47 protein-coding genes (2 of these 47 cut by a window edge) are annotated in these 57,671 nt (G+C 48.5%); 17 read left to right on the top strand and 30 right to left on the bottom strand.

Features of this window, described 5'->3' with window-relative positions; genetic code table 11:
- Together GCU44_RS08950 and GCU44_RS08945 are read left to right on the top strand one after the other, a co-directional pair.
- Window positions 1-496, top strand: the 3' portion of a protein-coding gene (locus GCU44_RS08950; RefSeq protein WP_154856056.1) for a DUF1572 family protein. It extends 23 nt beyond the left edge of the window; only the last 496 of its 519 coding nucleotides appear in the window; the start codon falls outside the window, past its left edge; the stop codon is at window positions 494-496.
- Window positions 497-555: 59 nt separating this feature from the next.
- A complete protein-coding gene (locus GCU44_RS08945; RefSeq protein WP_154856054.1) occupies window positions 556-1,314 on the top strand; it encodes an EcsC family protein in 759 nt (252 codons plus the stop codon).
- 3 nt (window positions 1,315-1,317) lie between these two features.
- On the opposite strand, the gene GCU44_RS08940 is transcribed toward GCU44_RS08945, so the two are convergent.
- Together GCU44_RS08940 and GCU44_RS08935 are read right to left on the bottom strand one after the other, a co-directional pair.
- Entirely contained in the window at window positions 1,318-2,409 is a 1,092-nt protein-coding gene (locus tag GCU44_RS08940; RefSeq protein WP_154856052.1) for a Gfo/Idh/MocA family protein, read from the bottom strand.
- Window positions 2,406-3,023: a hypothetical protein gene (locus tag GCU44_RS08935; RefSeq protein ID WP_154856050.1), complete on the bottom strand. Its 618-nt coding sequence runs from the start codon at window positions 3,021-3,023 to the stop codon at window positions 2,406-2,408. The genes GCU44_RS08940 and GCU44_RS08935 overlap by 4 nt, the downstream gene beginning before the upstream one ends.
- Window positions 3,024-3,206: 183 nt before the next feature.
- Here GCU44_RS08935 and GCU44_RS08930 point away from each other — a divergent pair, with 183 nt between their 5' ends.
- Window positions 3,207-3,944, top strand: coding sequence for a hypothetical protein (locus GCU44_RS08930; RefSeq protein WP_154856048.1), 738 nt, complete (start codon window positions 3,207-3,209; stop codon window positions 3,942-3,944).
- A 39-nt stretch (window positions 3,945-3,983) separates the two neighbouring features.
- The gene (locus tag GCU44_RS08925; protein WP_154856046.1) at window positions 3,984-4,568 is read left to right on the top strand and encodes a YqaA family protein; all 585 of its coding nucleotides are present in this window, start codon (window positions 3,984-3,986) and stop codon (window positions 4,566-4,568) included.
- 62 nt (window positions 4,569-4,630) lie between these two features.
- Here GCU44_RS08925 and GCU44_RS08920 read toward each other — a convergent pair whose 3' ends face one another.
- Window positions 4,631-4,825, bottom strand: a complete 195-nt coding sequence (locus tag GCU44_RS08920; protein ID WP_154856044.1) for a hypothetical protein — start codon at window positions 4,823-4,825, stop codon at window positions 4,631-4,633.
- Between GCU44_RS08920 and gap the strand changes: the two genes are divergently transcribed.
- Window positions 4,824-5,816: a type I glyceraldehyde-3-phosphate dehydrogenase gene (gap, locus tag GCU44_RS08915; RefSeq protein ID WP_154856042.1), complete on the top strand. Its 993-nt coding sequence runs from the start codon at window positions 4,824-4,826 to the stop codon at window positions 5,814-5,816. The two genes, GCU44_RS08920 and gap, sit on opposite strands and share 2 nt — an antisense overlap.
- Before the next feature lie 65 nt (window positions 5,817-5,881).
- Here gap and GCU44_RS08910 read toward each other — a convergent pair whose 3' ends face one another.
- Both GCU44_RS08910 and GCU44_RS08905 read right to left on the bottom strand, forming a co-directional pair.
- On the bottom strand, window positions 5,882-7,450 hold the full coding sequence (locus GCU44_RS08910) for an FG-GAP repeat domain-containing protein (protein ID WP_154856040.1): 1,569 nt from the start codon (window positions 7,448-7,450) through the stop codon (window positions 5,882-5,884).
- A 255-nt stretch (window positions 7,451-7,705) separates the two neighbouring features.
- A complete protein-coding gene (locus GCU44_RS08905; protein WP_154856037.1) occupies window positions 7,706-8,134 on the bottom strand; it encodes a response regulator in 429 nt (142 codons plus the stop codon).
- A gap of 223 nt (window positions 8,135-8,357) precedes the next feature.
- Here GCU44_RS08905 and GCU44_RS08900 point away from each other — a divergent pair, with 223 nt between their 5' ends.
- On the top strand, window positions 8,358-8,627 hold the full coding sequence (locus GCU44_RS08900) for a hypothetical protein (RefSeq protein WP_154856035.1): 270 nt from the start codon (window positions 8,358-8,360) through the stop codon (window positions 8,625-8,627).
- Window positions 8,628-8,756: 129 nt separating this feature from the next.
- The gene (locus GCU44_RS08895) at window positions 8,757-9,551 is read left to right on the top strand and encodes a 4'-phosphopantetheinyl transferase family protein (protein WP_154856033.1); all 795 of its coding nucleotides are present in this window, start codon (window positions 8,757-8,759) and stop codon (window positions 9,549-9,551) included.
- 43 nt (window positions 9,552-9,594) lie between these two features.
- Here the strand turns inward: GCU44_RS08895 and GCU44_RS08890 are convergent, their stop codons facing one another.
- Window positions 9,595-12,966, bottom strand: coding sequence for a DEAD/DEAH box helicase (locus tag GCU44_RS08890; RefSeq protein WP_161993916.1), 3,372 nt, complete (start codon window positions 12,964-12,966; stop codon window positions 9,595-9,597).
- A gap of 523 nt (window positions 12,967-13,489) precedes the next feature.
- On the opposite strand from GCU44_RS08890, the gene GCU44_RS08885 reads away from it, so the two are divergent.
- Complete coding sequence (locus GCU44_RS08885) at window positions 13,490-14,587, top strand: 6-bladed beta-propeller (protein ID WP_154856028.1); 1,098 nt, start codon at window positions 13,490-13,492, stop codon at window positions 14,585-14,587.
- A gap of 62 nt (window positions 14,588-14,649) precedes the next feature.
- Entirely contained in the window at window positions 14,650-15,147 is a 498-nt protein-coding gene (locus GCU44_RS08880; RefSeq protein WP_154856026.1) for a hypothetical protein, read from the top strand.
- Window positions 15,148-15,157: 10 nt separating this feature from the next.
- Here the strand turns inward: GCU44_RS08880 and GCU44_RS08875 are convergent, their stop codons facing one another.
- Window positions 15,158-15,733 carry a TetR/AcrR family transcriptional regulator gene (locus GCU44_RS08875; RefSeq protein ID WP_092170979.1) on the bottom strand — a complete coding sequence of 192 codons (576 nt, stop codon included), beginning with the start codon at window positions 15,731-15,733 and terminating at the stop codon, window positions 15,158-15,160.
- 173 nt (window positions 15,734-15,906) lie between these two features.
- Between GCU44_RS08875 and GCU44_RS08870 the strand changes: the two genes are divergently transcribed.
- On the top strand, window positions 15,907-16,584 hold the full coding sequence (locus GCU44_RS08870; RefSeq protein ID WP_317175332.1) for an alpha-ketoglutarate-dependent dioxygenase AlkB family protein: 678 nt from the start codon (window positions 15,907-15,909) through the stop codon (window positions 16,582-16,584).
- Window positions 16,585-16,591: 7 nt separating this feature from the next.
- Here GCU44_RS08870 and GCU44_RS08865 read toward each other — a convergent pair whose 3' ends face one another.
- The 4 genes from GCU44_RS08865 to GCU44_RS08850 all read right to left on the bottom strand — a co-directional run bounded on the left by GCU44_RS08865 (window position 16,592) and on the right by GCU44_RS08850 (window position 22,342).
- Window positions 16,592-17,977 (bottom strand): NAD-dependent succinate-semialdehyde dehydrogenase, encoded by a 1,386-nt coding sequence (locus GCU44_RS08865; RefSeq protein WP_154856024.1) that lies wholly within the window; start codon window positions 17,975-17,977, stop codon window positions 16,592-16,594.
- A gap of 30 nt (window positions 17,978-18,007) precedes the next feature.
- Entirely contained in the window at window positions 18,008-18,748 is a 741-nt protein-coding gene (locus GCU44_RS08860) for an SDR family oxidoreductase (RefSeq protein ID WP_154856022.1), read from the bottom strand.
- A gap of 831 nt (window positions 18,749-19,579) precedes the next feature.
- A complete protein-coding gene (locus GCU44_RS08855) occupies window positions 19,580-21,871 on the bottom strand; it encodes a xanthine dehydrogenase family protein molybdopterin-binding subunit (RefSeq protein ID WP_154856020.1) in 2,292 nt (763 codons plus the stop codon).
- Between the two features lie 12 nt (window positions 21,872-21,883).
- Window positions 21,884-22,342, bottom strand: a complete 459-nt coding sequence (locus tag GCU44_RS08850) for a (2Fe-2S)-binding protein (RefSeq protein WP_154856018.1) — start codon at window positions 22,340-22,342, stop codon at window positions 21,884-21,886.
- 189 nt (window positions 22,343-22,531) lie between these two features.
- Here GCU44_RS08850 and GCU44_RS08845 point away from each other — a divergent pair, with 189 nt between their 5' ends.
- From GCU44_RS08845 to GCU44_RS08830, 4 genes are all read left to right on the top strand, one after another.
- On the top strand, window positions 22,532-22,906 hold the full coding sequence (locus GCU44_RS08845; RefSeq protein ID WP_154856016.1) for a BlaI/MecI/CopY family transcriptional regulator: 375 nt from the start codon (window positions 22,532-22,534) through the stop codon (window positions 22,904-22,906).
- Window positions 22,903-24,147 carry a TonB family protein gene (locus GCU44_RS08840; RefSeq protein ID WP_154856014.1) on the top strand — a complete coding sequence of 415 codons (1,245 nt, stop codon included), beginning with the start codon at window positions 22,903-22,905 and terminating at the stop codon, window positions 24,145-24,147. The genes GCU44_RS08845 and GCU44_RS08840 overlap by 4 nt, the downstream gene beginning before the upstream one ends.
- Window positions 24,148-24,316: 169 nt before the next feature.
- Window positions 24,317-26,701 carry a PAS domain-containing sensor histidine kinase gene (locus tag GCU44_RS08835; protein WP_154856012.1) on the top strand — a complete coding sequence of 795 codons (2,385 nt, stop codon included), beginning with the start codon at window positions 24,317-24,319 and terminating at the stop codon, window positions 26,699-26,701.
- 170 nt (window positions 26,702-26,871) lie between these two features.
- The gene (locus tag GCU44_RS08830) at window positions 26,872-28,026 is read left to right on the top strand and encodes a baeRF3 domain-containing protein (protein ID WP_154856010.1); all 1,155 of its coding nucleotides are present in this window, start codon (window positions 26,872-26,874) and stop codon (window positions 28,024-28,026) included.
- Window positions 28,027-28,208: 182 nt separating this feature from the next.
- Here the strand turns inward: GCU44_RS08830 and GCU44_RS08825 are convergent, their stop codons facing one another.
- From GCU44_RS08825 to GCU44_RS08810, 4 genes are all read right to left on the bottom strand, one after another.
- The gene (locus GCU44_RS08825) at window positions 28,209-32,972 is read right to left on the bottom strand and encodes a T9SS type A sorting domain-containing protein (RefSeq protein ID WP_154856008.1); all 4,764 of its coding nucleotides are present in this window, start codon (window positions 32,970-32,972) and stop codon (window positions 28,209-28,211) included.
- Window positions 32,973-32,976: 4 nt separating this feature from the next.
- Window positions 32,977-33,978 (bottom strand): hypothetical protein, encoded by a 1,002-nt coding sequence (locus GCU44_RS08820; RefSeq protein WP_154856006.1) that lies wholly within the window; start codon window positions 33,976-33,978, stop codon window positions 32,977-32,979.
- A gap of 241 nt (window positions 33,979-34,219) precedes the next feature.
- Window positions 34,220-35,080, bottom strand: a complete 861-nt coding sequence (locus tag GCU44_RS08815; RefSeq protein WP_154856004.1) for an alpha/beta fold hydrolase — start codon at window positions 35,078-35,080, stop codon at window positions 34,220-34,222.
- A gap of 13 nt (window positions 35,081-35,093) precedes the next feature.
- Window positions 35,094-36,332: an MFS transporter gene (locus GCU44_RS08810; RefSeq protein ID WP_154856002.1), complete on the bottom strand. Its 1,239-nt coding sequence runs from the start codon at window positions 36,330-36,332 to the stop codon at window positions 35,094-35,096.
- 479 nt (window positions 36,333-36,811) lie between these two features.
- On the opposite strand from GCU44_RS08810, the gene GCU44_RS08805 reads away from it, so the two are divergent.
- Window positions 36,812-38,044, top strand: a complete 1,233-nt coding sequence (locus GCU44_RS08805; RefSeq protein ID WP_154856000.1) for a DEAD/DEAH box helicase — start codon at window positions 36,812-36,814, stop codon at window positions 38,042-38,044.
- Window positions 38,045-38,065: 21 nt separating this feature from the next.
- Here GCU44_RS08805 and GCU44_RS08800 read toward each other — a convergent pair whose 3' ends face one another.
- The 7 genes from GCU44_RS08800 to ytxJ form a co-directional block, all read right to left on the bottom strand.
- Window positions 38,066-38,758 carry a DUF5995 family protein gene (locus tag GCU44_RS08800; RefSeq protein WP_154855998.1) on the bottom strand — a complete coding sequence of 231 codons (693 nt, stop codon included), beginning with the start codon at window positions 38,756-38,758 and terminating at the stop codon, window positions 38,066-38,068.
- Window positions 38,759-38,901: 143 nt separating this feature from the next.
- Window positions 38,902-39,576 (bottom strand): sulfate/molybdate ABC transporter ATP-binding protein, encoded by a 675-nt coding sequence (locus GCU44_RS08795; protein WP_154855996.1) that lies wholly within the window; start codon window positions 39,574-39,576, stop codon window positions 38,902-38,904.
- A complete protein-coding gene (modB, locus tag GCU44_RS08790; protein ID WP_154855993.1) occupies window positions 39,569-40,243 on the bottom strand; it encodes a molybdate ABC transporter permease subunit in 675 nt (224 codons plus the stop codon). The genes GCU44_RS08795 and modB overlap by 8 nt, the downstream gene beginning before the upstream one ends.
- A complete protein-coding gene (modA, locus tag GCU44_RS08785) occupies window positions 40,243-41,016 on the bottom strand; it encodes a molybdate ABC transporter substrate-binding protein (protein ID WP_154855991.1) in 774 nt (257 codons plus the stop codon). The genes modB and modA overlap by 1 nt, the downstream gene beginning before the upstream one ends.
- A gap of 126 nt (window positions 41,017-41,142) precedes the next feature.
- Window positions 41,143-41,481, bottom strand: coding sequence for a winged helix-turn-helix domain-containing protein (locus GCU44_RS08780; protein WP_154855989.1), 339 nt, complete (start codon window positions 41,479-41,481; stop codon window positions 41,143-41,145).
- A 38-nt stretch (window positions 41,482-41,519) separates the two neighbouring features.
- Window positions 41,520-44,378, bottom strand: coding sequence for an outer membrane beta-barrel protein (locus GCU44_RS08775; protein ID WP_154855987.1), 2,859 nt, complete (start codon window positions 44,376-44,378; stop codon window positions 41,520-41,522).
- A gap of 140 nt (window positions 44,379-44,518) precedes the next feature.
- Window positions 44,519-44,857, bottom strand: a complete 339-nt coding sequence (ytxJ, locus tag GCU44_RS08770; protein ID WP_154855985.1) for a bacillithiol system redox-active protein YtxJ — start codon at window positions 44,855-44,857, stop codon at window positions 44,519-44,521.
- Between the two features lie 153 nt (window positions 44,858-45,010).
- Here ytxJ and GCU44_RS08765 point away from each other — a divergent pair, with 153 nt between their 5' ends.
- Window positions 45,011-46,402, top strand: coding sequence for a DUF4403 family protein (locus GCU44_RS08765; RefSeq protein ID WP_154855983.1), 1,392 nt, complete (start codon window positions 45,011-45,013; stop codon window positions 46,400-46,402).
- Window position 46,403: 1 nt separating this feature from the next.
- Here GCU44_RS08765 and GCU44_RS08760 read toward each other — a convergent pair whose 3' ends face one another.
- The 8 genes from GCU44_RS08760 to GCU44_RS08725 form a co-directional block, all read right to left on the bottom strand.
- On the bottom strand, window positions 46,404-47,078 hold the full coding sequence (locus tag GCU44_RS08760) for a 3'-5' exonuclease (RefSeq protein WP_154855981.1): 675 nt from the start codon (window positions 47,076-47,078) through the stop codon (window positions 46,404-46,406).
- A gap of 1 nt (window position 47,079) precedes the next feature.
- The gene (locus GCU44_RS08755) at window positions 47,080-49,026 is read right to left on the bottom strand and encodes a DUF294 nucleotidyltransferase-like domain-containing protein (RefSeq protein WP_154855979.1); all 1,947 of its coding nucleotides are present in this window, start codon (window positions 49,024-49,026) and stop codon (window positions 47,080-47,082) included.
- 82 nt (window positions 49,027-49,108) lie between these two features.
- Window positions 49,109-51,007, bottom strand: a complete 1,899-nt coding sequence (gene acs / locus GCU44_RS08750) for an acetate--CoA ligase (protein WP_154855977.1) — start codon at window positions 51,005-51,007, stop codon at window positions 49,109-49,111.
- 87 nt (window positions 51,008-51,094) lie between these two features.
- Complete coding sequence (locus GCU44_RS08745) at window positions 51,095-52,780, bottom strand: sodium:solute symporter family protein (protein WP_154855975.1); 1,686 nt, start codon at window positions 52,778-52,780, stop codon at window positions 51,095-51,097.
- Between the two features lie 24 nt (window positions 52,781-52,804).
- A complete protein-coding gene (locus GCU44_RS08740) occupies window positions 52,805-53,068 on the bottom strand; it encodes a DUF4212 domain-containing protein (protein ID WP_154855973.1) in 264 nt (87 codons plus the stop codon).
- 136 nt (window positions 53,069-53,204) lie between these two features.
- Window positions 53,205-53,741: an AAA family ATPase gene (locus GCU44_RS08735; protein ID WP_154855971.1), complete on the bottom strand. Its 537-nt coding sequence runs from the start codon at window positions 53,739-53,741 to the stop codon at window positions 53,205-53,207.
- Window positions 53,734-54,357, bottom strand: a complete 624-nt coding sequence (gene pnuC / locus GCU44_RS08730; protein WP_154855969.1) for a nicotinamide riboside transporter PnuC — start codon at window positions 54,355-54,357, stop codon at window positions 53,734-53,736. Before pnuC ends, GCU44_RS08735 begins: the two co-directional genes overlap by 8 nt.
- Window positions 54,358-54,447: 90 nt before the next feature.
- Window positions 54,448-56,190: a GMC family oxidoreductase gene (locus tag GCU44_RS08725; protein ID WP_092170901.1), complete on the bottom strand. Its 1,743-nt coding sequence runs from the start codon at window positions 56,188-56,190 to the stop codon at window positions 54,448-54,450.
- Between the two features lie 329 nt (window positions 56,191-56,519).
- Here GCU44_RS08725 and GCU44_RS08720 point away from each other — a divergent pair, with 329 nt between their 5' ends.
- Window positions 56,520-57,671, top strand: partial view of an IlvD/Edd family dehydratase gene (locus tag GCU44_RS08720; RefSeq protein WP_092172722.1) — the 5' portion only. 564 nt of this gene lie beyond the right edge of the window; the window shows 1,152 of its 1,716 coding nt (coding positions 1-1,152); its start codon is at window positions 56,520-56,522; the stop codon falls past the right edge of the window.

Here is a 57,671-nt window from a genome sequence, read left to right as displayed (position 1 = left end):
CGAAAGCAGCCTTCACCTCTTTCGGTCTTACAAAAGCCTGGGCGAAAAAGCCATGGAACAGGTTCCGGAGGAGAAACTCTTCTGGCAATTCAATCCCGACAGCAACAGCATCGCAACAATCGTCAAACACATGGCGGGCAACATGCATTCCCGTTGGACGGTTTTCCTGCATTCCGATGGAGAGAAACCCTGGAGAAAACGAGACGCAGAGTTTGAAAACGACATCCGCAGCAGAAAGGAAATGATGCAGGTATGGGAAGCCGGCTGGAAGGTGTTGTTCGATGCTCTTGAACCCATAACACCGGAAGATTTTGACAAAACCATCTTCATTCGAAAAGAGCCGCACAGCCTTATCGACGCCATCAACCGGCAATTGACCCATTATGCCTCCCATGTGGGCCAGTTGATCTATTTGGGTAAAATGCTTTGTGCCGGTACCTGGAAAAGCCTAAGCATCCCCAAAGGACAGTCGGAAACATACGACCCGAAGCCGTAAGAAAGCCAAACCTGGGCTACGAAAAAATAGTACCAATCAAAAAACAAACGCTGACGGCCATGCCCGAGCCCGGAAATCTTGCCGAAGCCCTGTACGAAAAACTCGCCCGGGAGGAACTTCGCATTTGGTTGCAACAAACCAAAAAAAAACCCTCCCTGGTAAACCGCTTTACCAGTGGCACGCAACGGTCTATCAATAACCTAATCCCGGAAAAAATCCATCAGGCAATCACCTTCGCCATTGAGAAAATCGTAAAAGGTGTGTTGATTGGCAACGAATTCGTGAGACCAAAACCCTACCTCGTGGAATTGCTACGCCTGAAGGAATACAAAGCCAGACAAGCCATTCGTTTGTACAAGCGAACAGCCTCCGTGGAAGGAGCCATTACTGGGGCAGGCGGAATCTTGATGGGATTTGCTGATCTCCCAGCCTTCCTGGCCATCAAAATGAAAATGCTCTTTGATCTAGCGGCGGCCTATGGCCACGACGTGCGGGATTTTAAAGAGCGCGTCTTTATACTGACCATCTTCAAACTCACCTTTTCCAGCCAAAAAACCAGAAACACAACGGTTTTACTGTTGGAAAACTGGACGGAAACAGCCGAAAAACTGCCGGATAATTTTGACGGATTCGACTGGCGTAGCTTCCAATTGGAATACCGGGATTACATGGATCTGGCCAAACTGGCCCAACTAATCCCGGTAATTGGAGCCGGCGTGGGCGCAGTGGCCAATTTCAAACTTACCGAACAACTGGGGAAAACCGCCATCCAAGCCTACCGCTTGCGCTATTTTGCAGAAAAGAGCCCCGCTAGCTGACCCCTATTTCAAATAGATCCGCTGCCCTTTTGCTGCACTTTCCTTTGCGGCTTCGAGGATTTCTACCACTACCAGGTTATTCTCCAGAGAGGACAAATCAGTGGGTTTTACTTCCACCTTGCCCCGAACTACCGCTGCCAGGTAGGAAAATGGGTCGTCAAAAGGATAGGGCCTTTCCGGTAGCTGGCGAATCGACTCAGAACGCTCTCCAGCTGTTCTGCTTACCAGCTGTGTGTTGTTTTTTGCCAGGAAATAGCCCGTTTTTCCGTACACCTCCATGTCCTTTCTGCTGAAGGGCCAGTTCCAGGAGGCCTGAATGACTCCCTGGGTCTCGGGATATTCCAGTAAAATCGTGGCCTCGTCATCGACTTTTGGGTAGATATCCGGCTTTATCTGTTTCAACTCCGCAGTCACCGACAAAGGTTTCTGCCCGTTCATAAGCCAGGTCATCAGATTCGCTCCGTAGCAGCCGAAATCGATGACTGCGCCGCCTCCATTCAGCACCGGATCGGTTAGCCAATCCAGAAACTCCTGATTCACGCCTATTTCCATGGGGCCTTCGTGGCCGTCGTTGATGACCACCCGCCTCAAAGGACCGATGACAGCCGGATCGGAAACCTGCTTCTTAACTTCGTGATTGCTGGCATACCAGGTAGTCTCGTAGTTGGTCAGCAGGTGAATGCCGTGTTTCCTGGCCAGTGCAGCCATTTCGCGGGCATGGGCATTACTCACAGCGAGTGGTTTTTCTACCATCACGTGAATTCCCCGAGGCGCACAGGCCTGCACTACTTCCAGGTGTTCGTAAATGGAGCCGAAAGCCGTCACGGCTTCCGGGCTGACCGCTGAAAAAAGGGCTTCCATGCTTGGATAAACCAAATCCATGGACAAGCCGTGCCTGGCAGTAAACCTGCGGGCAAGGTCTTCGTTCGACTCAACTATGCCGACAATCTCCACGTCTCCGATGTCCTCCCGGCCCAAAATCCAGTGTACATGCGAATGAGTAAGTCCCACCACGGCGATTTTTACCGGCGATTGCGCCAAAACCGAATGGAATCCGGCGAGGATGCCAACTAGTATGCTAAAAAGAATTTTCATGGTTCTTTGTTAAGTAAGGGTTTACGTATCTTTTGAAAAAAAGTCTGGGAATCCTTTCTTCTTTTTTCCCGGGCTTTTTGCCTCCTTTTTTTATTCTGGCGAGAACTATTTACGACTACGGATCGGAGGGATATCCCTACCTGTCCAACGTACCAGGGCTGTCTTCCAACCAGGTTCAGATTTGGCTTATAATCTACGGAAAAGGTAATCCCCATCAAAGTCATTTCTACGCCAGCGATGAAATCCAAGCCCAGGCTCGGGTTCCCGTAAGTAGCAATCAGTTGCCTTGTTTCGGGAACGCGCTCCCGGCTTTCCCCGATACCCAGGGATATCCCTCCACCGTAATAATAGTTGAATCGCCTTGAAAGCAGGGGTCGGTGCTTTTGGACAACGGCATGCACGGTCGTATTTACATCCAAGTCGGACTGAAGTATTGCTTCGACCGTGAGACCTTTGGCAATGAGCTGTTGCAGACTGAGTCCAAGTGTGCGGTAAGAATTGTTGTTGCCAAAACGCAAGCCGAGGGCGGTACCATAGGACTGTCCGAAGGAAATACCCGGGAAGGTCCCTTCGATCAGCAGCAGGAAAAGGGCTATGAATACTGTCTTTTGCATAGGGAATCAAACTGGTTGACGCACCCCTCAAAAAACCAGCCAACTACCCAAATAGAAGCAATCAATTTGGTGCCTCTTGTATGGAAAATGCCCTGGGTAACCTATTCGGGATTTAAACGACCGTTGTCTTGTGAAACACAAATTAATAAGTAAATTTAACCTGTCTACAAATGCCAACAAACCATGAAATTAATCCTATTGATCGCAGTACTGGCCTGTTATTCCCAACTGCAAGCGCAAAACCTGGAAGGCGCCTGGAAACTTACCCATCAAAACGGGGAAGCAATTACCGACAGGGAGTATATCAAAATTTACCAGGACGGGTATTTTGCATTCGGAGCCAAGGAAATCGCTGGCAATAAGTTTCTGTATGCGGGCGGAGGGCCATTTGATTTGGATCAAACTACGTATACGGAGCAGCTGGATTTCCTGACCCTGGATCCCGAACAGGTTGGTACTACCAATCGGTATACGCTTGATTTCGCCAACAACCGCATGGTCATTTCCACGAGAATAAAAGGGGAAGACCTGATTGAAATCTGGGAAAAGGTATCCGCTGACAAGGACGATCTTACCCGAAATTGGGTGATTACCGGCAGAAAACGGGATGGAAAACTATCCGAAATGACTCCCGGAGCCCGACGAACCGTAAAAATCCTGAGCGGTGGCCGTTTTCAGTGGATTGCCTTTAATTCGGAAACGAAGGAATTTAGCGGAACCGGTGGAGGTACCTATGAGGCAAGGGATGGTAAGTACACCGAAACGATCACTTTTTTTTCCAGAGACGACAGCCGGGTAGGGGCGGAACTTAATTTTGACTACGAGATCATCGATGGCAAATGGCACCACAGTGGCTTGAGCAGCACCGGAAATCCCATTTACGAAGTCTGGTCTCCCTATGAGGAGGCCTACCGCCCGTAAAATTGACAGTTCCCATATTCCATCGTTTTTTTTCCACGTATGGCTACTAGAAAAACCCGGGAAAGGGCAAAATTTTTGCTGCTAAACTTGCTAAAAAGCTTTTTTTACCTGGCACTGTTGGTGGGTCTTTTTCTACTATTTCGGCATTTCAGCACGGAAGAGCAGCGCTATGCCTGGTTTGGAAGCATTTACGACAATACCGTCCTGGTCATGGGGATGTTCGTTTTGTCCGAGATTCTCTTCGGCATCATTCCTCCGGAGGTCTTTATGCTCTGGTCGCTGGAAACGGCGAGTATCGGTCCCTATTTCCTGAGTATTGGCATCCTGTCCGTGATTTCCTACGGCGCGGGTTTTCTAAACTTTACTCTCGGGAGGTGGGTGCGGGACAAAGACTGGATCAGCCGCACACGATTTCCCCGCTTGCGAAGGTACATGCGCCTGTTTGAAAAATATGGCGGCTATTTGGTAGTCGTCGCCTCCATTACGCCCTTGCCCTTCTCTGCGATTTCCCTGCTGTCCGGCGTGGGCGGATTGCACCCGAGAACCTACCTTTTGCTTAGCCTATTCCGGATTCTTCGGTACTTTGTGTATGCATCGATCTTAACGGGTATAGCGGGTTTGTAACCCGCTGTGCACTTCCCCTGGATACTGATGGCGGTTCGGAATAAACAAGCAGCTCGGGGTGTTTAAGGCGCTTTGCTTTTGGAGGGGTACCCGTTTCCTACCCCTGAAAAAAGCGTCTCTTGCCTCTCTTGCAGCCGAAGAAATGCCCCGCCCATCAATGCATATCCCCCGAAAATGAACCCATTTTTTGCCGATTTAATCAGGATTGGGGCGGGTTTTTGAAATTCTTTCTTAATTTCGGCGGATAGTTTACTCATGAAGAAAAAAAGAATTGCTATCAACGGCTGTGGAAGGATCGGCCGCCTCACCATTAAACTGATCCTGGATAGACCTGACCTCGATTTGGTGGCCGTAAATGACCTCACCGATCCAAAGACGCTGGTCCATTTGCTGCAGTACGACTCCGTACACGGCAAATACCCGCATCGATTGGTCGAAAAAGACGGCAACATTCAGGTTGGGGACAAGATCATCCGGATCTTTGCCGAGAAAGACCCCCAATACATCCCCTGGGGAGCACTGGACATCGACGTGGTTTTGGAAGCAACCGGTAAATTTACCAGTCTGGAGGGTGCCGCATTGCACCTAAAGGCAGGGGCCAGAAAAGTCATCATCACCGCTCCGTCTAAAAGTCCGGAAGTGCCCATGGTGGTACTGGGGGTGAACGAAGACATCCTGAAAGGGGACGAGACCATCGTTTCCAACGCTTCCTGCACCACCAACTGCCTGGCTCCCATGGTGAAAGTACTGGATAAGGCCTTTGGAATTGTCAAGGGCTATGTGTCTACGGTACACTCCTACACCAACGACCAAAACCTCCACGACGCTCCGCACCGGGACCTGCGTAGGGCCAGAGCCGCTGCCTACTCCATCATTCCTACCACTACCCATGCCGCACGGGCAATGGAGGTGGTCTTACCGGAATTGCGCGGGAAAATCGAGGCTTCCGCGATGCGTGTACCCGTACCCGATGGCTCGCTTACCGACCTGATCGTGTTGTTGGAAAAAGAAGTCGACGCCTCCACCATCAACCGGGCATTTTACGAAGCGTCCCAAACCGATTTTAAGGGCATCATCGAGTACTCCGAAGATCCCCTGGTATCAATAGACATCGTAGGCAATCCCCATTCCTGCATTCTGGACGCCGGACTCACCTCCTCTATGGGAAACCTGGTCAAAGTAGTCGGTTGGTACGACAACGAATCCGGCTACTCCAATCGGCTGGTAGAACTGGTAACCAAGCTTTAAGGTAGCATTCATCCCGACGAAGGGGCTATTCGGGAAATCCATGGTATCCGTACCACTTCCCCTTGCTATTGCAGTGTATTTTCCAACCACAGAAAGGGAAGGTCTCCATCCACCCACTGTTGGAAATAGCGGGTATAATCGGTACCAAACACCATGGATCCCAATAAAATGTCCAAATCTCCGTCTCCATCCATGTCCCCTACATCCATTGCCATCCAACGACCCCCAGTGGATCCGGCAAACGTGCTGGCTTCAAAGCGTCCCTCCCCTTTGTTTTCCAGGTAGACAAAACCCTCCTCCGGAGCATTTTCAAAATCGGGAAAGAACGAAATTGCGGCAATGTCCAGGTCTCCATCCCCATCAAAATCAGCCGGAACCGCTTTGTATGCACCGGGCAACGGATAAAAGAAATCCTCCGCAAACCGGTTGCGGCCATCGTTGAGGAATACGCGAATGCCGTGGTAGGGTTTGGTAATTGGGTCGTAATCTGCGTTGTCTCCGGCCGTGTACACGATGTCCGGATGCCCGTCGGCATTAAAATCGACCAGGTCAAAAAAACTGGAGCCATAGCTGGGCGGAAACCGTAAAACCGGCTCCTCCACAAACGCTCCTCCCCCTTGGTTATGATAAATAAAAATACCCTCGTCTCCCTGTCCAAAAAGTGCGATGATATCTTTTTTCCCGTTACCGTTCAGGTCCCGGATATACGCCTTGGTGGCGCCCGGTTTGTTACGCAGGGGAAACTTTTGAAAGCGCCCATTGGGATTCTGCTTCCACCAACTAAGGCCACCTGTCTGCTTGCCGTATTCACAGATAAGCAAATCGTCCAGCCCATCTCCATCCAGGTCTCCCCGATCCAGGTGGACAGGGCGTTGCAGGTTTTGAACCAGAATGGGGGTCGGCTGACCGGGTGCATCTGGAAGCTGCATGACAAAACCCAGGTCCATGTCCGTCGGATTAAAGGTACCGATTACCAGCGCCAGACTCCCTTTCTCGTCGGTGTGGATCCAGACCGTTCCCTCCGGACTGCGTGCTGTTTTGATGACCTGAAAATCGGCATCCATAATGGACAAGCTGGACCTACCGGCATCGCTAATAAAAAAACGGTCTGGGGAATCGATTTTCACCATGAGGGTCATGGCGTTTTTTGTTTTGCTACCTGGTTTTTTCAGCCGAAAATGGGGAAGGCCCTTGCGGATGGGTTCTCTTTTTTCCAGGGTTAATTGCTCCGGAGCCTGTTCCAGGTAATACCTGCTGATCTTCCCGAAAATAAGAGAATCGATAATCGGCGTTTTGGGAAACACCTGTTGTTGCTCAACGATTTGTCCAGCCCTTCCTCCTTCCAAAAGCCAGTCCCGAATGGTATCATTGGCGTAAATCCCATAATAATGCCCCATTCTTGGAAGGATGGTTTCCCAGGTCGCCCGGTCCAGCAATCCTGGATCTGGCAACAAATGGCAGCCCGTACAGTAGCTGCGGGCCAGGGTACTTGCTGGCTGCTCCAAAAGAGCGGAACGGTTTTTTTCCTGCGATTCACGATTCGCTGGCTTTTCCGCCGTTTTTTTTGTGTCGGTTTGGCATCCATCAAATACAAGTAGGAGCACGAGAAGAATCCACTGATAGCGTTTTTTCATGAGCAAAGGAATTAGCGACCGCTTTTTTCGGGGCTTCACTGTGCTTCGACAAGCCGGGTTGCAGCCGGTAAATCTGCGAATACCAACGAAGCTTCGCTGGCACGAATATACGTGATCCCTGGATAGCATCGCCCGGATTTTCGTGATTTTAGCTGGTGGGAAAGCCACAAGGTACTGCCGATAGTCAGCGGGAGAACTAAAGGTTAATAACGAACTACTATCCCGGCACTGCTTGCTTCCTGGGAAAAACTCCTATCAGCCAAATTTGCCAGGCCTTAAGCGATCCCCTAATTGAAACTGTATGCTTCCATACAGGGTCGTAGTATCCAGGGGTTTGAGTAGAAATTCGTCGATCCCCAAATGCAAACATTTTGCTTTGGCTCCCTCCGAAAGATCCGCAGAGATCGCGATTATGGGAATATTCTGATTGGAGATCCCAACCTGACCCGAGCGAATGGCCCTGGCTGTCTCGAAGCCATCCAATACCGGCATCTGCAAATCCATCAATATCAAGTCATATCCGGTAGTCGCTACCCGTTTTAGGGCAGCCGCCCCGTCTGCCGCCAACTCAAAAAGCGTGTTTTTCCAGGAAGTTAACGTTATTTTTAAAAGTAGCCGAACCACGGGGTCATCGTCTACGATCAATAGTTTTTTTCCCCCCAGGTCAAAAATTCGTTTTTCCATTCGTCTCACGTTAAATAACGATTAAAAAGATTAATCAATACATCAGCTCAATGCCGGTTTGAAAATAATTAATCCCAAATTATATTCCAAAATAATGACACAGAATACAGAATTAACGTAAGAAACTTCGTTTTTTTGTGCGCGTCTTTTAGCAACTACCAATTTAGAGGCCATTTCTGCTGTTCCAAATCCCCACCGGAATCGGTCCAGAATCTCTGGGGTTGTGAAGAAATCGGTGGGCCGATTGACGGGCAAAACTGTTGGTAGAAATGGCCAGAATGTAGCCGTTGTTTGTACCAATAGCGGAAGCGGAAGTCAGCCCGGCACTGGCATGCAGCAAACGTTCGCCTCCCGGATGATGCGATCCCAGGACTTTACCGGCGTGTTTGTGGTCGATGTAAAGGTTTTTCCTGATTTGGGGTTTTCCTTTATCGCCACACAGGTTAGCTGTTCCCCAACCGAAGAATTCGAAAACGAAATCCTGAGTACGTAGTTGCCCGTATCCTGGCAGTTGCTCTTTACCGACAGTGGAAGTAGCCCCGACAGGGACGGAGATGGGGTTCCCGGTGAACTAGACTGCGCTCCGAATGATCCCACCAGGAGGTAGCTACATAAAAAAAAATTGGCTATATTTCCAGAAATCCTACTACAACGATCCGTTTACGTGGTGCAAATCAAGGTTTTTTGTGAAGAAATACCTCCTCCGGACTGGAAGGAGAAAAAGCATTCCAAAAACGGTATTTTCCTGGATATATGGCGTATTCCGCTTTCCTTATCCAAGCAATCCTTTGAAACGATTAACGGATTCTTGTCCGATGAAGAACGCGCACAGGCGCACCGATTTGCGCAAAAAGCGGATCGAAACCGGTACATCCTGGGTAGGGGATTTCTCAGGAAACTATTACAGGTCTATCTGAATGAAGACAATGGTTCTCTACGATTTGGCAAAAACAGGTACAACAAACCCTTTCTGCTCCGTAGGGATGAATTTCACTTCAACAGTAGCCATGGGGGCGACTGGGTTGTCATTGCCCTTTCCGGGAACGAGGTAGGAATTGACATCGAGCGGATCGATCCGCGGTTTACGTTTGAGGAACTGCTTCCCACCTTTTTTTCCGAAAGCGAGATTGCGTACATCAGGCAATCCCCCAGGCCGATCGAATCCTTTTATACCATCTGGACCCGCAAAGAGGCCTTGCTGAAAGGCATTGGGCTGGGGATTACGGATCACTTGAACGAATACACCTTACTTAGCGGAAGTCAGGAGATGCTGCTGCCCTCACTAAGCCCAAACCGGGAGTGGCAGGTGAGAAGCTTTTCCATGGATCCGACCTATCGCCTGAGTCTGGCCTTCCCGCAACGGAACCTTCAGCTACGGTTTTTTCATTGGGATTGCCTGTTCCCCGACAACGGTTAGAAAGAAAAATTCACCCGCTGCCAGCCGCAGAATGACTGCATGCTTAATCAAATAGCGCCAGCATGGTGTCCCCGTCCAGTTCTCCCAAAAAACTGTCCCCCTCTGCGATAACCTCCCCGGCCAACTTGCTTTTTGATTCCTGGAGTCTCACGATCTTTTCCTCGACGGTGTCTTTGCATATCATGCGGTAAGCAATCACGTTTTTTTTCTGTCCCATCCGATAGCAGCGGTCGATGGCCTGGTTTTCTACGGCTGGATTCCACCAGGGATCCAAAATATACACATAATCAGCAGCCGTGAGGTTAAGGCCTGTTCCCCCCGCTTTTAGGCTGATCAAAAATACCCGCTTTGTGGGGTCCTGCTGGAATTGATTTACCCGTAGCTCCCGCTCCTTCAAACTGGTTTTGCCATCCAAATAGGTGTAGGATATGTGGTTTTCGTTTAGCCTTTCCTGAACGATGTCCAGCATCTTTACAAATTGACTAAATACCAATAACTTATGATCCCCTGTTTTTTCTTTGACGTGCTCTAAAAGTAAATCAATTTTCGCTGAGGCTTCCATTTCTTCGGTATGGGAAACCAGATTCGTGGCATCGCATACTTGGCGCAAACGCGTCAATCCTTCCAAGACGTACATTTTTGACTGTGCGGCTCCTTCTTCCTCAAACTTTTTCAATAGGTAATCCCGGTATTCGTTTCGGTAGGCGTCGTATATTTTGCGCTGGATTGGGACCATCTCACAATACAGGTATTCTTCGGTCTTATCCGGCAACTCTTTGAGCACTTCTCGTTTCGTCCTTCTCAGGACGAAGGGTTCGATTTTTTTGCGCAATTCATCCAGAATCGCTCCATCGCCCTTTTTTAAGGGATCCAGGTAGTTTTCCTTAAAAGACGTAAACGAATGAAAAAATCCGGGATTCACAAAATTCATTTGGGCATATAGCTCCGACAGCCCGTTTTCGATGGGGGTTCCGGTAAGGGCTATTCGAAAGTTAGCCCTGAGCTTGGTGATGGCTTTGTAGCGCGCGGACTGGGTATTCTTGATGGCCTGGGATTCATCTGCGATGATGAGATCAAATTCCAGCTGTTGCAATAATTCCAAATCATTGATTACCAGGCCATAACTGGTCAACAAAACCTGATGCTTCCGGAGCGCTTCGACCTGATCGTAGCGGTTGCCATGGTGGATGAAGTAATCCAGATGAGGCGCAAACTTTTCCAATTCATCCTTCCAATTAAACAGCAGCGTGGTGGGGGCTACCACGAGCACCTTCGTCCCTTTTTTGGAAGTTAACTTACAGATCAGGGTAATGAGTTGGAGCGTTTTCCCCAAGCCCATGTCATCCGCGAGAATACCTCCCCATTGGTATTCTCGCAGGAAATTAAGCCAATTGAGACCGGCTTTCTGATACGGCCTGAGCTCAGCCTTTAGTTGCTTGGGAATGCGGGTTGATTTGATGCTGGAAAACTGCTTTAACTTTTCCTTCTTTTCTTCAATCTCTTTCAGTATCTCCGGAAAATTAATGAGTTCTTCCACCTCATCCATCAAATTAAACTGTGTTTTAGAGATGTTGAGTTGGTCTTTATCGGTTTCGCCGCTGCGAAATAGACGGCTAAATTTCCGAACCCACTTTTCGGGCAAAATCCCAATGGTCCCGTCTGTCAATTCTACATAATTCCTATCCCGGTCCAAGGCTCTTTTGATATCCTTTAATTTGACCTTATTATTTCCGAAAGCGACCACCGCCTTTAGCTCAAACCAATCCTGTCTGGATCGGAATTCGAGGTTTACGTTCGGGGCGAAAAGCGAATATTTTTTGATTTTTATAGTTTCCAAGCCAAATACCGTCACCTGATTGGCCTTCAACGTTTCAAAAGCTTTCATAAACCAAAGGTTTTCCATAAAGCTATCGTGCGTCAGGTGAAAAAACCCCTGGTTACCCCCTCTTCCAAAATTGGGATGCAAGGATCTGAGAAATACCACGAAATCATCTTCCACATCTTCGTCTCTCAGGTAAAGGGTTTTGCTCTCGGGATCCATGATGGCATTCCCCTCCAGGGGATTCGAAAATGCCTGCGGACCATATTTGATAGCCGGGCGAAAAATCACCAGTCCGCTGAGTTCTGACACATACAATTGCTTTTGTAGCAAAGGGCTACCGTCGGCTTCGTTAAAAAGACCAGATTCGTCCATAATTTCACTATTTTTCGACAAGGGTACGAGTATTCTGTGGATGAATTCTTCCACATCCTGTTCCAAAAAATGGAAGACCGGGTAATCGGCCAAAAAACCGATGGTTTCCAGAGCCTTCTGGTTCTGTACTACCAATAATTGGCGTTCCTCCCACAGGACAAAAGCCGGAGTGATGATTACTTTGTGTTTTTCCGCTTCTAATTCAATGCTGTTCGCTTCCGTCTGAATAATGGGTGCGAGCTCATAGATCGTCCCGGTTCTGCGAATCCTTATCTTTAGCCTTGCAGCGCTTACCTGCAACGGTGCTCCAAAGTACTTCTTTTTGAGCTTGCCTTTTTGATACTCGTAGACCGGAGCCCGGTAGTTGAATAGGGAATAGCCCTCAATCACGTCCAGAAATTCCTTGAAAAGCGTACCCAATTTATCGGTTTTCTTCTGCGCGATCGCTTGATTTATTTTGTCTGTCGCGATCAGCACGCGGTCCATTCCTTCGGTATTCGCTAGTCTGGGATCAAAAGGATCCGTTATTTTGGTGAATTTTACCGATAATTCCGCGGGCCTGTTTTTACTTCCTTTGGCCATGAAGGCAAATACACTGTGAATAGTACCATCCTGGGTTAAAACAACGGCCATTCCCGGATTGTATTGGCCCAATTCGGAATCGTTGATCTCCGGCAAGAATTGATCTGCTGTTTTTGGAGGCCAAATTCCTTCTTTTTTAAACCAGTCGGAAAGGCCATCGATGCTGTAAAGTCCCCGAATCGGTCCTGCCGGAAACATGCGCAATTCCCCCTCCCAAAACGAGAACGCAAATGCGCTGATTGGGTCGGCTAGTTGATTCTGTAATCCCCATTTGGCCAATTGCTCCTCAGCCGCTCTCCTTCGTTGCCCCTGGGTCAGGTACTGCAGGTCCCCCAGATTTGGCTGACTGAACCGTTTTTTGAGCCATTCCAACCCCGTACGAACCAGAAATTTTCGCTGATAATCGCCATCAATAATGACCTGTTGCCCATCATAGCCAACACGTAACAAATGACGCTGCCCATTGATATCAACGACGTAGGAAATTTCACTATCTGACAGATCGGCTCTGTACAGGTTTTCATAAATAAATTTGCCCGGTTCGCTATCGATTTTTTTTCCCAATTGGGGTATTTCGTTTTCCGAACAAGCAATTTTTATGGGAAAAGATAAGTCCTCTTTCTCCCGCTTCGTTTTCACAAACGGATTCGGTTCCGGGATTTCTAATCCGTCAGGTCTATCTTTCCTGTATTCAACTCCTTTGGTCAAGGCTAGAAAATAAATTGCCGCTGCAACATGTTTACACTGACGATTTTCTGAAAAATAGGGACAAATACAATCCACAGGATTTTGGTCAACATTACCAGAAAATGGGTTATCACTCTTGCTGGAAAAAAATTCGTTGAGCATCGTATACTCAAGACAGATACGTACCGAATAATAGGGTTCCAAATTTCCCTCCACTTCAAAAAAATACGTTTCGTCCGCAGGGCTATAATAGACGAATTCCACTTTTTTATCCGAAAAAAGGGTGTACCCTCTGTTGAGTAAAACCGGATTAACGAACGACTTTAGTTTGTCAAGCTGACTTTTGTGTAGAAATGGTAGACTCATACGCTAAAAGAAAGTCAAAATTAAATTTCTTTTGCAGGTGTAAAAAATATCTCATGGGAAAAACCTTGGATAATAAAACATAATTTCTTAGTTTGAAGAAAATTTATTTATGAAATACCGTCCGATTCACCTTTCATATTTAGTAGTACTGCTGCTTCTGGCTTCCTGCCAAAAAGAAATCAAAACCAAAGATGGGTTGCCCTTAATGGAATTAGAAGGCATCGAATTGCTGAATACACCCTACGCTATTGTTAAAGTGATTCCTTTGGAAACCAATCAAAATAACCTTCTGGGCGACCATTTGACTTTAAAATTTACTGAAAATGCCCTTTTTATTTTTGATGAAAATGCCAGGGATGTCATCCATAGCTTTGACCGCAACGGTAACTATCAGGGCAGGACCGTGGAAACAGGGCAGGGGCCGGGCATGGTTGCCAGGATCACTGATTTTATCCCCACCGCAGAAGGGATGGAAATCCTCAGTACCCTGGGAGATCAGGCAGAAGTTATCCAGTTTGATAATAATGGAGAAATTATTGGACAAGTTGGTCTTGAATACTTTGCTACTTCCATTGCGAAATTGCCCGGTGGACACTATGTGGCTTCCGGAAGTTATAATCTTCCCCTGGTTGAAAACCGACTGGCAATCATTAATGAGGAAGGGGAAACGGTAATGGAATTTCTAGCCAATAAACATGAAATTCTGCCCGCACAGGAAAAGAATTTCTCCACCATTGATGAGGCTGTTTTTTTCCATGAAATCTATAATACCCAAACCTATCAGGTTACGGAAGACCAATTGGTGCCCCAATATCAATTCGATTTCGGAAAATACCGTATTCCCGAACGGTTTTTTGATATGGATTGGATGGCCGGTTTCGAAATGCTCAACCAACAAGGTTTTGCCACCATTTCCCAGTATTGGGAAAGCAAGCAGAAGGCTTTTTTTGGAATTGATGTACAAGTGAACGGGGAGCGAAAAAACCATCAAGTCATTTTGGACAAGGGCAACATGGAGGCCGGTAAAAGGATTACTTCTACCACGGATTTGACTGCCTTCTACCATCCCGTTGGGGTATTCGATGAGCTTCTCGTATTCATCGCACAAGCTCCGGATTACCTAAAGCTTGAAGCAGATCAATTGCCGGACAACAGCCCGATGGTTCAGGAAGGAGATAACCCGGTTTTGTTATTCGTTAAATTTTGAGCCTCCCGGATTAGTTGTTCGTAACATGTGGCTATTTTCACTCTGGAATCCCTATCAAACGTATGCGTACGTATACCCTCCTATTGCTGTCTTTAATCCTTGTCGTTTTCGTTGGCTGTGGCCCTGTTGATCCTAAAATAGTTTTTCCGGAGAACTTGAAAACCTATCCGGTAACAGACAGCCTTGCTTTTGACCCTGACTGGTTCAGTGCTGAAAAAAAATTGGTGGTGGTTTCCAAAGGCCTATATGTTTTTTCCATTCCCTTTATGGATATTTTAGAGGAATATGATAAGGAAATGCCAGTGATTATTGTAATTACCAGCGAAGATAAGGATGAAATTATTCAGAGACTGAGGGAATATGAGTTTCCCTATCCCTTTATACATGATCCGGATGGCTTGTTTATTGAAGAAAACCAATTATGGAAGCGTTTTGGTTATCAAGAGAAAAATACAATCGCTACATTTTTTATGGAAGGCGATTTCCTTTCCGAATTGGGTGGTGCCCAAATTGGTATAAGGCATCTATTCAAGAAACAATTAGATGAATTTTTGAGATAAAAATGATCTCTTATTCCTCCAAAAACTGTAACACCACCTCCACCGCTGCCAATTGCCTGGAGGGGGCGGATTCTATTTTGGAGATGACCTGCACCCCATTGTAAAGGGTAAATAACAGGTTGGCGAAGGCCTTAAGGTCCTTCCCTCTGGAAATTTCGCCCATTGCCTCGCCGGATTTCAGGTAGTCAAAAAACAGCTTTTCGAATTGAATTTGATTTTCCCGAAGCATGTCTTTCAAATCTCCATCTTCCGGCACCAATTCGGTCGTGATGTTCACTAAGAAGCAACCCCTACGATCCGTGTTTTCACGAACCACGTATTCAAAAAGTTTTCGAAAACCCTCAAGAACGTTTGGCTGGGCGTACAATAACTCGTAGTAGGCTTTTTTGGTGGTCTCTCGGTAGTTTTCAAACGCCCTCATAAACAAGTCTTTTTTCCCTTTATAGGTATCGTATAGGCTGGCGCGGTTGATTCCCAGGTGATCGACCAGATCCTGCACAGAGGTAGAATGGTAGCCTTTTTTCCAAAACAGCTCCATCGCTTTGTTTAAGATTTCGGTTTCATCGAAAGACTTGTTCCTGGCCATTGGGAAATTTGAAATAATGAGTGATAGCCCATAAATATATAGTTTTGGAATGGCCATTCCAAAACTTAACTACACAATTTTGGAGGAGTAATGACTATCCGCCAATTTCCATTTCGCGAGGGGTTGTTTTCAGCGCATCCCCTCGCTTCCAAATGGAATCTATACCGGTTTACTTGACACGCATTTCTTACTTGTACCGTAGGGGATTGAAGCGTAGGCGGAAATTTCCGTACTTTGCCCGCATGAATCTTTTTGACAATCCAGCATTTCCTTCCAAAAACGTATTACCGCAAGACGGGCAGGTGTACTATCATGGCAAGGTGATCCCCGGAACGAAAGCCGATGATTACTTTAAGTCTTTGTGGGATACCATCGCCTGGAAAAATGATGAGGCGGTCATTTTTGGAAAAAAAATAGTCACCAAACGAAAAGTAGCCTGGTACGGGGATCAGGAATTTGAATACACCTATTCCAATAGCACGAAAAGAGCCCTTCCCTGGACCAGGGAGCTGTTAGAGATCAAAACGATTGCCGAGAAGCATACCGGCGAAACATACAATTCCTGCCTGCTAAACCTTTATCATTCCGGAGAAGAAGGAATGGCCTGGCACAGTGATGGAGAAAAAGACCTGAAAAAACACGGTGCCATTGCCTCCCTGAGCCTGGGAGCCGAGCGCAAATTTGCATTTAAACACAAGAAACGTAAGAATACCGTCTCGCTTTACCTTGAACATGGCAGCCTTTTGCTGATGAAAGGTATTACCCAGGACCATTGGCTTCATCGCCTGCCACCTACCAAAAAGGTGCTGGATCCAAGGATCAACCTCACCTTTAGGTACATTAGTCAATAGCAACCATTCACTGCCCTCTCATAACGGCTTTGATGTTTACGAATTCCTTTAGTCCGAATCCACCGTGCTCCCGGCCATAGCCCGAATTTTTAACCCCACCGAATGGCATGGCAGGATCCGCCAATCCAAAGGTATTGATAAACACCATTCCCGTATCAAAGTGTTTCTCTGCCATTTCGATGGCCGCGTCTTCATCTTTGGAGAAAATACCTCCACCTAATCCGAAGCGGCTGTCGTTGGCAATGCGCATGGCATCTTCGTTATCACTGGCTTTGATCAATGCGGCTACCGGGCCAAAAAGTTCATCCTCGTAAGCTGGCTGGCCTGGCTGGACATTTTCCAACACGGTGGCGGGATAGAAGAATCCGACTCCATCGGGAATTTTCCCTCCACAGGCTATCCAAGCTCCCTTCTCAACGCTATTCACCACTTGTTCATGCAGCTCTTGGCGGAGATCCTGGCGTGCCATGGGGCCCAATTGGGTGCTCTCCTCATTCGGATCACCTGTTTTTACTTCACTCATGGCTTTCACGAATTTTTCACGGAATTCCTCATACACCTTTGCCGTTACAATAAAGCGCTTCGCCGCAATACAGGTTTCGCCGTTATTGTAAATACGGCCTTTCACGCAGGCCTTTACCGCCAGGTCGATATCGGCATCGTCAAAGACCAGGTAGGCATCGTTGCTACCCAATTCCAACACCGTTTTTTTCAACGCAGCGGTAGCTGTTTGCCCGATCTTTCGTCCTGCACCGGGACTACCTGTGAGGGTTACGCCTCGCACCCAGTTATTTTTTATCACCGCCTCCGACTGATCGTGATTGATCACTAACGTGGTAAATAGGCCTTCCGGGATGTCCGCGCTTTTGTATAGCCGCTCCAGCAATTTACCCGACCCGGTTACGTTTGAAGCGTGCTTCAATAACACAGCATTTCCTGCCATCAGGCTTGCTATTGAGTACCGGACCACCTGGTAACTTGGATAATTCCAGGGCTGAATGCCGTATACCACCCCGATAGGGGCATATGAAACGCGTCCCTTGCTTCCATTGACCATGTCACGCTCCTGGGTTTTCAGCGAATTTGGTCCAATCTCAGCCGTATACTGGCAAATGGAAGCGCATAAATCCACTTCTTGCCGGCTTTGTATTAGCGTCTTCCCCATCTCATCGGTCATCAATTGCGCCAACTCTTCCTTGGCACCGAGCAGGGCTTTACCGATCGCTACTATCCGTTCAGCACGTTCTTCAACGGGGACATCCCTCCACGTTAGGAAGGCTTGGTGGCATTTTGAAATGGCCGCCTCAACCTCTGCGTTGCTCATGTATTCGTGGTGATCGAGCACTTCACCTGTTGCTGGATTAATGGTTTCTATGGTTGTTCGTTCACGCATCGTATTTCGCATTTTTTTGGTTTAAAGGGTTTATCCTTGCGCTGTTGGCATCAGGTACACATCGTTGATATTGACTCTGTCGGGCTGATTTAGGGCAAAGAAAATGGCATTGGCGATATCTTCCGCCTCAAGCGTGGTCATCTCCGACATTCCTTTCAATTTTTCCTTAATGTCATCGTCCGTGATGGTTTCAAACAGACTTGTATTCACGGCCCCCGGCTCTATGGAGGTCACATTTATTCCATACAGGGGTGCCAACTCCTTTCTCAACCCCTCCGAAAACATTTTTACTGCTACTTTGGTGGCACAGTAGATGGCCCCGCCTGGGAAATAATTGTGTGCAGCCGAAGAGGATATGTTGATAATGTGACCACTTTTATTCGTACGCATGGTTGGCAACACCGCTGCCACCCCGTTGAGTACACCTTTGATGTTGACATCTACCATCTTCTCCCACTCATCGGTCTTGAGTTTTTCGACGAACGATAGGGGCATCAGTCCCGCATTATTGATCAAAACATCGATAGAACCGTACTCAGCTAGCGTTTTAGCTACCGCATTCTCAAGTTCAGCAGGTTTTGTAACGTCCGTTTTCACCACCAGTGCCCTACCTCCACTGGATTCAATTGTGTCTTTTAGCTTAATTAGCTCGTCTTCATTTCGCGCGCACAATACAACAGCGGCACCTCCCTTCGCCAATTTGACTGCCGTTGCTTTTCCTATCCCGCTTGACGCTCCTGTTATGATCACTACTTTGTTTTTTAAATCCATCTTGTATTATTTTGGGGTATTATAGAATTTACCTTAAGGCAGCCAAAGATTAAGCCAAAAGTTCGATCACTGGAAAACCGATCTCAGGGGCACCTTTTCTTCTACAGATACGCTTTATGAGGCGGGGCGAGAAAAAGTGGGAAATTTGTGACACGGCGCATTTATCAGACCAAACCTTTCCCTCAGTAGATATTTTTTTACCACCCTGTTTCCCTTGGTTTTGCAAACGATAATTTGGGTTCTGTTTTGGTCTAGCCTGATTCTCCTGATTAAAAATGCCGCGCATCAGAAGCTGGCTTGACGGGATACGCTTCTAAAAAGTAGGGAAGAAGGTTTAGAAAGGTAGGATCCTGATTTCGAATCAAATCAATTTCTCACAACCCTTGGTTGTCAAAACGATTACCAAAGCAATTGAAGAATAAACGGACAGGTTGAAAGAAATCCAACAGCTTCGAATGAAACCTCAGAAATGCACCCAAAATAAGATGTGTTCCATACTCCCATGGGCTTAGGCCTCGCAGCAGGTGCTACTTTTTTCGGCAATCCTTACGCCTGTAGAAACAGCACCGGGCACAATGGGTTTGTCCCAATCCTCTCTACGAACACTGCGAGGGTTGCTACCGCATACCTATAAACGACACTAGTGGCTGATTTATTCATTCAATAACAATAGACGCCCTACAGGACCAACGAGATATGGCAGCTCCTGCGCCCTATTTTAGGATCTTGGCATGACATTCCCAACTCCTTTCTGGTCTCGCTCGATGCACGTTTTATCCAATACGGCTATGTCTGGATACTGGCTACTAACGCATTTTTGTTGTACGTTTTTCAGGCAAACCCCTCCTTGATGGGCAATTCATAAATCCGTTTCCCTTTCAATTTGTACAAGGCGTTACACAAGGCCGGGATAAAGGGAGGTACGGGAGGTTCACCCACACCGGTCGGTTTTTCGGTGCTTTCGATGATGTGCGTGTAAATCTTTTTCGGAGCCTCTGGCATGCGAATGATTTGGTAGCCATCAAAATTATTTTGGATTACCTGCCCATTTTCAAACCGAATGGCAGAGGAAAGGGCCAGGCTGGTGGCGAATTGCGCCCCTCCTTCAAACTGCGAGCGGATGCGGTCGGTATTTACCGGAATTCCGCAATCCACGGCGTAGTGGACTTCCGGGATGATCAGGTTTCCGGACGCGTCTTCGGCCACCTCTACTATGCAGGCCACATAGGTAAGAAAGCTCTTGTGTGCTGCAAATCCCAAGGTTTTGCCTTGGTTTATCGCCTCTTCCCATCCGGCTTCTGCTGCTACCCTACGAATTACAGCCTTCATTCGGGCAGTATCCCAGGGGTACTCCTCTATGGCCTCTCCGTAGTTTGGGTACGATCCTTTCATTTCTTCAGCAAAGGAGAGTTTTCGGTCTTCTCCAAGCAGGGAGAGTACGTAGTCTACCGGGTCCATCCTCTGATCTTCGGCGATTTCATCCAACATGGTACAAATGGCAAAGGCATGGTGAATGTTGCTGACCGAGCGCAGCCAACCTACCCGGGTATGAGCCCGCGCCTCGTGAGATTCGATGCGTATATTCGGGACATCGTAGGGAAAGTCGGTGCAACCCAAGCCCATTTCTCCGTCCGAAGGATGCAGTTCCTCGGCATTGGAGGTGCCTCCAATTGCCGGGAAAACGGTATGGTGGTTCCATGCGACCAATTTCCCGCTGCCATCTAGCTGCGCTTTGATTCGCTGCGCGCTATGGGAATGATAAAAATCGTGGTGGAGATCGTCTTCCCGGGTCCACTGAACCCGCACCGGCTTTTGAATGGCTTTCGATAGGAGGGCCGCCTCTACCACGAAATCCGGCTTGGACTTTCTTCCAAAGCCTCCGCCAAGCAGTGTCACGTGAACCGTTACCCGGGAGACATCCATATCCAGGGCTTCGGCTACCGAATCCCTTGCCCATTGGGGATGTTGGGTGGGTGCCCAGATTACGATGCTTCCGTCGTCTTTATAATCCGCAAGGGCAGCCGGAGGTTCGATGGTGGCATGGGCATAGTACGGCGCCCGGTAGGTGTTTTCGAAGGCCTTTCCACCTCCAGCAAAGGCCGTTTTGACGGATCCCTTTTCCCTTCGCAGGCGGCCCTCCTGCTGGGTACTGGCAATCATGGCCTCCATCTGGGTGGCGCACTGGTAATCCCAGTTATCTCCCAGGTCCCAATCTACTTCCAGGGCTTCCCTTCCTTTCATCGCCGCCCAGGTATGGTCTGCCAGCACAGCCAGGCCCTCCAAAGGCTTGTTTAGCCCCGGGTGCAAGCCATTGCCAGCGATTTTAATCACCTGGGTTACTCCGGGTACCTGCAGGGCTTTTTCCTCGTTGTAGGAACGAATCGTTGCCCCGACGACGGGACTGCGCAAAATTACCGCTATTTGCTGACCGGGAAGATCCAGGTCCGCGCCAAACCGCGCCTTACCTTGGGTAATTTCCTGTATATCGTAAATCGGAACGTCTTTTCCCACCAATGTGTAATCCGATAGGGACCGCAGCGTCAGGCTTTCTTCTTCCGGAATGGACAGTTGCTGCAGGCGTTCCACCAAATCTCCAAAGGGGATTTGTTGACCGCTGCTTTCGTGTATTACCATGCCGTCGCGGGTATCGCAGCCCGAAACGTCCAGGTCCCATTGCTCGGCAGCTGCCTGCCTGAGCATGTGACGGGCGGTGGCCCCGGCCCGACGCATTGGTTCAAAAAACATGCGTATCGAGTAGGATCCATCGGTATTCTGATCCCCATAGGTGGCTTCATCACCCACGGCCTGTTCGATGCGGACGGCTTTCCAGTCCGCACCCAACTCATCGGCCAGTACCATGGGGAGCGTGGTACGAATACCGGTCCCCATTTCCGAACGGTGCGCGATGATGGTAACCGTATTATCGGAGGCGATTCTCAGGTAGGCATTCGGTGCAAACGTGCGGGTTTCCCCTTTGGGTCCGGCACATTGGAAATTCACTCCAAGCAAAAAGCCGCCGCCGATCAGGGAGCTGATTTTCAAAAATTCCCTTCTGTCGGGCAGGTATACCCTACTTTTATCAATCGGTTCTTTTTTCGAGAAAAACGGGAGTTTCGGTATCATGAGCGGTGGCGGTTAGGACTGGGATGATGCGGTTAGGATTGCGTCTTTTATGCGATTATAGGTACCGCAGCGGCATAAATTTCCGGCCATTGCTGCTTCTATTTCCGATTCGCTAGGGCGGGGGTTTTCTGCCAGGAGCGCTGCGGCATTCATGAGTTGCCCGGATTGGCAATAACCGCATTGGGGCACTACATGGGCCTCCCAGGCCTGCTGCAGGGGATGGTCTCCGGTCGGAGACAGACCTTCTATGGTGGTCACGGCACGGTCTCCAACTGCCGAAACCGGCAGACTACAGGAACGTGTGGCTACACCGTCGACATGGACCGTGCAGGCGCCACAAAGCGCTTGCCCACAACCAAACTTGGTCCCTTTGAGTGAGAGCAGGTCCCGAATTACCCAAAGCAAGGGCATGTCGGCGGGGGCAGTAACCTCCTGCATTTTTCCATTGACTGAAAGACGGTATTTTTCCATGACGCGTGATTTTGTGTACAGCCAATGAATATACGAAAAGTCCCAACTACCTCCAATCATCCCGAAGATATTCCTTGGTTTAGCGATGATTTAATGAAAAAATCGGCCTCCACAGCCTCAAATACGAAATATTCGTATATTTACGATATCTTCGTAGGAAAACTAATTTATTTTTTGTTTATTTGATTCATGGAATCATTAACGACAAACGAAGAACAGGTAATGGCGATCATTTGGAGCCTGGAAAAAGCGCTGGTGCGGGACGTTTTGAACGTCTACCCAGCCCCAAAGCCGCCCTATACCACCCTAGCCTCGATCATGAAACAATTGGAAAAAAAGGGATTTCTGGACCATCGTACCTACGGAACCACACACGAATACTTCCCCTTGGTCAGCAAGACAGCCTACCAAAACCGAAGTTTCAATCAATTGGTCACCAACTATTTTGAAGGGTCTGCCAAAAATGTACTGTCCTTTATGGTAAAAGAGAAAAAGCTGTCCGGAAAAGATCTGGAGGATTTGGAAAAATTGGTTGAGACATTAAAAAACCAGCATACCTCATGAATCCGCTACTCAACTACCTATTGGAAGCAACCGTTTGCCTGGCTGTCTTCGGCCTCTTTTATCGATTCTGTCTCGCAGAAACCACCTTTTTTGCCTGGAATCGGGCCTATTTATTGGGCAGCTTTTTTTTGGCCTGGCTAATTCCAGCACTACATCTCCCACTGACCGATCAAAGCGCTGCATTCAAGGATACACTGGTACTTGCCATGCCCGCTTTCGACTTCAATGCAAACGAATCCCAGGTAGCACCTGCCTCTGCCTGGATGGGCCTGCAACCTCTCCTTATTGGTACCTACTGGTTCGGGGTTGCTTTTTTTCTGGCGCGACTGGGCTTGGGTCTTTTATTGCTTTACCGAAGGGCAAGCCGGGCTACAAGGGCTACCTGGGGCAGGTTTACCCTTTTGGAGCACGCGGAATTCGAACCCTCCTCCTTTTTTCATTGGATATTTTTGCCTCCCCGAAATGCCGAACCGGCAGATAGAGACTGGATCCTTGCCCACGAAGCGGCCCATGCCCACCGCCTGCACAGCCTGGACCTGGTTTTGTTTCAACTCCTGAAGATCACGTTCTGGTTCAATCCCTTCCTTCGGTTTTTCGAAAAGGCACTCCTGGAGGTACACGAGTACCAGGTGGACCGGCAGATGACCCAAAAACACGCCAAAGACGCATACGTGGAGCTACTCTTACACCTTATCCGACCAGTTCCTCAGCACACCTTAGTGAATAATTTCAATCAATTTCAACTCAAAAAACGATTAAAGATGATGTATCGACCTAATTCCTCCCGGCTGGCCCGATTTGGTTACGCCCTCTCCCTACCCTTACTTGCCGTTTTGCTGGTATTCTTCGCCTGCGAATCCTCAGAAGAACAACCTGTTCTGGATCAAAACGGCCCGGAACAGATATCCGAGCGGGTGATGCGGGGAGAAATATTTGATGTAGTGGAAGAAATGCCCGTACCTGCCGGCGGCATGGAGGGCTGGAATGACTTCCTTCGGAAAAATCTGACGTATCCGGAAACAGCCCGCAGCGAAGGCGTCGAAGGAACCGTATATGCGGAATTTATCGTCGACACGGAAGGGGGCATCAACCAAGTGGAACTGCTCCGAGGCGTCGATTCGCGGTTGGACAATGAGGCACTCCGGGTTTTGAAAGCGGCTCCTTCCTGGTCACCCGGAAAACAGAGAGGGGTAGAAGTTCCGGTAAAAATGCGGGTTCCCATCCGGTTTAAATTGAATTAACCCAATGGTATATTGGTAGACCTTCCCCGGCAGACTGAAAATTCGTTTCTTTTTGCCGGGGACATTTTTTGCCGCTTTGTGTTTTTTCGGAAAAATTCCATTAAATTTACTTGTAGTGGTAATCCTTATTTAAGGTTCTACCCAAATTTGTACTTCGGAATTTTTTTTCATGAAAAAATCCACTTTTACAGACACGGATGAAGGGGAGCGGTTGGCAGTACTGCATTCGTACGATATTCTGGACAGCCCACCCGAGGGAGAATACGATGCGCTTACCGAGTTGGCGGCAGGGATAGGTAAAACGCCCGTCTCTATGCTCACCTTTCTGGGAAAAGACATTTCCTTTACCAAATCCTCGTTTGGATTTACCCAACATGGCCTTGCTGAGATCGTACTGCCCCCTGGCTTCGGCAGGAAACAAGCCCATGTGCCCATCGTGATTTCGGATTCTCGCAAAACAGCACTTGAATTGTTTAATGGCCATGCCGAATACCACTTTTTTGCAGGTTTTCCGGTGGTCTCTCCCAATGGGTTTTTGTTGGGATTTTTATGCCTACTTGGTACCGAACCGTCCGTATTGGACCAACAGCAGAAGCGCAGCCTTAAATTACTGTCAGGCCAGGTTACCACCTTATTGGAAGGGCGGAAAAAGCAGCGGGTTTTGCAGCAAAGCTACCGACTCCACCGCGAGATGGAAAAGCAGCGCGCGCTGGATCGAGTGAATAGCGATGCCCTGATCAATACCACTACCGACGACATTTGGAGCATCGATACGAACCTTCGTCTTGTTGCTTTTAATGACGCCTTTGCTAAAAAAATGGAACTACTGCTTGGTTCCAAGATCTACCCCGGCTCCCCGGCCCTTTTCCCGGAAAAGATCCCGGCAGACATGCACCAAACCTTTAGCAGCTTTTTTACCCGTGCACTTGCTGGAGAATCCTTTACCGAAAGCTATTGCCGGGCTGAAAAGTTGGAATCCGGCATGGAGATTTGGATCGAGCTAAGTGCCCATCCAATTCTGCAGCATGGAAAAATAACGGGCGCCGCATTCTTCGCCAGAACCATTACCGAGCGAAAATTAGCCGAGATCAAAATCAAAGAATCGGAAGCCAATTACCGGATGCTATTCGATTTCAGCCCTCTTCCCAAAATACTCTTGGATGTGGATACCTTGGAGATTTTAGAGATCAATCGGGCTGCATTGCGCAGTTACGGCTACGAACGCCACGAAATCCTGGGGTATAGCATGGGAATCCTTCTTCGGGAAGAAGAAATCGGTGTTTTTTATGAGTCAATTCAGCACTTCCTGGGAAAAGGAGAGCCAGGCAAGCTGAACCCCTCCATTCATCGCAAAAAGAACGGCGAACTGATACAGGGGGAGTTATTGCTTCACGAACTGGTGTACAACGGCAGAAAATGCATGATGGCCATTCTACATGATCAGACGGAGCAGTTGCAAACCCTTTCCCTGAAATCCCAATTGGCGAATATCATGGAAAACAGCCTAAATGAGATCTACATTTTTGATACAAAAAGCCTCCATTTCTCCTACGCAAACCGGGGTGCCTTGTTAAATATCGGTTATCGAATGGAGGAGCTTCAAAAACTGACTCCCTACGATATCAAACCCGAATTTGGGGAAGCGGAATTTCGATCGTTCATAGAACCGTTGGTCTCCGAAGCGCAGGAAAAGTTGATTTTTGTTACCGTCCACGAGCGAAAAGACGGCTCACGCTACCCGGTAGAAGTACACCTGCAAAAAATGCGGTACGAAGGGCAGCCTGCCCTGGTTGCCATCATCATCGACATTACCGAAACCAAAAAGACCGAACAACAACTCCAGGAACTGAATGAACTTCTGGAGAAGAGTAACCGGGAACTCGAACAATTTGCGTCCATTACGGCCCACGACTTACAAGAACCCCTGCGCATGGTTTCCGGGTTTACCTCCTTGCTAAAGAAAAAATACGAAAAAAAACTCGACGAAAAAGGGCTTCAATACATACACTATGCCATGGATGGCTCTATTCGTATGCAGCAAATGATCCAGGATATTCTGGAATACTCCAAAGCGGGAAAGGAACTGACCTCCATGGGCACTTTTTCGTTGACAGAAGTGCTCGATCTTGTGCGAAGCGACCTAAAAAAGAGAATTGCCGAAAAAGAAGCCAGGATGGTATTTCCCTCCCAGGACCTGCAGCTCTCCGGCCACCAAAACTCCATCTATCGGTTATTTTTGAATCTGGTATCCAATGCCTTGAAATTTATACCCGAAGACACCCAACCGCGGGTTCGCATCCATGTGAGGCAGGATCCCGAAAAATACCATTTCACCGTGGAGGACAACGGCATTGGGATCGACCCGGAGAACCTCCCGCAGTTATTCCAACCCTTCAATCGACTTCACAACAAGCAAACCTTTGCCGGAACCGGCCTGGGCCTGGCAACTTGCAAAAAAATCGTAACCAATCATGGCGGTGATATCTGGGTAACCTCTACGCCCGGAGAGGGCAGCCAATTTCATTTTACCTTGCCAAAAGCCCCTGCCAATTAATTTAGCCATCGTCTGGGTTCCGCTGTGATTTTTCTGCGTTCAATGCCCCCAAGCCCTGTTCACAAACAATTGGGAATCCAACGCTACTCTGGCATAGCGATTGCACCTTTTTCAGCCAATGCTTTTTATTAAGCTGTTATTTTAATTTTACACCCTATTCATTCCCTGCCATGCAATTAGTATCCGAAAAACTTATACACGACTTACTGCTAGCAGAGAGCGCACCTTGCCTTTCGCTGTACATGCCAACTTACCGCAACCATCCGGATAACCGGCAAGACCCGATTCGGTTTAAAAACCTGTTGAAAGAAATGGAAGAGTCCTTGCGCAAAAAATACAGCGCCGATGAAACCCGGACTGTTTTGGCTCCCCTGGAGAAAATATCCAGCGACGATGCCTTTTGGAATACCAGTCTCGATGGCCTGGCGGTATTTAGTTCCCCCGACTTTGTCAAGGTGGTGAACTTGCCCATAGCCGTCGAAAGCCTGGCCATTGTGGCCGATAGTTTTCATACCAAACCACTTCGGAAGTATTTACAGTCCACCGACCGCTATCACCTTTTGGGCTTGAGCCTGGACGAATTCACTTTATACGAAGGAAACAGGCATTCATTGCAACAAATACAACTTTCCGACGACATACCCAACACCCTGGAGGATGCCCTGGGCAAAGAACTTACAGATGAGCACCACACCGTAGCCTCCTATGGAGGAGCTGCGGGAGAAAGTACCGCCATGCACCATGGCCATGGCGGTAAAAAAGACCAGGTAGATTTGGATGCAGAGCGGTTTTTTCGGGTGGTATCCAAAAAAGTGGAAGAAAATTTCTCTAAACCACTCGGAATTCCCCTTATTCTAGCTGCCCTACCGGAACACCACCACCTTTTTCAGCAAGTGAACAAAAACTCCGCGCTATTACCCGAAGGAATACAGGTAAACCCTTCGGCTGTGCCAAAAGAAAAATTGGCTAAAATGGCCTGGGAAGTCATGGAGCCTGCCTACCTGGAGAACCTAAAAAATCATGCCGGGCAATATGAGGAGGCCAAAGCAGCTGGCAAAGGAACAGACGACTATAAAGAACTGGCCGTAGCTGCGGTGGAGGGAAGGATCGGCACCTTGCTTGTAGAAGCGGACAGAATCATCGCCGCCCGCATCACCAATTTAGTAACGGGCAACACCCAGAAAAAAGACATGGACAATCCCCGGGTGGATGATCTTTTGGATGATATGAGCGAGTTGGTCTTAAAGATGGGCGGCAACGTGATCGTGATGCCCCCGGATACCATGCCTACGGATACCGGATTAGCGGGAATTTTTAGGTATTAATGCTAGGTCAATGTTTTCTTCAATAAAATCTCAGTTACTAAAACCTAAATGAATGCATCAAAGGCTCAATCAATTTGCTTGAGTCAAATAAACAACGAGCGATTTAATTTGTAGCCCTTTCCAAAATCAGTGTAAGATATCTGTATCAGAAAAGCTAACGGGTAAAAACCATCACAAACTGATTATTTGTTAATGATAAACCGATGTGACTCATTAAAATTCCCGGCACGCATCTGAATAATATACAGGCCGGAAGGTTCTGTCTGAACATCCATTTGCACCTGATAGCTTCCCTGATCCAGTTTCCGATCCAGGACCAATCTCCTGGCTTGCCCGGTGGCACTATATAGTTCAATGCGTACATCTATTTGTTCCGGTACAGAAAATTCAAAGAAAAGTGCTCCATCCGTTGGGTTGGGATACACTTTACCAAAAGAATAGGTTTCCGGGTAGTTTCCAATCGATTCCAGACCGGTTACAATATCCACTTCGAACGTCCCGACTTCAGACCATTCTCCATCTCCGGAAACATTTGATGCCATCACTCTCCAGAAATACAGCTTTCCCTCTTCCATTTGTCCGGTAGTCCAGGTAGTATCGGCCACTACTTCCTCGTGAAGCAAATCTTCAAATAGGGAGTCGGCAGCAACCTGAAGGGTGTAGGCATCCGCTTCTTCGGCAGCTGTCCAGGAAAATTTATCGGCGGATACCACGTACTCCAGAGGTGAAACCAAGCGAGCAATCTCCGGCAATTCCGGAACGTAAGTAACAGCCTCAATCGTATCGGTCTTCACTTCCTGATTACCGGTATGGTCAGTGGCTACACTAAAAAAGGCGTATTGACGACCCATTTCTCCGGTAAAGTCAGCGTCTTGCAGAGAGGTAGCTTGCAACCAGGGCTCAAAATCACCATCGTCTTCTCGTACAAAGATATCGTAGCTACCGATTCCTCCTCCCTCGTCCGTTCCAACCCACTTGACATTAAATTCCCTTCCCGACCGTTCCGGCAAGGACATCACATGACTATCCGGAGCCAGCTGGTCAATGGTATTGGTATACGGGCCATACGGAGGAGCGGGTCCCCAGGGACCTACCCCATCAAAATTGACATGTGCCTGGTTTTGAAAGGTGCTGTTGTGGCCAAGGCTGTCTAGTCCTTCTACGGTAAACATCACCCAGCCAATATTGTATCCCGTAGAATCAATGGGAGGAAGGTACCCGGCCGTGGGGTCCTCCGGAAGTTCCATGGTTTCCGGGTCCAGGGAACGGTGCACCCAGTAAATCTCCCGGGATTCGGGATTTACGGTTCCCTCTACATTCACCAGCAATTCCTTTTCCGGCCGCATATCAACGGTTACATTAAAATACTGTCCGCCTTCAAGCGGCACTTTCCAGCCCAGAAAACCAATCTCGGTAAAGTTAACGGTACCGATATCAAAATTAATGTCCAGGGTATCCCGGATAAATACTTCCGCTGCCGGTGCGGTCGCATCTTCTTTGTTCCAATAATCGATCTTGTATTCAAAAAGCTGTCCTTGGGGAATGAACCGTTTTCTATTGGCCAGATCACCATCCGTTTCCTGGTCAAACCCGGTAGGCCCATATTTGTCTTCCGGAGTGACGGAGGAGATTCCCAGGATATATTTTTTTGCCCTTAATACATCTTGCTTACATCCAAGACCAATTCCTACACCTGCTTCAAGAATTTCGTCAAAAGATGGGAAAAAATAGACATCTGCCATATTCAATGTCTCAATAGCACTATTGGCCAAAGAAAGCGTTATTAAATCTCCTTTTAATTGGTTATCTAATTTTTTACGTAGAACAGTCATACGATAAAATGTTTTTGGAAGAACTTTTGATAATTTTTTTACTTTCGATACAAAAGCTTTTCCTCTAGGGTCGGTTGATATAACTGCAATTCCACAACTTACGGTTGCATCAGCAATATTGATTGCTAAATCTGCTAGAAAAAAAACTTTTTTAGTGGTGTTCCAAATTCCTGTTCCTCTGTTCTTGGAAATCGGATCCCAAATATCGTTCTTTAATGTACTCACCGTTTTGGAGATACAATCATCCCAATCCCCAAAAAGGTAATTATAAATAGCTTCTTCAATAGTTTGGTTTGCAGCCACCCCGATTATTGCACCGAATGCCTTACCTAACTCTCTGGAACACTCATTTGATATTGGTAACTCGGAAATCTTATTTATCTTTTCGAAAATCCGCTCATAACTTTTTTTGGTTTTCTCCAAAAGCTCGTCAGCAATTAGATCGTTTCTTCTGCTTGAAGCACTTAGACTTTGCAAGTCCCGCACCACCTCAAAAAGTGAATCCAGTTCATAAACCAAGCGGATATATTCACCAAGCGCGTCATTTCCCAAGGCATCCAGCTTTTCTTCAAACAGCTCATCCACGGCTACCTGCAACTCGAAATCCTGCATTTCGGACAAGTAAATGCTCATTTCTATATCCAGGGATTCTCCGGCAGGTAAATTATTCACAAACAGGGGAACGACCATTTCCTCATCTACAATCTCATATTGGGATAGCGAGTCCAGTGGATAAATGCTATCGTCAATCGTACTGATTTCCGAATCAAAACGGATTTTTGCTGCTGGCGGAATTCCGGAAACAAACAGGGAAAGAAAGTTTTTATCCACATTTCCGAGATTGGTGAGTCGCACTACGAATTTTTGATAACGCCCGATTCTAAACTGATCTCTGGCAATCAGTTCCACTTTAACTTCCTGTTTTACCTCCTGCTGTATAAATAGCGGTTGCTCATGAAATTGGATCGGACCGCCGTAAATGCCCAGCAAATATTCCCCAGCCGGCAAGAGACCAAAATCCTGATGGGCTACCAGTTTGTTACCTGATTGGAAGACCGCATGCATGCCATAATAGGTAGAATCTTCCCGATTCATCAAAATGATGGAATCCTGTTCGCTGAAACCACGGCCGGTCAATTCAACGGTATTTTTCCCCTGGCCCATTTCGTATTGAGATAACGCTTCAATGGAGCGATTTTCTACATCAATACCGTTGGCACTGCTAACTCCCGCATAAATCAAGTAATCCCTTACCTGATTTCCATTTTCAGTCCTTTGCAACACGGCGGAATCCTTGTAACGGATATAGTACCTGCCGGATTCCGGGGATAAAATATGCCCTTTTATAGCATACCCTGCACCCATATTGCTAAAGGTCCAGGATTCAATGGGTTCTGTAATGCTTTCCTGAAACACCTCTATGGTGCTCCATAATCCATAGCCCTCCGTTTCAAAAAACAAGGTGTCCACATTGGAGCCTATATCCACATACTTCCAGTCATATCCATAGGGCCTGAGAATCTCTCCTGTGGTCCATTCGTTTGGTGGAAGCCAATCTGGTGCAAAAGATACCTTTACCTTGCCAGTAATCGGCCGGGAGGTATTATTGGGAATTTCTACGTTGTAAAGCGTGGATAAGGGCTTTTCTACTTCCAGGTCAAAATCGGAAGTACCTTCCGTTTTCCCAACGAGTTCCTCACCCAGAAACAGAGACATTTCCCCTCTCCATGTTCCCGAATATCCGATACGATCAGCCTTTTTCATGGTGACCAGCATCTTATCGGATTCAGGAATCAGGACAGATTCGTGGAAGGTACTGTCCGGTGCCAGCTCAAATTCTACCCATTGGTCATAAGGCATGGTCCCGCCTTCCAACAAGGTGAAGGGCTTTTCCAAGCTGAGGGTATCGGCCCCTTCTTCATTTATGACTTGTAGGGTGTAAGAGCCTATCGGCATTTGTGAAAAATCATACTGCACCCGAAGGCGGATAGAATCTGCTCGTATCAGGCTAACCGGCCCATAGACATCGCCTTCAGTCGCCTTTAAAATAACCTGCGGCAGGGAGTCCAAGCCAAAGCCCGCAATGGTCAGGTTGGCTTCCGTTTGTTGAATGCTTCCTGAATTGGGATAAATATTCTGTATTCCCGGTACTTCTACCACCTGGTTCAAGGTGTCCTGATTACAGATATTGCCTGCTACCAATGAGACCGGATACCAACCCGGAGCGTCGTACTCAAAAAAGTAACCTTTTTGATCCACAATTTCTTCACCGATAATCCATTGAAAGGTGTCGGCCGATGTGGAGGTATTGGTCAAATCTACTCTCCCTTCATTAATAGCAAAGTCAAATCCTGCCTTGGCCGGTTCTCCATTACATACACTTAGGGGTCTCGTTTCTACCAGGCTTCGCACCCCATACTCATTGACGGCGTAAATGGACAGTTGGTATTGCTTGTTTTCATCGGGAAGAAAGGAAAGGTCTGCCTGAAAATCCAATTCCACGGAAGTGGAAGGTTCGGGAATCACATGGGTTTGAAGAGGAGAGATATATTCTCCATCACTCAGGTAGTACTCCAACCGGGTAATTTTACTCAAGCTTGGCGTACCCGGTTGAAGGTAGAAAATCCGTTTGGTGGTATGCGACCACCTTCCATTATTATCCAGTGCTCTAAAATAAAGTTCGTGAAAACCAAAAGACAGGTCTTTGTCTGAAAGAACTGCCGTAATGTCCAGTGAAATGGATTGGTTTTCCTGTAAACTCACACGGACACCTTTTCCAAAACCGGGGTCGGTGTCTACAAAATACTCCAGGTATTGTAGATTCACATCGCTAGCCGGAATAGGATCGACAAAAAAAATCTGAGAAGCGGTGTGCGACCAGTTTCCCTCTGTATCCATCGCACGGACAAATACTTCATGCATCCCCGTTTCCAAGCCTGTCAAGGGAACCGTAAAATCGGATTCTACTTTTTCACCTTCCGAAAAAGTAAAGGGGCTGCCCGCTCCAAAACCCGGATCCGTATTGAAAAAGTACTCCAAACGTTGGATTTCTTGTGCCTTGGATATATAGACGACCAAAAAACAAAAAATAAATACCAGGTACCGTTTCAACATGGTGCTACTGGTTGGATTTCACCTTAATTTGAATGCCCACACCACTTTCTACATTTCCCGCATCATCCACTCTTAAATCGTAAATCAGGGGAATCGGTGCCAAACCGGAAAGCCTGTAGCCACCCTCGCCACCGAAAGCACCGGCATCTACCCCCTCATATCCTGCGCCCTTGGCTGGGGAATTTTGAGCCAATTGGTACTGACCATCCGAACTTCCTTCTTCCACAAAGACATTGCTTATGTCCACATTCCGGTTACCATTTTCAGTTCCAAATTGTCCATTTGCCGCCAGGTTATTTTGCAGGTTTCCGGAGGTGATAGTGACAGCCGCATTTACATTTGTAATAATATTGTTACGGAAGGAGGCAGCACTAATGGTGATGTTATTGCCTGTAAAAACATTATTCTCACAAATCGAAAAACTTCCCCTTCGCGTATTAAACGAACCTCCAATAAAGAGATTGTTGCGGACCACTACATCACTGAAAACGGTACTTGAAGTATAGCCACCAACGTCTCCAAGCATATAATTCTGAAATATCCGAATACCGGTCTGATCAGTGATGGTTACACCACCCCTCATGTAGCAACGCTGAATAGTGATATTGTTGGTAGCAACAAAAATCCCGCTGCTACTGGTATAGTCAAACACCACACCCATTACCATAGAACCTTCGGAACCGGTATTAAATCTAATGGTGGAAATAACGGCTTCTTCTGCCCGGGCCTGGGTTTCCGGATTTTCGGTGAGAAAATATCCGGGCCCGATGATGACCAACCTCTTGGTACAGGTAAAGTTACTGTACCTCACGGGTGAGCCTTCCAGGTGAATGGTATCACCGGGCAAAACATCCGCATCATCATTTAAAGGTGCCAGTTGCGAAAAAACACGTTGCGACTTATCCGTTTCCAATTGATTATTAATGCGCCAAATCCCTGCACTACAAGGTAAGTGGCTAGTCCCAAAAACTAGAAAGAGCGCTATCAAATGCCAAAAGTATTTCATAGTAAAATTTGTTAAGGTGATCATTGACCAAAATTTCAGAACTCCCTGGTTTTTACTACGCTCCGATTCTAGGTTGATTGACAAGAAAGCTAGTTGTTTCAACCAAAGCTATTCTGTTAACTAATAATAAAAGTATCATTTTAGATTTCAAAAGACAAATTTTTGTATTTAAACAAAGCTAAAAAATTTCTTCAATCCAAGGTGCCATCTTGGATAAAAAGGAATTTCGATTCTAGATGTCTCACTCACACCTCCCATTAACAAATCCGACAACCAGTTGAACCACTTCATCGGAACGCAATCGGTGACCCAGACCACGGGTGGCGATTAGTTTTGCCTCGGGGTAGACGGCGGCGAGCTGTTCCGCATGACAAAAAGGGATTCGTTCATCTTGTTGGTCGTGAATGATTAGTCCCGGCAGGCATAGCGTACCCGCCAGCTTGCTTAACCCGAAAAGCTGCAGGCCTCCGGGCGTCCTGACTTCCATTTCCTCCATCATGCAAGCCACCGTTTTCGGATACAGGCCAAGGGCCTTGCTAAAAACCTCAACCAACGCCCCAATCGTCACCGGGGAAGCCAGGATTACCAGCCGCTTTACCGCTGGAAGTGCATGTATGGATCGCGCATATAGGTAAGAATAGCCACCTAGCGAATGGCCCACCACGGCATCAACTCCACCCACTGCGTTCGTGATTCGCTGGATCAGCTCAGCATTTTCGGGAATGGTAAACCGATTGCCTCCACTCAAACCGTGTCCGGGTGCATCGTAGGCCAGTACACGGAAGCCTGACCCCTCCAGTGCGTCGACATACGGTTGCCAACGAGCAGAATTGCTTTGCCAACCGTGTAAAAAAAGTACCTTTTTGGGGCCGCTTCCCCATCCATACAGGTGAATAACCTGCCCATTTACATCCATTTTTTTGAAACTCCCGGCCTTGAGAAACGCCCGCTCTTCGCCGTTAATTCCCCGGCGTTTCGGCCTGCAAAACAGGTAGAAGGCCAGCTTTCCCGCCTGCTTCGGAGCCAAACGGGCGAGGCCATTCAAGAAAAATCCAAACAATCGGTAGAACATATCTCCAGGCATAAAATTTCGGTAGGCCAAGGCACGCACCGTTCTATTTTTCTACAGCAGTGGCAGCCGGCACTTTCTCCAGCACCGCCTCTGTGTCTACCACTTTAATTTTCCGGATTAAGGGAATGCAAGACAAACTGAGAAGAATCGCTGCATATCCCACCCATTCAAAATGCAACAATTGACCATCTACGCCTTCCACCAGCACCATGCCTGCCAGGAAAGACGCCAGGCCTGCGCTCAATTGTTGCACGGCAGCATTGAAACTAAGAAAACTCCCCCGGTTTTCCGGTTTGGCGGTACCGGTAATCAGTGCAGCAGCGGGAACCATCCGGCCATTGGAGGTAATGAAAAAAACCGTAGAAACGAGCAGCGCAACGAACAGGGGGGTAATACCCAGATGGGTTATAATCCCAATTGGAATCACGTTCAAGGTCATAAATACAGAAAAAACCCGGACCTTGCCGTACGTATCCGTCAACCTACCTACCCAAGGGGAAGTAAATACCGTAAAAAATCCCCCTGCCATGTAAATATAGGTCAATTCCAATTCCGAAAAACCCACATTGGACACCATAAACGGACTCAAAAAAGGAATGATCATGAACTGACCCAGCATCATCAGCACCGTAAGGGATATGGCCCGCATCTGATTGGCATTGCCCGTAACCCGGCGGATGACTTGCAGGGGATTGGGCCGGGCATCCCCCTGCTGCAGCAGGTGTGCCGTGATGGAGGGCACGTACCGGTAAATCAACCAAAGAATCACCAAAGCCAATACCGCCAAAAAGAAAAAAGGTGCGTGCCAACTGGAAAGACTGGCGATAAACAGGCCAAAAGGAACCCCGAAAACCGATGCAACGGAAAACGCCCCCATGACCAGTCCCATGGCCCTTCCACGCCTACCGTCCGGAACCGCATCCCCAATAACGGCGAAAATCAGGGCCGAAGTAAGCCCTCCAAACAATCCCGAAACGATACGTGCCGCAAGCAAAAATCCATAATTGGGCGACAGCGCACAGGCCAGCGTCCCAACCAGAAAACCCACAAACACCCAAAGAAATATGCTTCGTCGGTCGTATTTATCCAGCACAAAGGCCCCAATAAAGCTACTAATACCTGCACTAAAGGTATAGGAAGATACCAACAAGCCAAATTGTTGGGGTGAGATGGCAAAGACCCGCATCAATTGCGGCCCCAGCGGCATCATGATCATAAAATCCACGATATGGGTAAAATTAACCGCTGCCAGCGTCCAGAGTAAAAGTTTTTCTTTTTTCATGCCTGTAAAACACCTCATCTATAAACCCAGCCCGGCCGCCGAAAGTTCTACCCGTTTCCCCATGGGAGGCACAAATCCCGGTACCTTCCGACAGGGCCCCCAACGGGTACCCGGAGTGGTTTGCCGGGTAAGAATGGAACCAAACGCCCAAAACCCTTCGTTTACAAGGCAAGCGCGAGTTGTTAGAAACAAATATTTCAGGCCATATCCCGCATTCCTTTCAATAAATCTGACTACCTTTACCCGGAATAAACGAAACGACTGCTAAAATCAGCCGTTGCCCTGCGAAAAAAATGCGTTTTTCCGCCCGCTCACATTTTCCTTTTAAGCCGCCCAAGATGCGTTAACGGTGCAGGAACAACAGCTGGAAAAGGTAACCGATTCCCATCGGCAATTTCCAACAACCGATCATTTCTCCACAAAAATTTAATCAGATACTAATTTTATGGCCATTTCGGTCATTCGAACCATACGATTTCATGACATTTAAAGAACTAAATTTAATAGAACCCTTACTGAAAGCACTTCAGGAAAAGAATTACGTAGAGCCAACAGCCATTCAAAAAAAGGCCATTCCACAGGTATTGGCCAAAAGAGACATTTTGGGTAGTGCTCAAACTGGTACCGGCAAAACAGCCGCTTTTGCCTTACCCATCATTCAGCTGCTACATACCGATTCGTCGGTAGAGAAAGGCCGGGTACGGATCAAATCGCTCATTGTTACCCCTACCCGGGAATTAGCCATTCAAATCCACGAAAACCTGGAGTTTTATGGAAAATATACCCGACTGAAGCATGCGGTCATTTTCGGTGGGGTAAAGCAAGGCTCACAAGTGAGTGCCCTAAACCGGGGGGTAGATGTCCTGGTGGCCACCCCGGGAAGGCTCCTGGACCTGATCAATCAGGGATACATCAAGCTGGATCAAATTAAGATTTTTGTTCTGGACGAAGCCGACCGAATGCTGGACATGGGGTTTATCAACGACATCAAAAAGTTGCTGAAATTACTACCCGCAAAACGGCAATCCCTCTTTTTCTCTGCCACCATGCCGGACAACATCGTAGGACTTGCCAATGAAATATTGACCGACCCGATCAAAATTGAGGTGAGCCCCGTCTCTTCGGCCGCCGAAACCCTGCAACAAAAGGTATATTATACCAACAAGTCCACCAAAAAAGACTTGCTTTTTCATATTCTGAAAGATAAAAAGATTGACCAGGTCTTGCTGTTTTCGCGAACCAAACACGGAGCCGATAAAATCACAAAAAATCTGAAAGGGGCCGGCATAGAGGCGGCTGCCATTCATGGTAACAAGGCACAGAATCACCGGCAGAAAGTCCTCAGCCAATTCAAGGATGGCTCCATTCGGGTACTCGTGGCCACGGACATTGCTGCCAGGGGCATTGATATCGACAAGCTCCAGTACGTCATCAATTACGACATTCCGGAAGACCCCGAAACCTACGTGCACCGGATCGGGAGATCCGGAAGGGCGGGAGAATCCGGCACGGCCATTTCCCTGTGCGAGCCGGAAGAAAACGGAGACGTACGCGCCATCGAAAACCTTATCCGTCAAAAAATTAACGTGGAAGACAACAATCCGTTTCCACAAACCGACAAACCCATGACGGCGCAGGAAAAGAAAGAGCACAACAAGGAAAAGCAACGAAAAAAACAAGCCTTTTTTGCCAATCGTCGAAACTCCAGGTAGGGAATTTGAAAAACGGCTACACTACAGGTAGCGCATAAACTGACGGGCCCTTTTCAGGACCAGCGCTTCCTGTTCTTTTCGGATGTACGCGCGTTGCTCCTCCGTAGCGCTTGCCAACAGGTGCAGGTTTACCTCCCAAACATCGTTTCTCCAGGAGCTGATGAGTTTTGAAAGCAACCACTCGTCCAGGCGACCCATGAATACATCCAGGGCTTCCATGGTCCAGGAAGATGGGTTAACGATGCTGTCTTGCACGGTGTCAATGGTGCGGGCGATTATCTCGTTTACTAGTTCGTGATCGGTCCGCAGCGATTCCTTTTCCTTTTCGGGCAACTGCAACCAGTTCTCGGCCAGGCAATCGTGGAGCGCAAGGGGTAGGTCGTAGTTGATGTGCGCATTTACTCCCAATAATAAATGCTGGGTGACGTTGATTTCCGGATTCAAGCAGGCATCGTGAACCTGACGCCACACCAGCGGCGAGCGATCGGGATCTTGATCGTATCGGGAAAGGGCCTCAAAATAATACTCCGAAAATCGAAGCAGCAACCTGGAAACCCAGGGGGCATTGGTAAATTGCCCTTCCTCAATGGCCTCGTGCATGGCCTGACTCATCAAGGTGTAACAGCCGAGAAAAACGTGCCGCTGGTCGCCGACACCTCTCCAGCCATTCACGCGTTCGTTCATGCGTAATAATAAGGTCGAAACGTCTTGCATAGATTCGGGAGGCAGATTTTAAGAACAATGGCCGAATAAAAGCCAGACGTCCATGTTCTGCTATTTTTTTTAAAGGAAATTGAAAGAAAAATAGCAATTCCCTTCCAAAAAAACACCAACGAGTAAAGAAATAGAGGAAAATTCTACTGGGAAAAAAACTGATAAGGGGGTCCGTCGAAACTAAAGGTTCCGTGTTCCATCACCAACACCCGCCTGGCCATTCGGCTGATTTCCGAGGCATCGTGGCTCACCAGAAGCGTAGTGAGCCCGTACTCTTTATGAAACTGCATGAGGTATTCCTGCAAGTTTGCCCGCATCTTCATATCCAGGGCCGAAAATGGTTCATCTAGCAAGAGTACCGCAGGCTTGCGTACCATGGCTCTCGCCAGGGCTACCCGCTGCTTCTGACCACCGGAAAGCACAGCTGGTTTTTTATCCGCCAGTTTCGTCAACTCCACCCGCTCGAGCAATTCCCCCACAATGGCTGCCTGCTGCCCGTTTTCCAGGGCAAACTCCAGATTTTGCCGGATGGTCATGTTTGGAAAAAGCGAATGCTCCTGAAATACCATACCTATATTTCGTTTGTTGGGTCTCAGGTTTATTTGTTGCTCGCTGGAAAACCATACCTCACCAGCTACTTTCAATTGGCCTGTTTCTGGTTTCATCAATCCCGAAATCATCCGCAACACACTCGACTTTCCTACGCCGGAGGGGCCGTAGAGGCCGACCATCTCCCCCGGATTCAGGTGACAGGAAACCCGTACGGTGAACTTCCCATCCGGCCCAAATAATGATTTTTCCAGTGCCAACTCAATCATAGCTCAAAACCCTGCTTTTATCGCGATTCAGCCAATAGGTAATGAGCAAGACCAGAAAGGAAAATCCAATGAGAATCAGACTATAGGTATTGGCCTGCCCATAATTCATGGCTTCCACCTCGTTATAGATGGCGACTGCAATCACTCGTGTTTCATCGGGAATATTGCCTCCTACCATCAATACCACTCCAAACTCTCCCACGGTATGGGCAAAAGACAAGACACCCGCTGTAAGCAGTGCACTTTTCATATTGGGCAGCATCACCCGTGTCAACGTAACCCACCGCCCTTTTCCCAGGGTTTGGGTGGTATCTATCCAGGCCTTTGGGATCCCGGTAAAACCGGAACGCAAGGGCTGAACCATAAATGGCAAACTGTAAATAACCGAAGCCAGCACCAGCCCCGGAAAGGTAAATACCAGACGCAGGTCAAAATAACGATCCAGGAAGCCCCCTATCGGATTCTCCGGACTAAAAAACAACAACAAGTAAAATCCCAAAACCGTGGGAGGCAATACCAGGGGCAAACTGACAATTGCTTCTACCATATACTTAATCCGGAACTTGCTAAATGCCAGCCAATAAGCCAATGGGATACCTATCAGAAAAAGAATTAGCGTGGTAAACAGCGCCAGCCTCAGGGTCAAAAAGAAGGGGCTAAAATCCATCAGTTTGAAGGTTGGGAAAAACCAAAATAGCGGAGAATACCGAGTGCCTTTTCCCCTTTCAAAAACGCCATAAAGGCATACGATTCCGGACTATTTTCCCCATGCCTGGTAACGACCGCGCCCTGGACCAGGGGGGAATGACTTGATTCCGGGATAAGAAAGTAAGACCTCTGATACTTTTTCATGGTGGGTGAAAGGGCCAAAGATAACGCAATCATTCCCAAATCTGCCGCTCCCGTAGCGACAAATTGAGCGGCCTGAGAAATGTTTTCTCCTTTTACCAATGAGGGGGCCAGCTTTTCATTCCAGCCATAAAAGGCCAGCGACTCCACCGCCCGTTTTCCATAGGGAGCGTGATCGGGATTGGCGATCGCTACCTTCTTTACCCAGGGCTGCTGAAAAGCCTCCATCCCAAGTTCCTTTACATCATACTTTCTACTCCATAGCACCAACCTGCCTACTCCGTATGCATAAATTTCAGATGCCGTCAGGCCCTTTTCGGCTAATAATTCCGGGTAGCGCACATCTGCCGACATGAAAATATGAAAAGGTGCCCGATTGGAAAGCTGTTCGTATAATTTTCCGGAGGAACCATAAATGGGCTTAACGGTGATTTGCTTTTCATGGTTAAAAACCAAGATAATTGAATCCAGGGCAAATTTTAGATCCGAAGCAGCAGCGACCAAAATCGGGCGTTCCGTCTGAGCCCATATCAACCGATAAAAGAGCATTAACCCCAAAAACAATAAAAATGCCTTACCATTGCATTTCATACAATCCGCCTATAGAATGTAATTCGATATATTTATAAATATATATCGATTTTACCTAAATCCAAAAAAATCCCCTTCTTGGCAGTTTTGACCATATTAGATATGGGATGAAAAAAATAGAAGCCGTTAGATCTTATCTAGGATTTCGGCTTCTTCTTCGGTAATTTTTTTCAATTTTTCGGACAATTTCTCAAACCTGAAAATCAAGTTTTGGGCGTGTTCCGTGAGTTCAGCTCCACCGCCTTTTTCGCCCCCTTTCTTTAGGCGTACGAAGGGCTCGCTCCCCCGGCTATTTAGGTCATTGACCATATCCCAGGCCTTTTTATAGGACATGCCCATTTGCCTGGCCGCTTTGGAAAGCGAGCCCTCCGATTGGATGCGTTCGAGTAATTCTACCCGGCCCGGTCCGAAAAATTTCTCTCCTCCAATGGTAATCCAGCACCTGAGCCTGATTTCCTTCGTCATGGCATTTTCGTATAGGTCTTGATCAATATACGGATAATTTACCAGCTTCGGGCACCTCTTCCACCCGAATATCCTCCCGGTCGCTGCTCCTGATCCGGCAAATCGGACTTTTTGAAGTTACCGATAATATAGGTAAAAGAGATCATGCCGTAACGGGTAAGTACGTTTGAGAAAGTATCGGTAACCGCCACATCGGAGATGCTTCTGGAGATGCTATTGTTTTGTTTCAATAGGTCAAAGACATACACTTTCAACTCTCCCTTATTGTTTTTAAGAAAACGGTATCCTGCTTCAATATTCCATAACCAAACGGACTGGTCCAGCCCTTCCGAAAGGCCCCGGTACAGCATGTTGTTCACATTATTGGCAATAAAGGTCTTCCCGTCATTTGGAGAATAATAAAACCGCAGGTTGCTGTTTTGGATGTAATAATTCTGGTCCAGATTTGATTGGAGGCTGCTGTTGACAAGGGTATAGGTAGCCGTAGTGGACAGCGTAAAATCCACATCTTTACTGATATTACTGGCAAACGTAACCCCCTGCCGAATGTCTATATTCTCGTTGGTATTGGTTTGTCCATTGATAATTCCCGGGGTTCGGCCATAGCTAAGTCCAGGGTTCAAATTGACCTTGGTTTTCCATTTGGGGATGCTGGTACCGTAGCTTAGGAATAGCCGGGCATTCATTTGCCCGTTTAGATTGACCGGGCTGGTGATTTGCCCGCCTCGCCTGAGTAGAACCTCGTTGTTAATCAGGGTATCCTGAGGAGCCACGAAAGTATTGGTGCCTATAAAATTGGTATTGAAATTTGTGAATAGAAACGCAAAGAACGTTTTATTGGTCTCCATATTAAACCGAGACATGTTCACGAACATGGAGTGATTGTAACTTTGACCAAGGGAGGGGTTTCCGACCGACAGGTTCAACGGATTGCTATTATTAATCACGTTTTGCAGCTGGTTGACACTGGGCTCATCGGTACGGGTACGGTAACGAAACCGATAGCTGGTACCTCCCTCGGTACGGTAATTCATGGTAACCGTAGGCATGAGGTTTTTAAAATCCCGATAAAAGGTGCCCACCGTTGGAAACTCACTCTGATTGTCCAATACTGCATACTGGTAATCCAGGTTCATGTTGATATTCAGTCCCTTGTTGTTGTACCGATATCCCAATCCAGCTCGTTGGGTAAGGAATTTGTTGTCAAACTCATTGCTTAAAGCTGTATCCAAGACCATGATGCCCTGCTCGTTGGCTAGCTGAAAGGTCTTTTGGTCGGCAGCACTCTTGTTGTTTCCGATCTGGTACGAAAGGGTCGCCACGGATTTTTCGCTGATGGGTTCGGTGTAGGTTAGGTTTGTCCGGTAGTTGAACCCATCCGAAAGAGCGGTGGTTTCCTGCACCAGCGTATCGAATGCGTTTCGAACGTAGTCCTTGTTGGAAGAAATCAAGTCCGTCAACTGGTCCCGTTGATTCCAGGATGTAAACAAATCGGCAGAAATCGTCCGGCCTACTTTATCAAATTTGTAGCGGTAGGTAAGGTTATTGGAAATGGAATAGCCCTGGGTTTCGTTTTCGGTCAGGTTTCGGGTATCACTTAGGGAGTCCAGGGACTGGTCCAGGTTTAGCCCTTCCAGGTTGCTGTACCGGAAATTATCCTGGAAATTAATGCTGGGACTGATGATCAACGCATTCTTTTCGTTGATATCGTACTCCATCCGTGCGTTCATCCGGTGGTTGTTATTCGTAATCGTACTAAGCTGATTTTCCTGATACACCTGTCGCTGATCTTCGGTAATAACCGTCTCCCGATTGGTGTTTTCAAAAACGGTGTTGTCCGTGGCATTAAAAAAGTAGCTTCCGGTAAAATTAATTTTCTCACCCCATTTGTCACTGTAGTTCAGCCCCAGGGAATTGGTGGTAATAATCCCATTATTCGAAGGTACGCCGAAACTATTGCCTCCCCCTCCGGGGCCGCCTCTTCGGCCGCCCCTGCGCCCGCCGCCACCCAGGCCACCACTTACGCCGAGTAAATCGTCGGATGCAAAGTTTTGCTGGTTTACGTTATTTGACATGCCGATGATCGAGATCCGTCGGTTTCCGTTAAAAAAATTGATATTTCCTCCGACCGAGTAGGTATTGTCGGTGCCATAGCCCCCATACACGCGGCCAAAATAGCTGTTGCGCATGTTTCCTTTGGTGATGATATTGATGGTCTTCGCGTAATTCCCATCGTCCAGGCCGGTAAGGCGGGATTGGTCGGAGCGTTGGTCCAGCACCTCCACGCTGGAGATGGCATCCGCCGGCAAATTTCTCAGGGCAATGGATGGATCACTTCCAAAAAATTCCCTTCCATCCACCAACACTTTCTGCACCTGTTCGCCTTGCGCCTGTACCTGGCCGTTTTCGATGGTAATGCCCGGCAGCTTTCCGATTAGGTCCTCGGCCATGGCGTTTTCCCGGGTCTTAAAGGCGCTGGCGTTGAAAACCGCTGTGTCGCCCTTCATTTCGCCCACGCTGGTCTCGCCCTCTATCACCACTTCGCCCAAAAGCTGACTGTCCTCCCGGATGCCGATCACGCCCAAATCAAGAGGCATTCCACGGGAAAATTCCCGCGTCACTTTCTCAAAGCCCACGTAGGTTATTTCTAATTTGAATACGGGCAACCGGGGATAGGCGATGCTGAACTTGCCGTCTGGCCCCGTCGTAGTGGAAGTAATCAGGCTATCTCCCTGGGTCTTGAGCACCACATTGGCGCCAATCATGGGGTCCTGACTGCCTTGCTCCACTATCTGCCCTCGAATCTGCGGGGGACTGGGGCGATCCTGTCGGGCCTGTAGGCTGCTTCCCGCCAGGGAAATAGCCAGAAAAAAGAAACTAAGCGTAAAAATCCTCATCGTATTCGTTTGGTTAACGTGTATGAGGATTAGACTGCCGAAGTTCCCCGCGGTTTAATGCCTGTTGGTAAAAAGTATAGAGGGCAAAATATGGGATTTAACGGCTAAAATCCGGGACAGCAATAAACCTTTCCCGAAACCTACCCCTCGACGGAAACGATTTCCCGGTAATTGATTCCCATGTGGCTGTTGTTGTAAACGGCTTTTCCGTCTCTAATTACAATGACCTGTGGGGAAGCATGGGCCACGGCAAACTCCTCGGCAATGGCGTTAGAAATGTCCCTGTGAGCAATTAAGTCCAAAAAGTACGGGGACAAGCGCTCACTGTCTTCTGCTTTCCAACTGCGCTCCATCCGATTCCAGGCCATGCTACTGATCGAGCAGCGGGTTGAATGCTTAAAAATCACCACCGGTTTCTCTTTGCTTTCTTCCTTTAATTGATCTAGTTGCGATAAACTAGCTAGTTTTTTCCAGCTCATATGCCTCGATTGATTTACGATTTTAATAACCGAATTTGCGGGCTTTAAAGTTCAACGGTTGCACAAAATTTTGGAATAGTCCTATCTTTGTGCCGCTTACGTAATTTATTACCCGGCGGCAACCGATTTATTCATTTCCTGCGTTCTACTACCATGAGCCTTCCCTGCTATCGTTTCTTTCCCTTTTTACTGCTCTTGCTGGCTGGCGCTGCCTGCCGCAGCCTTCGGGTAGACAATCCGCCAGCGCCACCCGAGGTTCCAGCCGCCGGCGCCGCAATAAACCTTCAGCTAAACATCCCGCTATCGTCTATCGCTAAGCGGATCAATCGGCAATTAAGCCAACAGCTGATAGACGAAAAGGGGCTTGAATTAGGGGATGGCCTGGTCGCTGACATCCACCTGGAGAAAACCGGTAACCTGTCCCTGGCTGCCTCCGATCAAGGCAAGCTCCAATTGGGCATGCCCGTGATAGCCGACGGAACCCTGCGACTCGAAAAGCGCATCTTTGGACAACGCGTGTCCACCGCGCTGCCTTTCGAACAGGCTTTGTCTCCCGAGATTGATTTTCTTCCCGTTTTGAATAAGGACTGGAGTTTTGATATCCAGGATCTGGAAATACGTTCGCTAGGAAAACCGCTTTCATTCGATGTGTTGGGACTTCAGTTTGATTTTGAACCCCTGGTCAAACGGCAGGTGGTGACCATCATGGAAAATCAGTTGCGCGACGGAGCCCTTGCGGCGCTGGATTTTCGAAGGCTGGCCGAAAACTTTTGGGACAGCTTCGGGAAACCCCGGTACATTCCCAATGGCATTTCCGGAAATTACGTGTATCCCCAGCCAGAAAGCTTGCGGATTCACCAAAAACTCACCCCGGATCAGGAACTCCAGCTCGGTATCGGCCTTACAGCCGAAATGGTCAGCCAAAGAGACCGGCCCCTGGCAACCGAACTGGCACCGCTTCCAGCATTGACACTGGAGGAGGTCACCGGCAATAACCTGAAAATCACCATCCCCATAAGCCTGAGTTTCGAGGAAATCGCCAGCCAGCTGAACGAAACCCTGGCGGACAGTCTTATCGTCCTGAACAGCAAGACCCGCATGCGACCGGGAACGATTTCCGTAAGTCACCTCGGGGAGCGGCTGTTGGTTTCCATGGATTTTATCGGATTACGGGAAGGGAAGAAGGATTTAGCCGGTCAGTTTTACCTGGCAGGCAAACCCGTTTTTGACGAGCTAAAGCAACAGATTTTCTTCACCGATATTGAATTCAAAGTGAAAACCAAAAATTTCCTAACCAATACCGTCAACTGGTCCAAGCGCAGAAAAATTCGGAAAAACCTGGAAAAGCGGGCCATTTTTCCCATACAGGATTACCTGAACGAGGCAGAAACGCTACTGGCCCAATTTGGGGAATGGCAAAGTCCCGTAGCACAGGTACTGTTGGAAGATCCTAAAATCGGTATCACGGGTATTTATCCTACCCGGACCGATTTGGTGATTCACGTTCAAGCGACCGGACAGCTGGAGACCCAGTTTTTTGACTAGCCTATACCATCAATTCTCCATAGCTCCGGATACCCTTTGCTGCAGCTACTTTTAATAGTTTGATCAGCAGTTGTGCCGTGAGAAAGGCGTCGCCGGCTGCGGTATGCCGGTCATCCAGAGAGATCCCGTAGCGCTCGCAAAGCCGGTCCAGCGAATACTCACGACTGGGAATGGTCCGGGGGTCGTAATACCGGCCTCGATCCAGGCGAACCGCCAGATCGTAGGTGTCAAGCCCGGGGTTTTTTATTTTTCGCAAGCCCAGCGATCTACCCGCTCGCTCGAGCATGGCCAGGTCAAAACCCAAGTGGTGCCCCACGAGTATTTTCTGGGCTGCATCTTCAAGAAAAGACCGAATCAATAATTCCCTGCTTACAAAAGGCCGCTCCTGCACCAGTCCGTGAACTTTAATCGCTTCCCGGTTTCTTATCTTGGGCTTGAGGTAAAATTCCCTGGAGGTCGACACGCGAATTCGGTTGTTAATTACCTGCACGGCGCCATAGGAAAGCACCTGGTCCTTTTTGGTATCCAGTCCGGTGGTTTCTGTATCCACTACCAGAAACTCCAATTCAGACAAGGGTTTACTTTTTGCAATTTTTCGCACTAGCGATTTCTCGTAGCTCTTGATATACGCCGGGCTGGGCAGGGGTGAGGAACCAAATAGGGCTTTCCAATTCATATCAGCTGCCAAAATAATCAAGTTGAAAGCGAACCCTCAAGATCTTCTGGATTTCATCGATGGGAAAAAAGGCGTTTTTCAGTAGCTGCCGCTGCAACTTTCCAAGGCTGTTTGGTTGAATAAAGCGTCCGGACGATTCAGAGGCCAGGCCTTCAAGCGCGCGGATACGCATAAAAATCTCATAGGCTTTTCCCGCATCCCGGAACAGCGTAGCCTGATTGGGCTCCAACTCGGCCAGTTTTTCGTATCGTTTGAAGGTATTGTTGATGCCCACCACGCGATGGCTTAGTACCAACACCCGTGCGGCATCGGCAAGGGGCATCATCGCCCGCAGTTTGATATCGAATTTCTCTGCGTGCTTGCCAGATTTCTCTATCATAAAATTCCTGAAAAAGCCTAGCGGAGGTGGGTTCAACAAGGCATTTTTTGCCAGGAAATTAAGAAAAACGTTCCCCTGATCGATTTCATCGTATACGTGTTGGGTCAATGCATCCGCCAGTGCCTGCTTGCCTCCAGCCGACCGAAAATCAAAAAAAATACTGGCCATCATCAGGGATTGCGGATCGGGCTCCCGAATCCACTGGCTAAAATAACGCTTCCATTGCGAAAGCGGCTGGCACCATCGCGGATTCGTAGCCATCATTTCGGCAGGGCAGGAGTGGAAGCCACAGGAAAACAAGACTTCCATCACATCCCGAGCCAGGAGTTGCATAAAATTTTCCGTCTGCTCCCTGCGATTTTCGGATACGTCCTGGTAGACCAACGCGTTGTCCAGGTCCGTTCGAAGCAATTGTTCGCCTCGGCCTTCGGAACCCAATACCAGAAAGGAAAATTCCAGCTCCTGAAGTTCGGGAAAGCGGGGCTCCAGCCTTTTTTTCGCCATTTCGATGGCTTTTCGTATGATCGTGTCGTTGATTTCTGTGAGAATTCCGGCGATAAAATCAATAGCCAATTCATTTTCCAGGTAGTACCGCAGCATTTCCTCTGCCTGGTTTCTTAGCTTGGCCAACTCGTGCACATCGTCACTTTCCTGTAGTGCTTTGATCAAGACGGCGGGGCTATTGCCCTGGGAGAGGAGAATGTCGTGGTCCGAAATGATTCCCTGCAGCGCGGAATCCGGGCTTCCGTCTTCGGTAAATACCAAATGGTGCAGGCGGTGCTTGATCATGGTTAGGTACACCTGAGAAAATTCCAGGTCCGTTTTAGCGGTGATCACCGGATGGCTCATGATCCGATCTACCGGTGTATCGTACGGCAACCCGGGAGCGATAAGCCGGTTTCGGAGGTCTTTATCCGTGATGATCCCGCGGGGATGCTGGTTACCGTCCACGACCAGTATGGATCCCACTTTGGCCCTGGCCATTTCTGCCACTGCTTCGGCAACGGTCGCGCCCAGGGGGCAGTGAATCACCGGATCGGAGTACCGGATGGTCCGTTGCCCGGAAAACAACATCAGCCCGTTTTCATTTCGCCTTGTTCCAAAAAGCGCCCGGACCTTCTGCGTTTGCGACAGACTGGACCGTACGACTACCTGCCCCGCGGCGAAGCCAGAGGCAAAGTAAAGGCTGACCTGACTGTTTTCCTTCAGGATTGTTTCAAAAATCCCCACCGGTACAGCGATTACCAGACTGGGTTCGTTCGCTCGGGCATTGAGTATGTACGGCCGCTTTCCCAGAAGCGCCAGTACCCCAAAAACATCCCCTTCGTCACAAAACTCGACGGTCTCCTCTTTTTCGGCAACTTGTTCCGTCAGCTTGATCGCCCCTTCTTTGACTACAAAAAAATAGCTTTTAGCGGGCTCGCCTTTTTGAAACAACAACTCATCCGTCTCAAAGTACAGCAAATCCACTTCCCGGGCTACCTGGCCCAGCAATTCTTCCGAAAGAAAGCTGAAGGGCGGGTAGTTCTTTAGGAAATCAATGATCCGATTGACGATGACATTGGCCATGGAACGGGTAGCTAGGAAGTAAAGGAACGCGCACGGATTCCGCCGCGCGCTTCAACGACATGGGTCGGGAATGAAAATTACCTCATTCAATTCGTCCTTCGATGATACGATCGACCACTTCCGGATCCAACAGGGTAGAGGTGTCGCCCAAATTGTCCATGCTGCCTTCGGCTACTTTTCGAAGGATACGCCGCATGATTTTGCCGGACCGCGTTTTGGGAAGGCCCGGAACGATCTGTATTTTATCCGGTTTGGCGATGGGCCCAATAATTTTCGTTACCGTGTCCTTGATTTCGTTAACCAAATTTTGCTCGGTACGGTTTGTCATGTCGCAGATAACGTAGGCATAGATTCCCTGCCCTTTCACCTGATGGGGATACCCGACTACAGCCGACTCGACGACCAGCGGGTGTTCGTTTATTGCATTTTCCACTTCTGCGGTACCCATTCGGTGGCCCGAAACGTTGATCACGTCATCGACCCTGCCAAGGATCCGGTAATACCCGTCGTGGTCCCGTTTTACACCATCCCCTGTAAAATACATGCCTTTGTAGGCCGAGAAATAGGTCTGCTTGCAGCGGTCGTGGTCTCCATAGGTTGTGCGAATCATTCCCGGCCAGGGAAATTTCACACAGAGGTTGCCCTCCACCGAATTACCGGTCAACTCTTTTCCTTCCGTATCCATGATTGCCAGCTGTATACCGGGTAGGGGCAGGGTGGCGTAAGCGGGCTTTGTGGGGGTAATCCCCGCCAGCGGGGATACCATGATCCCACCGGTTTCCGTCTGCCACCAGGTATCGACAATGGGGCATTTTGTTTTTCCGATATGGGTATGGTACCAGTGCCAGGCCTCCTCGTTGATGGGCTCTCCCACGGAACCAAGTACTTTCAAGGAATCAAGCGAGTAGGGCGCAATGGGCTCCGTACCATAGGCCTGCAAGGCACGAATGGCGGTTGGTGCCGTATAGAACTGATTGACCTTGTATTTATCAACAATGGCCCAAAACCTTCCCGCATCCGGGAAGGTAGGCACCCCTTCAAACATAATGGATGTCGCTCCGGACAACAAGGGACCGTAGACAATATACGAATGCCCCGTAATCCATCCGATATCCGCCGTACACCAGTACACGTCTCCCGGGTTGTATTGAAATACGTTTTCGAAGGTATACTTGGCATAGACCATGTAGCCGCCACAGGTATGCACCACCCCTTTGGGCTTACCGGTAGAGCCGGAAGTATACAGAATAAATAGGGTGTCTTCGCTGTCCGTTTCCACGGCCTGATGCTCGGTAGCTACCCCGGAAATAACGTCGTGCCACCAGAAATCCCGGCCCTCCTTCATGGTAACTTCCTGCTTTGTTCGCTGGTAGACGATCACGGTTTCTACCGAAGAGGAGTTGTCCAGGGCTTCGTCTACTACTCCCTTTACGGGAATTTTTTTCTTTCCACGAAAATTTCCATCCGAGGTGAGAACCACCTTTGCCTCGCAATCGTTGATGCGGTCCGCAAGGGCATTGCTGGAAAATCCTGCAAAAACCACAGAGTGAATGGCACCCACGCGGGCACAGGCGAGCATGGCTACCGCAGCCTCGGGTACCATCGGCATGTAGATGATCACTTTATCTCCTTTTTGCACGCCCTTCTCGTGAAGCACGTTGGAAAACCGGCATACTTCCGCATGCAATTGCCTGTAGGTAAGGGTACGCCCTTCCTCTGTAGGGTCGTTGGGCTCCCAAACAATGGCCGGCCGATCGCCAATGGTGAACAGGTGCCTTTCCAGAATGTTTTCGGTGATGTTTAATTTGCCGTTGACGAACCATTTCACATCCGGTCCCTCAAAATTCCAGTCCAGTACGTTATCCCAGCGTTTTTTCCAATGAAACGAATCCGCGACACGAGCCCAGAAATTTTCCGGATCTGCTACACTTTTCTGGTATTCGTGAAAATAGCCGCTTAAGGTATGAATTCTATCACTCATCGTCTGATAGTTTAGGTTTTAATAGTTTTATAAAATTAACGTAAATATATTCGCTATGCACCCATTTCCCTGCATAATACCCGCTGTTTAGTGGTCATGGGCCTTTCCTGCGCCCCTCGGAATGCGGATATCCTGAATCATTTCCTGCACGTCTTCCGGTGGGGGCGGGGTAAATTTGGACACCAGAAAACAGGAGACAAAATTGATCAACATCCCAACCGTACCTATGCCCTCCGGAGAAATGCCGAACCACCAGTTTTCGGGCGTGTTGGCTTCAGGATGAATAAATTTGAAATAAATGATGTAAGCCAGCGTAAAAACCAGTCCTGTCACCATTCCCGCAATGGCTCCTTCCTTGTTCATTCGGGTAGAGAAAATACCCATGATGATTACTGGAAAAAACGAAGCCGCTGCCAGCCCAAAAGCAAACGCCACTACCTCCGCCACAAATCCGGGGGGATTGATGCCAAAATAACCAGCGATGACCACTGCCACTGCAGCAGATACCCGGGCAATAATCAATTCCGTTTTTTCCGTCATCTGAGGAACAAACGTTCGAAACAAATCACGGGAAACGGAAGTAGAAATAACCAGAAGCAATCCTGCTGCCGTGGATAAGGCCGCAGCCATGCCTCCGGCCGCCACCAGCCCCACCACCCAATTGGGCAACTCGGCGATTTCCGGGGCCGCCAGGACCATGATATCTTTGTCCACGGTAAGTTCGTTCTTTTCGGGATCGGCCAGGTATTGTACCACCCCGTCCTGATTCACGTCATCCACCACAATCAGGTTTGTCTTTTGCCAATTTCCCACCCAATCCGGTAATTGATCCACCGGTTGCCCGGCTACTGTATCGATGGCATTGTAAATCCCGAAGGCGGCCACTGCTGGGGCCGTCGTGTACAGAATGGCAATGAAAACCAACGCATAACCCGCCGAAAGCCGCGCATCCTTTACCCGGGGCACGGTAAAAAACCGAACGATGACGTGAGGCAATCCGGCCGTACCGACCATCAGCGCGAGAGTGATCGCAAAAATATCCACTACCGACTTTCTCCCCGCTGTGTACTGGTGAAAACCCAAATCCACCAAGATACCATCCAGCTTATCCAGCAGGTAGCTGCCGTCCTGCACCGTTCCTCCAAGACCAAGCTGCGGCACGGGATTTCCCGTGAGCTGAATGGAAATAAAAATGGCAGGGACCATAAAGGCAAAAATCAATACGCAGTATTGTGCCACCTGGGTATACGTGATGCCCTTCATGCCCCCCAATACCGCATAGAAAAACACGATGGTCATCCCGATGATCACGCCCTTTTCGATGTCTACTTCCAGGTACCTGGAAAATACAATTCCGACCCCGCGCATTTGTCCCGCCACATAGGTAAACGAGATAAACAAGGCGCAAAACACCGCCACGACGCGGGCTTTGTTGCTGTAATACCGATCGCCTACAAAGTCCGGGACCGTAAATTTTCCGAACTTGCGCAGGTAGGGAGCCAGCAAAAGGGCCAATAAAACGTAGCCACCGGTCCAGCCCATCAGGTACACGGAGCCATCGTAGCCGGAGAAAGCAATGATCCCCGCCATCGAAATAAAAGATGCCGCCGACATCCAGTCGGCCGCTGTAGCCATTCCGTTGGCCAATGGTGAGACACCGCCGCCTGCGGTATAAAATTCTTTCGTGGACCCTGCGCGCGTGTAAATGGCAATGCCTATGTACAGGGCAAAAGACAAGCCTACCAAAATATAGGTCCAGGTTAAAATATCCATAGCTGGGTCAGTAGGTTTATAGGGTTATTTTTCGTTGACATCAAATTCTTCATCCAGTTTGTTCATGCGGTATACATAAACAAAAATTAAAATTACAAAGGTGAATATAGAGCCTTGTTGGGCAAACCAAAAGCCCAGTTGGTACCCGCCAATCTTAATGGCATTCAGCGGCTCAGCCAGGAGGATACCAAAACCAAAAGAGACGACAAACCATACCGACAGCAGTATCAATACCGTGCGGATGTTGCGTTTCCAGTACTTTTTCATTTGTTCCTTGTGGGTAGGCATGTAGCGGTATGTTTGGTTTATTGTTGGAGAATAATCCTGAAAATATTCAAAAATTCCGTAACCAACAGCATGATTCAGGGAATCCCTGCAAATTATCCCAGATTCGGCGAAAGAGCAAGATAATTGGTTCTTACCCTCAGGATCCCGCCGGGCTTCTTCCGAGAATTCCTTCGATGGCCCGTACTGCAGACTTCAGCCGCTCCTCGTGCGTCCCAGATACTTTTACCCAGGGAGACCCTGAGGAATCCAACTCCTGTTCGTATTGCCCGAGAAAGTAGTGTCGGAGAACCGGATCGGGATGTTCCCGCAGCGGGTCTTCCTGCCAGGGAATGTCGATATCGGTCAGCAGGTACAGGTCATAGACTCGTGAGGCTATTTGCTCACGAATCCAGGGATCGGTCTTCCCGTATTTGTAATCACTCCAGATTTTTATTACCCGCAGATCGGTATCACAAAACAGCAATTCATTCGCCAGTTCCGCCTTTTCCCTTTCCGCTTGCAGTTGGCCTCGGGCGATTTGCAGCAGGTCTTCGTAGGTATACGGGCGATTCAGCTCCTGCAGGTATTCCCGGGCATACTCCGGAACCCAGGGTTCGTTGCAATACGCTGCAAGAGCGGCACTGAGCGAGCTTTTGCCGGTAGATTCCGGACCGATGATCACGACTTTATTCATCCAATGCTGCGTATTTTCGGGCGGCATGGATCCAGGCTATCAGGCCCAAAACCGCCAAAACGGTAAAAACCAGAAATTGGAACGAGGTCAAAATAAGTCCTTTGTAAAAATACAAAGGAACAGAAACCAAATCGGTGACGATCCAGGCGATCCAATTCTCTACTTTCTTTCGAGCCATGAGCCACATGCCCACAAATGCCGCGGCAGTGGTAAACGAATCCCAATACGGCACGTCGCTGTCTGTATAGTAACGCAGCAGGAAATAAAGCAAGGCATAGGCCGCCAGGAACAAACCTAAGGCCTGCACTAATTCCCTTCCCTGCATCCAGGTGACCGGAACCGCCGCCTTTCCGGGTTTGGGGTGGGTCCAAACGTACCAGCCGAAAATGGACATGGAGAAATAATAGGCATTGATTCCCATGTCTGCGTATAAGCCCACCTGCAAGCATATCCAGACATAAATAAGCGTACTGATAATGCCGGTAGGAAATACACGTATATTCTCCCGCATGGAATAGTACACAGATGCCAGACCGAAGAAAACGGCAATCGCTTCCAGCCAACTCATTTCCTGCAGACCAACCGTCAGCCCATTTACGATGTATTGCCAATTCACGGCTTGAAATTGGGATAAATACCCAACATAAAAAAATCAGAAAGCCCCCAGGCGCGAAGACTTTCTGATTTTGATACCTGTTCGGAAATTTTACCCGATATTCTTCTTTTTTAACTGGTCGACAATGTACTCCGATGTGCGAATGGAGAGGGCCATGATCGTCCAGGTAGGATTTTTGTCTGCCTGGGATACAAAAGGCCCTGCGTCTACGACAAACAGGTTTTTGCATTCGTGGGCCTGGGAATAGGGATTCAAGACGGACGTCTTGGGGTCTTTCCCCATACGGGTAGTACCTACTTCATGGATGATACGTCCCGGTGCAGCCAGGCCGTATTGTGTCTCCGCCCCGGGCTTTTTACCCATCACCTGAGCACCCATGGCGTCGAAAATCTCCTCAAACGTCTCCTGCATGTGGCGGGCTTGCTTTACTTCGTAATCGGTCCATTTGTAATGGAAGCGCAACACCGGAATCCCAAATTTGTCCACGGTTTGCGGGTCTATTTCACAATAATTGTCATACTGCGGCACGCTTTCGCCCCTTCCGGCAATACCCACCGTGGCTCCATAAACGCTGCGGATATCTTTTTTCAATCCTTCCCCGTAGCCACCATTCGGCCGGGGTTTTCCAAATTCATCTTTGAGGTAACTTCGCATGGAATCCATGCCGAAACCAAAGCCATAATTTGGCATGCGCATGCCCCCACCAAATTCCAGGTGGTATCCTCTGGGAAAATCCAGTTTTTTGTTGTCCAGCCACCAGGGAGTGTACACGTGCATGGAGCCCACACCGTCTTCGTTGTATTTGTCCCGGCCCAAAAACTCGGGCATTAATGCCGAGCGGCTGGCTCCGGTGGAATCGTGCAGGTACCGACCCAGGGTTCCGCTGCTATTAGATATTCCGTTTGGATGCTGGGGGGAACTGGAGTTCATCATAATCCGGGCAGTCTCGCAGGCGGAAGCACCCAAAACCACCACGCGCGCTTTGAGCTTGTACTCCTGCATGTCCACCTTACTCACATAAGATATCCCCGTGGCTTCTCCTTTTTCGTCGGTGGTTACCTTGCGAACCATGGCGTAGGTGTACAAATCCACCTTTCCCTTTTTGATGGCCGGTTTTACCAAAACTGTCCCGGAAGAAAAATCCCCGTATACCTGGCAGGCGCGGTTGCACTGGGCGCAAAAAAAGCAGGCGCCCCGCTCGTTGTTCACCGGACGCGTCAACACGGATATACGTGAAGGAATGACGGGCAGGTTGATCTTTTTTCCTCCTTTCATAAATGCCAACTCGTGGAGTCGGGGCTTGGGTGGGGGAAGAAAAAACCCATCGGGCTCGTTCCGAATTCCCTCTTTGGTACCGAAAACACCTACTATTTGATCCACCCGGTCGTAGTAGGGCTTTACATCCTCGTAGCCAATGGGCCAATCGTCGCCCAGGCCGTCTATGCTTTTTCTCTTGAAATCATCCGGACCGAAACGTAGGGAAATTCGGCCCCAGTGGTTGGTCCTTCCGCCCACCATCCGCGAACGGAACCAGTCAAATTGGGTGCCATCCTTGCGGGTGTAAGGTTCTCCTTCTATTTCCCATCCGCCGTATGCCGCATCGAAATCGCCAAACGCACGAACCGTGTTGGCTCCCCGGCGCGGAGACTCCCAGGGCCAGCGAAGTTGGGTGCGGTATTCCTCCAGCGCTGGATCAAAGTCACTTCCCGCTTCCACCACCGCTACACTTAACCCCGACTCCGAAAGGATTTTACTGGCCATGCCACCCCCGGCACCGGATCCTACGATGATTACATCGTAGGTATCCATGGATGATTTTATTTCAAAACTCATTGGTTATTGATTTGACGTTTTTTAGTAATTGACTGCCTAAAATAGGGGATTATCCCTAAACTTTCACCATTTCATTCGAGAATCGTTTGGAGCCCCTCCGAAAACGCTTCGCTTTGCCGACCGCCCCCATATACGGGGCCCAAAACCAATGGGCTGCCAGCGTAGGGAATTTGTGTTTTGAACCTGTAACCCCCAACCTGGGCAGGGGTTTTTTGAATCGGAAAATTTTATTTTGGCCAAACATTTACTAATCTTATACTTTGAAAGAAATAAATGTACTACCTGCCTCGGGTAGAAACGAAAACCTAATTGACCATACAAACCTAACAATGAAGAAAACGGAAAGGCGAAGCCAGGGCTGGTTTGGGAAAACCGGCAAAGATGGCCTGATTTACAGGTCCTGGTTTAAAAAACAGGGGATTCCCACCCACGAACTGGGCGGAAAACCCATGATTGGCATATGCAATACCTGGTCAGAGCTAACGCCCTGCAATTCCCATTTCAGGGAATTGGCTGAGTTTGTTAAAAAAGGTGTGCTGGAAGCCGGCGGCTATCCGGTAGAGTTTCCGGTGATGTCACTTGGAGAGACGCTTATGAAACCGACCGCCATGTTGTACCGCAACCTGGCCAGCATGGATACAGAAGAGTCGATCCGAGCCAATCCTTTGGACGGCGTGGTATTACTCTGCGGCTGCGACAAGACGACGCCCTCGCTGGTCATGGGCGCCGCCAGTGTAAACCTCCCCACCATCGTGGTGTCAGGCGGACCGATGCTTACGGGCAGGTACCGGGGGACAGAGGTGAGCACCAGCGATATCTGGCGATTCAGCGAAGAGGCCCGATCTGGCAAAATGACCCAGGAAGACCTTTACGTGGCCGAATCGGGACTGTGCCGTAGCGACGGGCATTGTGGGGTCATGGGTACCGCCTCCACCATGGCCTGCATGGTGGAATCGCTCGGTCTCTCCTTACCCGGGAATGCGGCAATTCCGGCACCGGACACCGGCCGAAAAGTATTGGCTCATCTTTCCGGCATGGAAATCGTAAAGATGGTAGAAAACGACCTGAAACTATCCGACATCCTCACCCGCGAAGCTTTTGAAAATGCGATCATGGTAAATGCCGCCATCGGCGGCTCGACCAATTTTGTGATCCACCTGCTGGCCATTGCAGGTAGAATGGGTATCCCGCTTACGCTGGAGGATTTTGATACCTTTTCTTCCAATATTCCACTACTGGCCAACCTTCAGCCTTCCGGGAGCTACTTCATGGAGGATTTTTACTATGCGGGTGGCCTGCCCCCGGTAATTCGCCAACTTAAAGATCGTCTGAATAATCAAGCCATCACCGTTACAGGTCAGGAAATCGGTAAAATCAACGAACGCTTTGAAAATTACAACGACAAGGTAATTGCCTCAATCGATCGCCCGTTCAATACGCTGTCCGGAATCGTGGTTCTCAAAGGAAACCTTTGCGAAACC

The organism is Cyclobacterium xiamenense, assembly GCF_009467825.1.
GTDB lineage: Bacteria > Bacteroidota > Bacteroidia > Cytophagales > Cyclobacteriaceae > Cyclobacterium > Cyclobacterium xiamenense.
The sequence above is the reverse complement of the archived record's forward strand: the minus strand, read 5'-3'. Positions and strand labels throughout refer to the sequence as shown.

Bases quoted from the DNA above. Each gene is read 5' to 3' on its own strand.
- GCU44_RS08930 (WP_154856048.1), top strand. From the start codon at position 3,207: ATGAAATTAATCCTATTGATCGCAGTACTGGCCTGTTATTCCCAACTG.
- ytxJ (WP_154855985.1), bottom strand. From the start codon at position 44,857: ATGAGCTGGAAAAAACTAGCTAGTTTATCGCAACTAGATCAATTAAAG.
- GCU44_RS08910 (WP_154856040.1), bottom strand. From the start codon at position 7,450: ATGAAAAAACGCTATCAGTGGATTCTTCTCGTGCTCCTACTTGTATTT.
- acs (WP_154855977.1), bottom strand. From the start codon at position 51,007: ATGAGTGATAGAATTCATACCTTAAGCGGCTATTTTCACGAATACCAG.
- GCU44_RS08940 (WP_154856052.1), bottom strand. From the start codon at position 2,409: ATGAAAATTCTTTTTAGCATACTAGTTGGCATCCTCGCCGGATTCCAT.
- gap (WP_154856042.1), top strand. From the start codon at position 4,824: ATGAAGAAAAAAAGAATTGCTATCAACGGCTGTGGAAGGATCGGCCGC.
- GCU44_RS08760 (WP_154855981.1), bottom strand. From the start codon at position 47,078: ATGAATTGGAAAGCCCTATTTGGTTCCTCACCCCTGCCCAGCCCGGCG.
- GCU44_RS08805 (WP_154856000.1), top strand. From the start codon at position 36,812: ATGACATTTAAAGAACTAAATTTAATAGAACCCTTACTGAAAGCACTT.
- GCU44_RS08875 (WP_092170979.1), bottom strand. From the start codon at position 15,733: ATGGCCAGGAACAAGTCTTTCGATGAAACCGAAATCTTAAACAAAGCG.
- GCU44_RS08820 (WP_154856006.1), bottom strand. From the start codon at position 33,978: ATGAAATACTTTTGGCATTTGATAGCGCTCTTTCTAGTTTTTGGGACT.
- GCU44_RS08905 (WP_154856037.1), bottom strand. From the start codon at position 8,134: ATGGAAAAACGAATTTTTGACCTGGGGGGAAAAAAACTATTGATCGTA.
- GCU44_RS08825 (WP_154856008.1), bottom strand. From the start codon at position 32,972: ATGTTGAAACGGTACCTGGTATTTATTTTTTGTTTTTTGGTCGTCTAT.
- modB (WP_154855993.1), bottom strand. From the start codon at position 40,243: ATGGATTTTAGCCCCTTCTTTTTGACCCTGAGGCTGGCGCTGTTTACC.
- GCU44_RS08850 (WP_154856018.1), bottom strand. From the start codon at position 22,342: ATGGAAAAATACCGTCTTTCAGTCAATGGAAAAATGCAGGAGGTTACT.
- GCU44_RS08740 (WP_154855973.1), bottom strand. From the start codon at position 53,068: ATGCCTACCCACAAGGAACAAATGAAAAAGTACTGGAAACGCAACATC.
- GCU44_RS08795 (WP_154855996.1), bottom strand. From the start codon at position 39,576: ATGATTGAGTTGGCACTGGAAAAATCATTATTTGGGCCGGATGGGAAG.
- GCU44_RS08780 (WP_154855989.1), bottom strand. From the start codon at position 41,481: ATGACGAAGGAAATCAGGCTCAGGTGCTGGATTACCATTGGAGGAGAG.
- GCU44_RS08810 (WP_154856002.1), bottom strand. From the start codon at position 36,332: ATGAAAAAAGAAAAACTTTTACTCTGGACGCTGGCAGCGGTTAATTTT.
- GCU44_RS08725 (WP_092170901.1), bottom strand. From the start codon at position 56,190: ATGAGTTTTGAAATAAAATCATCCATGGATACCTACGATGTAATCATC.
- GCU44_RS08735 (WP_154855971.1), bottom strand. From the start codon at position 53,741: ATGAATAAAGTCGTGATCATCGGTCCGGAATCTACCGGCAAAAGCTCG.
- GCU44_RS08865 (WP_154856024.1), bottom strand. From the start codon at position 17,977: ATGCGTGAACGAACAACCATAGAAACCATTAATCCAGCAACAGGTGAA.
- GCU44_RS08845 (WP_154856016.1), top strand. From the start codon at position 22,532: ATGGAATCATTAACGACAAACGAAGAACAGGTAATGGCGATCATTTGG.
- modA (WP_154855991.1), bottom strand. From the start codon at position 41,016: ATGAAATGCAATGGTAAGGCATTTTTATTGTTTTTGGGGTTAATGCTC.
- GCU44_RS08880 (WP_154856026.1), top strand. From the start codon at position 14,650: ATGCGTACGTATACCCTCCTATTGCTGTCTTTAATCCTTGTCGTTTTC.
- GCU44_RS08835 (WP_154856012.1), top strand. From the start codon at position 24,317: ATGAAAAAATCCACTTTTACAGACACGGATGAAGGGGAGCGGTTGGCA.
- GCU44_RS08840 (WP_154856014.1), top strand. From the start codon at position 22,903: ATGAATCCGCTACTCAACTACCTATTGGAAGCAACCGTTTGCCTGGCT.
- GCU44_RS08855 (WP_154856020.1), bottom strand. From the start codon at position 21,871: ATGATACCGAAACTCCCGTTTTTCTCGAAAAAAGAACCGATTGATAAA.
- GCU44_RS08745 (WP_154855975.1), bottom strand. From the start codon at position 52,780: ATGGATATTTTAACCTGGACCTATATTTTGGTAGGCTTGTCTTTTGCC.
- GCU44_RS08885 (WP_154856028.1), top strand. From the start codon at position 13,490: ATGAAATACCGTCCGATTCACCTTTCATATTTAGTAGTACTGCTGCTT.
- GCU44_RS08860 (WP_154856022.1), bottom strand. From the start codon at position 18,748: ATGGATTTAAAAAACAAAGTAGTGATCATAACAGGAGCGTCAAGCGGG.
- GCU44_RS08755 (WP_154855979.1), bottom strand. From the start codon at position 49,026: ATGGCCAATGTCATCGTCAATCGGATCATTGATTTCCTAAAGAACTAC.
- GCU44_RS08945 (WP_154856054.1), top strand. From the start codon at position 556: ATGCCCGAGCCCGGAAATCTTGCCGAAGCCCTGTACGAAAAACTCGCC.
- GCU44_RS08935 (WP_154856050.1), bottom strand. From the start codon at position 3,023: ATGCAAAAGACAGTATTCATAGCCCTTTTCCTGCTGCTGATCGAAGGG.
- GCU44_RS08920 (WP_154856044.1), bottom strand. From the start codon at position 4,825: ATGAGTAAACTATCCGCCGAAATTAAGAAAGAATTTCAAAAACCCGCC.
- GCU44_RS08775 (WP_154855987.1), bottom strand. From the start codon at position 44,378: ATGAGGATTTTTACGCTTAGTTTCTTTTTTCTGGCTATTTCCCTGGCG.
- GCU44_RS08800 (WP_154855998.1), bottom strand. From the start codon at position 38,758: ATGCAAGACGTTTCGACCTTATTATTACGCATGAACGAACGCGTGAAT.
- GCU44_RS08765 (WP_154855983.1), top strand. From the start codon at position 45,011: ATGAGCCTTCCCTGCTATCGTTTCTTTCCCTTTTTACTGCTCTTGCTG.
- GCU44_RS08830 (WP_154856010.1), top strand. From the start codon at position 26,872: ATGCAATTAGTATCCGAAAAACTTATACACGACTTACTGCTAGCAGAG.
- GCU44_RS08925 (WP_154856046.1), top strand. From the start codon at position 3,984: ATGGCTACTAGAAAAACCCGGGAAAGGGCAAAATTTTTGCTGCTAAAC.